The organism is Amycolatopsis iheyensis (assembly GCF_024703995.1).
Classification (GTDB): domain Bacteria; phylum Actinomycetota; class Actinomycetes; order Mycobacteriales; family Pseudonocardiaceae; genus Amycolatopsis; species Amycolatopsis iheyensis.
Genome location: NZ_JAMXQV010000006.1, coordinates 165,250 through 220,338, shown reverse-complemented (window position 1 = coordinate 220,338; position 55,089 = coordinate 165,250). Strand labels below are relative to the sequence as shown.

56 protein-coding genes and 3 pseudogenes (2 of these 59 cut by a window edge) are annotated in these 55,089 nt (G+C 72.4%); 27 read left to right on the top strand and 32 right to left on the bottom strand.

The features are described 5' to 3' along the window. Positions 1–1,479, bottom strand: the 5' portion of a protein-coding gene (locus M8542_RS13490; RefSeq protein ID WP_257920458.1) for a ferritin family protein. It extends 177 nt beyond the left edge of the window; 1,479 of the gene's 1,656 nt are visible here — the first part of the coding sequence; the start codon lies at positions 1,477–1,479; the stop codon falls past the left edge of the window. 108 nt (positions 1,480–1,587) lie between these two features. Continuing rightward, on the bottom strand, positions 1,588–1,836 hold the full coding sequence (locus tag M8542_RS13485; protein WP_257920457.1) for a hypothetical protein: 249 nt from the start codon (positions 1,834–1,836) through the stop codon (positions 1,588–1,590). 167 nt (positions 1,837–2,003) lie between these two features. Between M8542_RS13485 and M8542_RS13480 the strand changes: the two genes are divergently transcribed. Beyond that, positions 2,004–3,803 (top strand): sigma-54-dependent Fis family transcriptional regulator, encoded by a 1,800-nt coding sequence (locus tag M8542_RS13480; protein ID WP_257920456.1) that lies wholly within the window; start codon positions 2,004–2,006, stop codon positions 3,801–3,803. Positions 3,804–3,807: 4 nt separating this feature from the next. Here M8542_RS13480 and M8542_RS13475 read toward each other — a convergent pair whose 3' ends face one another. After that, a complete protein-coding gene (locus M8542_RS13475; protein ID WP_257920455.1) occupies positions 3,808–4,962 on the bottom strand; it encodes an FAD-dependent monooxygenase in 1,155 nt (384 codons plus the stop codon). A 93-nt stretch (positions 4,963–5,055) separates the two neighbouring features. On the opposite strand from M8542_RS13475, the gene M8542_RS13470 reads away from it, so the two are divergent. After that, positions 5,056–5,625: a TetR/AcrR family transcriptional regulator gene (locus M8542_RS13470; RefSeq protein WP_257920454.1), complete on the top strand. Its 570-nt coding sequence runs from the start codon at positions 5,056–5,058 to the stop codon at positions 5,623–5,625. On the opposite strand, the gene M8542_RS13465 is transcribed toward M8542_RS13470, so the two are convergent. After that, the gene (locus M8542_RS13465) at positions 5,618–6,328 is read right to left on the bottom strand and encodes a DUF4142 domain-containing protein (protein ID WP_257920453.1); all 711 of its coding nucleotides are present in this window, start codon (positions 6,326–6,328) and stop codon (positions 5,618–5,620) included. The two genes, M8542_RS13470 and M8542_RS13465, sit on opposite strands and share 8 nt — an antisense overlap. A gap of 185 nt (positions 6,329–6,513) precedes the next feature. Between M8542_RS13465 and M8542_RS13460 the strand changes: the two genes are divergently transcribed. Next, on the top strand, positions 6,514–6,990 hold the full coding sequence (locus M8542_RS13460; RefSeq protein WP_257920452.1) for a MarR family winged helix-turn-helix transcriptional regulator: 477 nt from the start codon (positions 6,514–6,516) through the stop codon (positions 6,988–6,990). A gap of 17 nt (positions 6,991–7,007) precedes the next feature. Beyond that, positions 7,008–7,421, top strand: a complete 414-nt coding sequence (locus M8542_RS13455; protein ID WP_257920451.1) for a DUF5655 domain-containing protein — start codon at positions 7,008–7,010, stop codon at positions 7,419–7,421. Positions 7,422–7,423: 2 nt separating this feature from the next. Here M8542_RS13455 and M8542_RS13450 read toward each other — a convergent pair whose 3' ends face one another. Then, positions 7,424–8,674: a YncE family protein gene (locus tag M8542_RS13450; RefSeq protein WP_257920450.1), complete on the bottom strand. Its 1,251-nt coding sequence runs from the start codon at positions 8,672–8,674 to the stop codon at positions 7,424–7,426. A gap of 171 nt (positions 8,675–8,845) precedes the next feature. On the opposite strand from M8542_RS13450, the gene M8542_RS13445 reads away from it, so the two are divergent. Next, a complete protein-coding gene (locus M8542_RS13445; RefSeq protein WP_257920449.1) occupies positions 8,846–9,961 on the top strand; it encodes an RsbRD N-terminal domain-containing protein in 1,116 nt (371 codons plus the stop codon). 55 nt (positions 9,962–10,016) lie between these two features. Continuing rightward, entirely contained in the window at positions 10,017–10,466 is a 450-nt protein-coding gene (locus M8542_RS13440; protein WP_257920448.1) for an HIT family protein, read from the top strand. Here the strand turns inward: M8542_RS13440 and M8542_RS13435 are convergent. Beyond that, positions 10,463–10,672, bottom strand: a complete 210-nt coding sequence (locus tag M8542_RS13435) for a hypervirulence associated TUDOR domain-containing protein (RefSeq protein WP_257920447.1) — start codon at positions 10,670–10,672, stop codon at positions 10,463–10,465. The two genes, M8542_RS13440 and M8542_RS13435, sit on opposite strands and share 4 nt — an antisense overlap. Before the next feature lie 55 nt (positions 10,673–10,727). Here M8542_RS13435 and M8542_RS13430 point away from each other — a divergent pair, with 55 nt between their 5' ends. After that, the gene (locus M8542_RS13430; protein ID WP_257920446.1) at positions 10,728–10,886 is read left to right on the top strand and encodes a hypothetical protein; all 159 of its coding nucleotides are present in this window, start codon (positions 10,728–10,730) and stop codon (positions 10,884–10,886) included. Here the strand turns inward: M8542_RS13430 and M8542_RS13425 are convergent. Genes M8542_RS13425 through M8542_RS13415 form a run of 3 tightly spaced genes read right to left on the bottom strand, consistent with a single transcriptional unit; the run spans position 10,843 to position 16,219 of the window. Continuing rightward, on the bottom strand, positions 10,843–12,063 hold the full coding sequence (locus tag M8542_RS13425; protein WP_257920445.1) for an FAD-dependent monooxygenase: 1,221 nt from the start codon (positions 12,061–12,063) through the stop codon (positions 10,843–10,845). The genes M8542_RS13430 and M8542_RS13425 overlap by 44 nt on opposite strands. Positions 12,064–12,094: 31 nt before the next feature. Continuing rightward, positions 12,095–15,091 (bottom strand): ATP-binding protein, encoded by a 2,997-nt coding sequence (locus M8542_RS13420; protein WP_257920444.1) that lies wholly within the window; start codon positions 15,089–15,091, stop codon positions 12,095–12,097. Between the two features lie 15 nt (positions 15,092–15,106). Next, positions 15,107–16,219, bottom strand: coding sequence for an epoxide hydrolase family protein (locus M8542_RS13415; protein ID WP_257920443.1), 1,113 nt, complete (start codon positions 16,217–16,219; stop codon positions 15,107–15,109). A 62-nt stretch (positions 16,220–16,281) separates the two neighbouring features. On the opposite strand from M8542_RS13415, the gene M8542_RS13410 reads away from it, so the two are divergent. Beyond that, positions 16,282–17,250, top strand: coding sequence for a helix-turn-helix transcriptional regulator (locus M8542_RS13410; protein ID WP_257920442.1), 969 nt, complete (start codon positions 16,282–16,284; stop codon positions 17,248–17,250). Here M8542_RS13410 and M8542_RS13405 read toward each other — a convergent pair. Both M8542_RS13405 and M8542_RS13400 read right to left on the bottom strand, forming a co-directional pair. Then, a complete protein-coding gene (locus M8542_RS13405; RefSeq protein WP_257920441.1) occupies positions 17,219–17,698 on the bottom strand; it encodes an SRPBCC family protein in 480 nt (159 codons plus the stop codon). The genes M8542_RS13410 and M8542_RS13405 overlap by 32 nt on opposite strands. 1 nt (position 17,699) lies before the next feature. Beyond that, positions 17,700–18,035 (bottom strand): ArsR/SmtB family transcription factor, encoded by a 336-nt coding sequence (locus M8542_RS13400; RefSeq protein WP_257920440.1) that lies wholly within the window; start codon positions 18,033–18,035, stop codon positions 17,700–17,702. A gap of 90 nt (positions 18,036–18,125) precedes the next feature. Between M8542_RS13400 and M8542_RS13395 the strand changes: the two genes are divergently transcribed. The 7 genes from M8542_RS13395 (at position 18,126) to M8542_RS50345 (ending at position 24,979) form a co-directional block, all read left to right on the top strand. Then, a complete protein-coding gene (locus M8542_RS13395) occupies positions 18,126–19,301 on the top strand; it encodes an ROK family protein (protein WP_308210261.1) in 1,176 nt (391 codons plus the stop codon). Between the two features lie 65 nt (positions 19,302–19,366). Next, positions 19,367–20,386 carry an ABC transporter substrate-binding protein gene (locus M8542_RS13390; protein WP_257920438.1) on the top strand — a complete coding sequence of 340 codons (1,020 nt, stop codon included), beginning with the start codon at positions 19,367–19,369 and terminating at the stop codon, positions 20,384–20,386. After that, positions 20,383–21,156 (top strand): ABC transporter ATP-binding protein, encoded by a 774-nt coding sequence (locus M8542_RS13385; protein WP_257920437.1) that lies wholly within the window; start codon positions 20,383–20,385, stop codon positions 21,154–21,156. Before M8542_RS13390 ends, M8542_RS13385 begins: the two co-directional genes overlap by 4 nt. Then, positions 21,153–21,995: an ABC transporter permease gene (locus tag M8542_RS13380; protein WP_257920436.1), complete on the top strand. Its 843-nt coding sequence runs from the start codon at positions 21,153–21,155 to the stop codon at positions 21,993–21,995. Before M8542_RS13385 ends, M8542_RS13380 begins: the two co-directional genes overlap by 4 nt. Beyond that, complete coding sequence (locus M8542_RS13375; protein WP_257920435.1) at positions 21,992–23,305, top strand: LLM class flavin-dependent oxidoreductase; 1,314 nt, start codon at positions 21,992–21,994, stop codon at positions 23,303–23,305. Before M8542_RS13380 ends, M8542_RS13375 begins: the two co-directional genes overlap by 4 nt. Then, the gene (locus M8542_RS13370; RefSeq protein ID WP_257920434.1) at positions 23,302–24,198 is read left to right on the top strand and encodes a TauD/TfdA dioxygenase family protein; all 897 of its coding nucleotides are present in this window, start codon (positions 23,302–23,304) and stop codon (positions 24,196–24,198) included. The genes M8542_RS13375 and M8542_RS13370 overlap by 4 nt, the downstream gene beginning before the upstream one ends. A gap of 211 nt (positions 24,199–24,409) precedes the next feature. Further along, entirely contained in the window at positions 24,410–24,979 is a 570-nt protein-coding gene (locus tag M8542_RS50345) for an alpha/beta hydrolase (RefSeq protein ID WP_257920433.1), read from the top strand. Here M8542_RS50345 and M8542_RS13360 read toward each other — a convergent pair. Continuing rightward, positions 24,930–26,117 carry an amidohydrolase gene (locus tag M8542_RS13360; RefSeq protein ID WP_257920432.1) on the bottom strand — a complete coding sequence of 396 codons (1,188 nt, stop codon included), beginning with the start codon at positions 26,115–26,117 and terminating at the stop codon, positions 24,930–24,932. The genes M8542_RS50345 and M8542_RS13360 overlap by 50 nt on opposite strands. 114 nt (positions 26,118–26,231) lie before the next feature. Continuing rightward, positions 26,232–26,627: a hemerythrin domain-containing protein gene (locus tag M8542_RS13355; RefSeq protein WP_372508522.1), complete on the bottom strand. Its 396-nt coding sequence runs from the start codon at positions 26,625–26,627 to the stop codon at positions 26,232–26,234. A gap of 29 nt (positions 26,628–26,656) precedes the next feature. On the opposite strand from M8542_RS13355, the gene M8542_RS13350 reads away from it, so the two are divergent. Beyond that, positions 26,657–27,754, top strand: coding sequence for a carboxylate-amine ligase (locus tag M8542_RS13350; protein WP_257920431.1), 1,098 nt, complete (start codon positions 26,657–26,659; stop codon positions 27,752–27,754). Here the strand turns inward: M8542_RS13350 and M8542_RS13345 are convergent. From M8542_RS13345 to M8542_RS13325, 5 genes and pseudogenes are all read right to left on the bottom strand, one after another. Beyond that, entirely contained in the window at positions 27,751–28,149 is a 399-nt protein-coding gene (locus M8542_RS13345; RefSeq protein ID WP_257920430.1) for an STAS domain-containing protein, read from the bottom strand. The genes M8542_RS13350 and M8542_RS13345 overlap by 4 nt on opposite strands. A gap of 203 nt (positions 28,150–28,352) precedes the next feature. Then, a pseudogene (locus tag M8542_RS13340) lies at positions 28,353–30,205 on the bottom strand (CheR family methyltransferase). Positions 30,206–30,216: 11 nt separating this feature from the next. After that, a complete protein-coding gene (locus tag M8542_RS13335; RefSeq protein WP_257920429.1) occupies positions 30,217–30,987 on the bottom strand; it encodes an ATP-binding protein in 771 nt (256 codons plus the stop codon). After that, positions 30,984–31,994: a chemotaxis protein CheB gene (locus M8542_RS13330; RefSeq protein ID WP_257920428.1), complete on the bottom strand. Its 1,011-nt coding sequence runs from the start codon at positions 31,992–31,994 to the stop codon at positions 30,984–30,986. The genes M8542_RS13335 and M8542_RS13330 overlap by 4 nt, the downstream gene beginning before the upstream one ends. Positions 31,995–32,075: 81 nt before the next feature. After that, positions 32,076–33,350, bottom strand: coding sequence for an ATP-grasp domain-containing protein (locus tag M8542_RS13325; protein WP_257920427.1), 1,275 nt, complete (start codon positions 33,348–33,350; stop codon positions 32,076–32,078). A gap of 84 nt (positions 33,351–33,434) precedes the next feature. Here M8542_RS13325 and M8542_RS13320 point away from each other — a divergent pair, with 84 nt between their 5' ends. The 3 genes from M8542_RS13320 (at position 33,435) to M8542_RS13310 (ending at position 36,608) form a co-directional block, all read left to right on the top strand. Further along, positions 33,435–34,937: an FAD-dependent oxidoreductase gene (locus M8542_RS13320; RefSeq protein WP_257920426.1), complete on the top strand. Its 1,503-nt coding sequence runs from the start codon at positions 33,435–33,437 to the stop codon at positions 34,935–34,937. 191 nt (positions 34,938–35,128) lie between these two features. After that, complete coding sequence (locus M8542_RS13315; RefSeq protein WP_257920425.1) at positions 35,129–36,142, top strand: DNA topoisomerase IB; 1,014 nt, start codon at positions 35,129–35,131, stop codon at positions 36,140–36,142. A 124-nt stretch (positions 36,143–36,266) separates the two neighbouring features. Further along, positions 36,267–36,608 carry a hypothetical protein gene (locus M8542_RS13310; RefSeq protein ID WP_257920424.1) on the top strand — a complete coding sequence of 114 codons (342 nt, stop codon included), beginning with the start codon at positions 36,267–36,269 and terminating at the stop codon, positions 36,606–36,608. A 12-nt stretch (positions 36,609–36,620) separates the two neighbouring features. On the opposite strand, the gene M8542_RS13305 is transcribed toward M8542_RS13310, so the two are convergent. From M8542_RS13305 to M8542_RS50795, 3 genes and pseudogenes are all read right to left on the bottom strand, one after another. Continuing rightward, complete coding sequence (locus tag M8542_RS13305; protein ID WP_257920423.1) at positions 36,621–37,001, bottom strand: VOC family protein; 381 nt, start codon at positions 36,999–37,001, stop codon at positions 36,621–36,623. 4 nt (positions 37,002–37,005) lie between these two features. After that, positions 37,006–37,416 (bottom strand): YihY/virulence factor BrkB family protein, encoded by a 411-nt coding sequence (locus tag M8542_RS13300; protein WP_257920422.1) that lies wholly within the window; start codon positions 37,414–37,416, stop codon positions 37,006–37,008. A gap of 37 nt (positions 37,417–37,453) precedes the next feature. Then, positions 37,454–37,600, bottom strand: a pseudogene (locus M8542_RS50795) (YhjD/YihY/BrkB family envelope integrity protein); the annotation flags it as partial. Positions 37,601–37,685: 85 nt separating this feature from the next. Between M8542_RS50795 and M8542_RS13290 the strand changes: the two are divergent. After that, positions 37,686–38,153 carry an SRPBCC family protein gene (locus M8542_RS13290; protein ID WP_257920421.1) on the top strand — a complete coding sequence of 156 codons (468 nt, stop codon included), beginning with the start codon at positions 37,686–37,688 and terminating at the stop codon, positions 38,151–38,153. Between the two features lie 69 nt (positions 38,154–38,222). Here the strand turns inward: M8542_RS13290 and M8542_RS13285 are convergent, their stop codons facing one another. From M8542_RS13285 to M8542_RS13260, 6 genes are all read right to left on the bottom strand, one after another. Continuing rightward, on the bottom strand, positions 38,223–39,815 hold the full coding sequence (locus tag M8542_RS13285; RefSeq protein ID WP_257920420.1) for a phytoene desaturase family protein: 1,593 nt from the start codon (positions 39,813–39,815) through the stop codon (positions 38,223–38,225). A gap of 14 nt (positions 39,816–39,829) precedes the next feature. After that, positions 39,830–40,903, bottom strand: coding sequence for an NAD-dependent epimerase/dehydratase family protein (locus M8542_RS13280; RefSeq protein WP_257920419.1), 1,074 nt, complete (start codon positions 40,901–40,903; stop codon positions 39,830–39,832). A gap of 33 nt (positions 40,904–40,936) precedes the next feature. Continuing rightward, positions 40,937–42,961, bottom strand: a complete 2,025-nt coding sequence (locus M8542_RS13275; protein WP_257920418.1) for a CocE/NonD family hydrolase — start codon at positions 42,959–42,961, stop codon at positions 40,937–40,939. A 21-nt stretch (positions 42,962–42,982) separates the two neighbouring features. Further along, the gene (locus tag M8542_RS13270) at positions 42,983–44,173 is read right to left on the bottom strand and encodes a zinc-dependent alcohol dehydrogenase (RefSeq protein ID WP_257920417.1); all 1,191 of its coding nucleotides are present in this window, start codon (positions 44,171–44,173) and stop codon (positions 42,983–42,985) included. 69 nt (positions 44,174–44,242) lie between these two features. Then, the gene (locus M8542_RS13265) at positions 44,243–45,238 is read right to left on the bottom strand and encodes an inorganic phosphate transporter (RefSeq protein WP_257920416.1); all 996 of its coding nucleotides are present in this window, start codon (positions 45,236–45,238) and stop codon (positions 44,243–44,245) included. Further along, the gene (locus M8542_RS13260; RefSeq protein ID WP_257920415.1) at positions 45,238–45,852 is read right to left on the bottom strand and encodes a DUF47 domain-containing protein; all 615 of its coding nucleotides are present in this window, start codon (positions 45,850–45,852) and stop codon (positions 45,238–45,240) included. The genes M8542_RS13265 and M8542_RS13260 overlap by 1 nt, the downstream gene beginning before the upstream one ends. Positions 45,853–46,073: 221 nt before the next feature. On the opposite strand from M8542_RS13260, the gene M8542_RS13255 reads away from it, so the two are divergent. From M8542_RS13255 to M8542_RS13245, 3 genes are all read left to right on the top strand, one after another. Beyond that, on the top strand, positions 46,074–47,282 hold the full coding sequence (locus M8542_RS13255; protein WP_257920414.1) for a glycosyltransferase: 1,209 nt from the start codon (positions 46,074–46,076) through the stop codon (positions 47,280–47,282). A 28-nt stretch (positions 47,283–47,310) separates the two neighbouring features. Next, entirely contained in the window at positions 47,311–47,916 is a 606-nt protein-coding gene (locus tag M8542_RS13250) for a flavodoxin family protein (RefSeq protein WP_257920413.1), read from the top strand. 95 nt (positions 47,917–48,011) lie between these two features. Then, positions 48,012–48,191 (top strand): hypothetical protein, encoded by a 180-nt coding sequence (locus M8542_RS13245; RefSeq protein ID WP_257920412.1) that lies wholly within the window; start codon positions 48,012–48,014, stop codon positions 48,189–48,191. Between the two features lie 2 nt (positions 48,192–48,193). Here the strand turns inward: M8542_RS13245 and M8542_RS13240 are convergent, their stop codons facing one another. Next, a complete protein-coding gene (locus M8542_RS13240) occupies positions 48,194–49,276 on the bottom strand; it encodes an FUSC family protein (protein ID WP_257920411.1) in 1,083 nt (360 codons plus the stop codon). Positions 49,277–49,737: 461 nt separating this feature from the next. On the opposite strand from M8542_RS13240, the gene M8542_RS13235 reads away from it, so the two are divergent. From M8542_RS13235 to M8542_RS13225, 3 genes and pseudogenes are all read left to right on the top strand, one after another. Next, the gene (locus M8542_RS13235; RefSeq protein ID WP_257920410.1) at positions 49,738–50,220 is read left to right on the top strand and encodes a DUF4383 domain-containing protein; all 483 of its coding nucleotides are present in this window, start codon (positions 49,738–49,740) and stop codon (positions 50,218–50,220) included. Continuing rightward, positions 50,217–50,612 (top strand): hypothetical protein, encoded by a 396-nt coding sequence (locus M8542_RS13230; RefSeq protein WP_257920409.1) that lies wholly within the window; start codon positions 50,217–50,219, stop codon positions 50,610–50,612. The genes M8542_RS13235 and M8542_RS13230 overlap by 4 nt, the downstream gene beginning before the upstream one ends. Continuing rightward, positions 50,602–50,772, top strand: a pseudogene (locus M8542_RS13225) (VOC family protein); the annotation flags it as partial. The gene M8542_RS13230 and the pseudogene M8542_RS13225, both read left to right, overlap by 11 nt. Here the strand turns inward: M8542_RS13225 and M8542_RS13220 are convergent. The 4 genes from M8542_RS13220 to M8542_RS13205 form a co-directional block, all read right to left on the bottom strand. Then, complete coding sequence (locus tag M8542_RS13220; RefSeq protein ID WP_257920624.1) at positions 50,763–51,191, bottom strand: DUF6292 family protein; 429 nt, start codon at positions 51,189–51,191, stop codon at positions 50,763–50,765. The pseudogene M8542_RS13225 and the gene M8542_RS13220 overlap by 10 nt on opposite strands. Before the next feature lie 110 nt (positions 51,192–51,301). Beyond that, complete coding sequence (locus tag M8542_RS13215; RefSeq protein WP_257920408.1) at positions 51,302–51,937, bottom strand: phosphoribosyltransferase; 636 nt, start codon at positions 51,935–51,937, stop codon at positions 51,302–51,304. A 16-nt stretch (positions 51,938–51,953) separates the two neighbouring features. Then, on the bottom strand, positions 51,954–53,225 hold the full coding sequence (locus M8542_RS13210; RefSeq protein ID WP_257920407.1) for an erythromycin esterase family protein: 1,272 nt from the start codon (positions 53,223–53,225) through the stop codon (positions 51,954–51,956). After that, positions 53,225–53,563, bottom strand: coding sequence for a hypothetical protein (locus M8542_RS13205; RefSeq protein WP_257920406.1), 339 nt, complete (start codon positions 53,561–53,563; stop codon positions 53,225–53,227). The genes M8542_RS13210 and M8542_RS13205 overlap by 1 nt, the downstream gene beginning before the upstream one ends. 115 nt (positions 53,564–53,678) lie before the next feature. Between M8542_RS13205 and M8542_RS13200 the strand changes: the two genes are divergently transcribed. Beyond that, positions 53,679–55,089, top strand: the 5' portion of a protein-coding gene (locus M8542_RS13200) for a glycoside hydrolase family 76 protein (RefSeq protein WP_257920405.1). The gene runs 29 nt beyond the window's last position; 1,411 of the gene's 1,440 nt are visible here — the first part of the coding sequence; it begins with the start codon at positions 53,679–53,681; its stop codon lies beyond the right edge, outside the window.

Sequence of the window (55,089 nt, the reverse complement as noted above, 5' to 3'; positions counted from 1 at the left end):
CGGCTGCGCGACCATGGTCTTGCCGTCGTCGCGGACGAAGCCCATGTCGGAGACGACGTCGGCCCAGTTCCAGCCGTGGTAGAGCGTCTCCCACTCGCGGGCGCCGACCAGCTGGCCCATGTTCGGGGTGTTGCGGCCCTGGTAGGTGGGCCGGAACGCCTCGGCGTCGGTCCAGCGGCAGGGCTCCGAGCAGTAGGTCCGGTGCTGGCCGTCGACCTCGTCGACCACCATGTCCTCGCGGATGAGGCACGGCACCATGCAGGTCCAGCAGCGGTGCGGGTACACGTAGTCGACGTCTTCGGCGACGATCGGGTGGTGCCCGTTCGGCGTCGACAGGCGCGCGTAGTTCTCCCACCACTTGCCGTACTTGTCGTACCAGCCCGGGTACTTGTATTCGAACCACTCGAAGTCCGTGTCGGTCATCGGGTCGATGCGCCAGTAGTTGGCGAGCCACCCGGTGGCGAAGAACTGCGCGACCTCGTGGACGTAGCCCTTGTTCCAGATCCGGTTCCAGGCTTCCTCGATGAGGTCGTGCGGGATGACGAGCCCGTACTTCTCGAGCGGGACGAGGTAGGAGCGGTAGTAGTCGTCGTAGATCCAGCGGCGCCACATCTCCGCGTACGATTCGCGGTCCTTGCGGCGGTCCTTGGTGCCGTACTCGATGAACGTGCCGATCGCGGCGTCGACGACGGCGTGGTTGTTCCACCACGCGTACCGCAGGTCGCGTTCGAGCAGCTGGTGGTTGCTCTCGTCCGACAACGCCATCAGCAGGGTCGCGTAGCCGTTGCTGATGTGGCGGGACTCGTCGGACTGCACCGAGTGGAACACCGTGGGCAGCAGGTAGTCGCCGTTGGCGGCGGCTTCGGCCGGCATGGCGACGAACAGCGTGTTCGTGAACGCCGTCTCGGCGACGATCGTCAGGTAGATGCTCGCCGCGGTGATGGCGTCACCGGTGATGAACCCTTCGGCGAACTGGCGGCCGATCGTGCCGCAGTAGTCGTTCTGGAAGTTGCGCAGACTCGAGTTGAAGCCCGCCGGGTCGATGTAGTTCTGCATGTACAGGCGCTTGAGGTTCTGCTGGATCGTCGAGTGGCGGACCTCGTCGATCATCTGGATCGCCTGGCCGTTGTGCAGTTCCGGGTTCGGCACCGTGCGGAACAGCAGCGGCATCGCCCGGGCCGCGGAGATCTCGGGCAGCGGGATGATCGAGAGGAACAGCTTCTGCCACTCCAGCCAGCGTTCCTGGACCTGGCGGAACATGTTGCCGCGAATCGCGCCGTCCTCGGCGCCGTAGACCCGGTGGTCCTTTTCCTCCTGCATCGGGAAGTACGAGCGGAGGACCTGCTTCAACGGGTCCTTCTTCTTGGCCTTCTGGAACGTGTAGTCGGTCCCGTAGTGCGAAACCGGGGTGTGGTACGCCGGCTCCCACGACAGTTCCTGGATCTTCTGGTGGGCTTTCGCCACACTCTGGCGACTCATGGATCAACTCCTTGTGGAATCGCTCGCCGTCGGGGCGGACGTCCTGCGTTGACCATTGAAGGGGCGGGCCCGCGTGACGCGGGTCTCAATCTGAGACAGAACCGCTGCTCAGGGCGTTTCGTCCGCGCCGAGCATCCGCGCCCGCAGCTCGGCGAGCTCGCTGTGGACGCCGGTGCGCACGCGCGCGTCCCCTTCGACCGTCGGGGTGATGCCGAGCGCGCGCAGCAGCGCCGCGGCCGGCTCGCCCGGATGGCCCTCCTCGCCGAACGTCGGGTGCAGCCCCTGTTCGGCCAGATGCGTGAAAACCAGGTTGACGATCGTCCACGGGTTGTAGGTCTCCGCGGCGTCGGCGGCCATGGGCACTCCTCCTGGTCAGCGGTCGGTTACCGATCCATCGGACCGCCGCGGGCGCGGCACGGGCGTCTCAATTTGAGACACCACTGGGCGCGCGGCGGTCTTAGGCTGGACGGGCGGCACAACGGGTGTGCCCGCACCCACGTGGGCCGCGGGAAACAGGAGGTCACGTGGACGAGATCGCGCCCGGAACCCTGCTCGCCGACGACGAGCTCGCCCGCACCCGGGTGCGTTTCCTGACCGCCGAACCGGTGCCGCCCGGCACGGTCCGGCAGACGATCCTGGCGTCGTGGCGGCGGTCCCAGGAGTTCCGCGTCCAGGCCGAGCGGATCGACCCGCTCTACCTCGGCGACCAGAACCTCGACATCCCGCTGATGCGCGGCGCCGAGCCCGTGCTGCACAAGCTCAGCGAGCAGTTCGACGGCCAGCCGATCAGCCTCATCCTCACCGACCCGAACGGTGTCGTGCTCACCCAGCGCACCGGCGACGCCGACCTGCGCCGGCACCTCGAGCGCGTCGAGCTGGTGCCCGGGTTCAGCTACGGCGAGCAGTCCGTCGGCACCAACGGCATCGGCACGGCGCTGGAAGACGGCCGCGCGACCACGGTGTTCGGCCACGAGCACTACGCCGAGCACCTGGAGAACCTGGCCTGCGCCGGCGTGCCGATCCACCACCCGATCTCCGGCAAGAAGATCGGCGCCGTCGACCTCACCTGCTGGTACAAGGACGCGGGCGGCCTGCTCATCGCGCTGGCCCGCTCGACGGCCGAGCAGATCCGCCAGGCCCTGCTGCGGCACAGCGACCTGCGGGAGATGATCCTCTTCCAGGCCTACCTGCAGACCTGCCGCCGGTGGACCGGGATCGTGCTGGCGTTCAACGAAGACATCGTGATGATGAACGACCGGGCCCGGCAGCTGCTCGACCCGGCCGACCAGTCGGTGCTGCTCGGCCACGCGACCGAAGCACTCGCCGAGAGCCGACGCACGCCGGCGACGCTCGCGCTGTCCAGCGGCCTGCGCGTGCGGGTGTTCTGCCGCCGCGTCCCCGGCCAGCGCGAGACCGACATCGCCGGTGGCGTGCTGTCGGTGAAGCTGATCGAAGCCGAGGAGTCGCTGGCGGTGTCGACGCCGATGCTGCCGATGTACCTGCCGGGCGTGGTCGGGTCGGCGCCGCTGTGGCTGCGCTGCGGGCACGACCTCGACACCGGTCACCAGCGCGGCGAGTGGGTCGCGCTGGAGGGCGAGGCGGGCACCGGCAAGCTGACCCTGGCCAAGGGCCTGCACCAGCGGCACCACCCGGCGGCCCGGCTGCTGAGCGTCGACGCGGGCACGCTCACGCTCGACTCGGTGGCCGCGCTGGCCCACGAGCACGCCGAGGCCCCGATCCGCACGCTGGTGGTGCGCCACGCCGACCGCCTGCCGGCGCCGGTGGCGAACGCGCTCGCGGTGGTGCTGCGCCGGCTGCGCGACCGGCCGGACGCGCCGTGGGTGGTGGTGACGCTCGTGCCGGAGGCCGAGACCGAGCCGGCGCTGGCGGAGCTGCTGAAGTCGTTCCCGCGGACGGTCCGGGTGCCACCACTGCGCCACCACGTCGAGGACCTGGCGGAACTGGTGCCGCTGGTGCTGAGCAAGCTCGGCTACGGCGGCCGCCTCACCTGTTCGGCGGCGGCACTGCACCTGCTGATGCGGGCGGAGTGGCCGGGCAATACCGGCCAGCTCTACCAGGTGCTGCGCAAGGTGGCCCAGCGCCGCCGAGCGGGCACGATCCGCCCGGGCGACCTCCCGGCGGAGTTCCACACGGTGGCCCGCCGGCCGCTGAACCGCTTCGAGTCCATCGAGCGCGACGCGATCGTCCGCTGCCTGGAGGACGCGGACGGCAACAAGGTCCGCGCGGCCAAGCTGCTGGGCATCTCCAGGGCGACGATCTACCGCAAGATCCACGAATACGGCATCGTGCCCCCGACGCGCTGAGGCCTCAGCGGGCCGCCAGCTCGGCCAGCTGGTAGGCCAGCTTGTGCCGGGCCGGCGGCAACGAGAACACCGTCTTCATGATCGTGTTGCGCAGCACGCGGGCCGGGCGGGGACGCAGCGTCGCCATCCGGGTCATCCGGTCGGTGAACGCCACGACCTCCGTCGCGATCGGCCGCCGGGTCGCCTCGTAGGTGTCCAGCAGCGTGTCCGGCTCGCCGCCGAGCACCCGGGCCAGCAGGCGGCCCAGCACGACCGCGTCCTGGATGCCGGTGTTCATGCCCTGGCCGCCGGCCGGGCTGTGCACGTGGGCCGCGTCGCCGGCCAGGAACACCCGGCCCGCGCGGTAGTGGTCGGCCACCCGGTGGTGCACGCGGAACCGCGAGCTCCACACGACCTCGGTGACCCGTGACCGCGCGCCCTCCGGGCCGCGAGCGTCCACAATGGACTGGATGTCGGCGGTGCCCGGGTGTTCGGGAGCCTCGGCGACCGTCGCCACCACGCGGTAGTGGTCGTCGCCGTCGGGCAGGGGTGCCACCACCGTCACCCCCTCCGGGGACAGGTGCAGGCTGACCTCCGCGCGGTCCAGCGGCCAGCTCATCCGGACGTCGGCCAGCACGAACGACTCCGCGTAGCTCGCCCCGGTGAAGCCGATGCCCGCCTGCTCGCGCACCGTGCTGTGCATGCCGTCGGCGGCGATGACGTACTTCGCGCGCACGGCGCCGCCGGTCGTCGTCACCGTCACCCCCGTGTCGTCGCCCGCGATCGCCGTGACCTCGTACGGGCGGTGCACGTCGCCGCCGGCCTCGCGCAGCCTCGCCAGCAGCACCGCTTCGGTCCGGTCCTGCGGCACCATCAGCGTGTACGGGTACGGCGTGGGCAGCCCGCCGAAGGGCACCTTCGCGAGCACGGTGGCACCGTCGCGGACGGTGAACGTCGGGACGACGACGCCCAGCTCCTTCAGCCGCTCGGTGACGCCGAGCTCGGCCAGCACCTCCAGGGTCCGGGCGTGCACCACGCAGGCCCGGGAGGTGTTCGCCCCCTCGGCCTGGCGGTCGAGCAGCACGAAGTCGACGCCGGCTTCGGCCAGCGCGAGCGCGGCGGTGAGCCCGGCGGGGCCGGCTCCGGCGATCAGGACGTCGGTACGGGCGGGCAGGGACATGACGGCACCTCCGAGTTTGCCAACAACTGTTGGCATCCACGGTAGGCACCGTAGCGCTGGCTTGTCAACAAGTGTTGGCCTACACTTGTTGGCATGAGTGAGCCACGACGGTCCGACGCCACCCGGGCGACGATCCTCGAAGCCGCGCGCCGCCGGTTCGCCGCCGACGGCTTCCGCCGCGCGACGATCCGCGCGATCGCCGCCGACGCGGACATCGACCCGTCGATGGTGATGCGCTACTACGGCAGCAAGGACGGCTTGTTCGCCGCGGCCGTGGACGTCGAACTGGACCTGCCGGACCTGGCCACCGCCGATCCGGACACCGTCGGCGAGCTGCTGACCAGGCAGTTCCTGGTCCTGTGGGAGCAGCCGCCGACGGATGAGATCCTGCTGACGCTGCTGCGGTCGGCCGTCGCCGACGACGCCGTGGTCGAGAAGATGCGGCAGGTGTTCGCCGGCCAGGTCACCCCCGCCGTGCTGCGGTTCGGTGACCCGGCCGACGCCCCGCGCCGCGCGGGGCTGGTCGTGAGCCAGCTGCTCGGGCTGGCCCTGACCCGCTACGTCCTGCGCCTGCCGCCGGTGGTCGCGCTCTCCCCCGCCGAGGTCGTCGCCGAGGTCGGCCCGACCGTCCAGCGCTACCTGGCCGGCGGCGCGCTCACTTAGGGTTCACGGTGTTCGCGACGTCCTGCAGGGTCGACGTGTCGACCAGGCCGGTGTCCTCCAGGACGTTCATGTGGTCGAGCACGGTCTGGTTCGCCTGCGTCGCGTGCCGGCGGATGACGTCGTTCTGCGTGCCGGCGCGCACCTCGGCGATGGTCGCGAAGATCTTGCCGTGCGAATTGCGCAGCAGGTTCACGAAGAGCCGGTCGAACTCGAGCCCCTGCGCGGCGGTGAGCTGGCGGACCCAGCCCTGCTGGTCCGCGCTGGCCTGGTCGGGCAGCTGCACGCCGAGCATCTTCGCGTCCTCGCGGACGAGCTGGTCGAGGTGCGAGTGCCCGTCGAGCAGGTGCAGCCCGGCGCGTTTCACCGCGTCGCTGCTGGCGTGGGTCTGCGCGAGGGTGCCCGCCGGCATCTCCCACAGCCCGGCCTGCCGGACCTTGACCAGGAACGTCTTGTCGAGCGCGGTGACCGGTCCGGCGCCGAGCGGGTTGTCCCCGGCGCCGGCCTGGGCGGCCGACCCCATCTGCATGCCCGCCATGCTGCCCGCGCCGTACGCCGGGACCTGCGCCTGCGTCGACCCGGGTGCGGTCTGGGCGCTGGCTTTCAGCACCATGACCGAGCCCACGGCGACCACGGCGAGCGTGGCCACGACGACCAGCAACGTCCGAGCCCTGGCCTTGGCCGTCATGCCACGGTGATCCGGCATCGTTCCTCCTTCTGGCGACAAGTGCCTGTACGGGGTACTACGGCTCTGGTCGCGAAGGGGTTCAAGCCAATTTTTCTTGTGCGGCAACGGGTTTGCTGCGTCTGATGTGGACGCGCGAAGGAGGCCCCGGCGAGTGTCGGGGTTCCATCTTGACCGATGCTCTTGCCGTTGGCAAGTATTGCTTCATGCAAACCCTCGAAGACGCGGCCCCGGGCGCCGACCCGGACGTGGTGGCCCTCGACGGCCTCACCCTGGTCCTGGTCGGGATCGCGTGGGAGTGCGCGCACACCGCGCCACCCGAGGTGTCGTTCCCGCAGACGCGGCTGCTGCTCATCCTCGACCGGCTCGGGCGGGTCCCGAGCTCCCGGCTGGCGGCGGCGATGGGCGTGAACGCGTCGTCGGTGACCCGGCTGGCCGACCGGCTGGAGGCCCTCGGCTACCTGACGCGCGGGCGCGACCCGCGCAACCGGAGCGTGGTGACGCTGGAGGTCACGGACACCGGCCACGAGCTGGTGACGCGGATCCTGGACCAGCGGCACGCGGCGCTGGGCACTCTGCTGGACCGGCTGCCGCCCACGCAGCGGAAGGCCGCGGCCACCGCCGCCCGCCGGCTGGTGAACGCGGCCGCGACGATCCCCGCGCTGGGCCCGGCGCCGCTGTGAGTGCCATCCTGGACGGCATGCCGACCCGGTGGACGTGCCCGCGCTGCGACCGCGAGTTCGCGCGCGCCGGCCAGGGCCACACGTGCGTCCCGGGCTGCACGGTCGAAGAAACCTTCGCCGGTCGCGACCCACGCTTCCGCGCGATCTACGACGCGGTCGTCGGGCACCTGCGTACCCTCGGCGACGTCCACGAGGACGCGGTAAAGGTGGGCGTGTTCCTCAAGCGGGACCGGAAGCTGGCCGAGCTCCGGCCCCGCTCGCGAGACGTGCTGGTCTACCTGTTCCTGCCGCGGCCAATCGAGACCGCCCGCATCGCCCCGGCGCGCTGGGCGTCGGGGCCGCGGGTCGGTCACCAGCTGAAGCTGCGCGAAGTGTCCGATGTGGACGATGAAGTCCGTGGCTGGTTCACGATCGCCTACGACTTCTCCTGAAGTCAGCCGGCGGCCGGGCCGGTCCAGCCTTCCGGGACGTGGCCGATCCGGACCCGCTGCGGGTGGTCGCCCACCGGCACCGAGAGGCGTTTCTGCCCGGTCGCGAAGTCGATCGCCGTCACCTGGTCCGTGCCCGCTTCGGAGATCACGCACGCGCTGCCGTCGCCGCTGACCGTCGCCCAGTACGGCTTAACCGCCGGCACCAGCGTGCCCTGCTGCAGCGTCGCGCGGTCGACGACCGTGGCGTAGTCGTCCATCGTGCCGGCGATGCAGAGCTTCGTGCCCGCCGGGTTCATCGACATGCCGTGGTGGCGCGAGTCGTTGACGAAGGTCGTGCGGTCGTCGCTCGTGGCCGGGTTCTTCGGCAGCTCCTTGAGCCGGGTGATCTTGTCACTCGCGACGTCGTACTCCAGGAAGCCGTTGAAGAACGACACCTGGAAGTACAGCTTGGACTCGTCCGGGGTGAACGCCACCGGGCGCACCGCGTCCGAGAGGTCGCGCCGCCCGAAGGCGTCCAGGCGCGGCCGCATGTCGATCACCTTGACCTGCTGGAAGGTCGCCGCGTCGACGACCGTGATGTGCCGGTCCCCCTTGGTGAAGTCCCAGCCCGGGTCGTCGAGGTCGGTGTTGACCTCGCCGATCGACATGTTCCACAGGTACCGGCCGCCGTCGGTGAAGACGTTCTCGTGCGGCTTGTCCCCGGCGGTGAACGAGCCGACCTGCTGCCCGGTCACGATGTCCAGCACGTGCACGGTGTTCGACGTCGAGGCGGACACGGCGACGCGGCGCCCGTCCGGCGAAACCGCCATGTGGTCGGACCGGAAGCCCGACACCGGGAACCGCCAGTTGACGCGCCCGGTGGTGAGGTCGATCGAGACGACGTCGGCGAAGCTCGGGCGCGACGCCACCACCGACGAACCGTCGGGTGTGGTGTACATGTCGTCGACGAACTGGTCGTGCCCCTCGCCGGGTCCGTTGCGGATGCCGAGGAAGAAGGCGAGCTTGATCGGGTTCAGGTAGATCTCGCGGAGGCGGTCGTCCTTGTCGGGGATGATGTTCACGCGCCCGACGTGGGCGAAGGAGCCGCGGGACTCGATGACGTCGGCCGTCCCCGCCCAGTTGTTGCCGACGAACATCACCTCCCGCAGTGCCGCCGGCGCCGCCGGCACCGCCGCGCCGGTCGTCAGCAGGAGGGCCGCGGCGAGGCACGAGAGGTACGACCGCCGTCGGCGGGAGCTCGGGGATGTGCGCACGGAAGACACCTTTCGACGCTGAACAGGTGCGGCGGTGGTTTTTGCGCGGGACAGGGGTTACTGTCCGGTATGCCACGATAACCGGCCCCGGGAGCTCCTCCGGTAGGGCCGATCGCCCAACGTCGCGGGCGGCGGGTTGTGGCTGTGCCACAACTTCTCGGAGGAGGTGCCGTGACGCCGCTGCTCCGGCGGATCCTCGACGCGATGGCCGCGGACGAGACCGTGGTGGACGAGCTGGTCAAGGTGGCACGCGGCAAGTCACCCGCGGTCGCCCGCCTGCCGGAGGCCGAAAACCGGCGGCACATCCAGGTTCTGCTGTCGGCGGCCCTGCGCGCGACGGCCAGTCCCGGTCAAGGGGACTACACCACCGCGGAGGCGCTGGGCGCCGACCGCGCCGCCCAGGGTGTCCCGCTCACCGAACTCCTGCGCGGGGTTCAGGCGGGCCGCACGCACGCGGCCCGCGTGGCCGTCGAACGCGCCCGCGCCGCGGGGGTGCCGGACGACGCCATCCTGGAGACGATCCTCGACGCCGACCGCTACACCGGCGCGCTGGAGCACCACATCGTCAAGGGCTACCACGCCGCGGAGCTCCAGCTGTCCCGCACGGTGCGCGACGCGCGGACCCAGCTGCTGCGGACGCTCCTGCTCGCCGGGCACCCGCCGGCGCCCGAGGAGCTCCGGCGGGCGGGCCTGCCACCCGAAGGGCAGTACTGCTGCGTGGTGTCCGACGTCAGCGATCCGGCGCAGGCCCGCGTGCTCGAGCAGGCACTGCTGGAGTTCGGCGGGGTCTACGGCCTGGTCGAAGGCCGGCTCACCGGCTTGGCGGCCCGGCCACCGGCGGGGATCCCGCTGGCGGACGACGTCCTGCTGGTCGTCGCGCCCCCGGCGGCGGTGCCCGCGCTGCGCGAGGTGCACGGCCTCTGCACGGCGGCGGCGCGGATCGCCGGCCGCGGGTACCACGACCTCACGGCGCTGGCGGGCGAAGTCGCGCTGAGCGCCCAGCCGCTGCTCGGCGACCTGCTGACGTCGACGCTGCTCGGCGCCCTCGATCCCGGGAACGCGTTCCACCACGAGCTGGCGGCGACGGCCCTGGCGTACCTGGATCACGGCCGGCGCCTGCGTCCCACGGCCGAGCACCTGCACCTGCACCCGAACACGGTCCGGTACCGGCTGGACCGGCTGGCGGAGCTGACCCCGTTGGTCCTGGCGGAAAACAGCGGCGGCCGGGTGCTCGACGCGGTGCGGCCGTGGTGGGCACTGCACCGGTGGCTCAGCTCGACGGGCTGAGCCCCTCCACGCGGTGCACCTGCAGCGGCGTGAGGGGTTCGCTACGGTCGCCGGCATGCCCAAGCCACCACCGCTGCCCGAGACCACCCCCGACGGCCGGTGCGTGTTCTGCGCAATCGCCGCGGGCGACGCCCCGGCGTCGTTCGTGCACGAGGACGACGAGTTCGTGGGCATCGTCGACCTGCGCCCGGTGACCACCGGCCACCTGCTGGTGCTCCCCCGCGCCCACCACGAGGACCTGGCGGCCCTCCCGCCCGAGGCGGGCGCCCGCATGTTCACGATCGCCCAGCGCCTCGCGGCGGCGGTGCGCCGCACGGACCTGCGCTGCGACGGCATCAACCTGTTCCTGGCCGACGGCCGGGCGGCGGGCCAGGAGATCCTCCACGTCCACCTGCACGTGATCCCCCGCCACCCACAGGACGGCTTCGTCCTCGACGCCGACTGGCGCATCCGCGACCGCGCGGAGCTGGCGGCGGTGGCGGAGAAGGTGCGGGCGGCGCGTTAGGCCTTGTGCAGCTTGTCCGGGTGGTGCACGGCGGTCCTCCCGGTCTTCTCGCTCTTGACGAGGTACTGCGGCTCCTCGGGCGACGCCTTCACATCGCGCTTGCCGGCGTGAGTGTCCTTGGTGATCTTTTCTTCGACCGTGCCCACCGAGCTCTGGTTGCCCGCGTCCCAGCGCACGCGGTCGCCCTTCGCGAAGTCCTTGCTCATGAGAGCCACCTCCTCGGGTGGGCATACCCCTGATCGCAGCGGGTATGCGTCCCGGATGGACGACGAGGAAACGCGCCGCGAGTTCGGCGAGAACGTCACCATGACCGCCAAGCAGCTCGAAGACCGGCTGAAGACCGACCAGACCGCCGCCGGCACCTCGCGGTACTCGCTCATGAGCTGGGGGCACGATCCGCTGGAGAACGGAACTCCTTGAGCACCAACGCGTTCGCCGCCTCGCGGATCGGGCGGGCCATCTGCTCCAGGACGCGGTTGCGGCCCGGGAGGTACGGCATCAGCTTGATCATCCGGGTGTTGAACCACGCGAACGCGCGGGACTGCGGGATGATCCCGCGCAACGCCGTCTTCGCCAGGGCCTGGTTCTTCTCGATGTAGGGCCGCATTTCCGCCTCGTACCGCGGAAGCGCCGCCGCGAAGTCGGTCGCCAGCTCGCCGGCCAGGACGTACGCGCCCGCCAGCGCCAGGCTCGTCCCCTGGCCCGACGCCGGGGACGGGCAGTAGCCCGCGTCGCCGAGCAGGGTCACCCGGCCGGTCGACAGGCGATCCATCACGATCTGGCAGACCGGGTCGAAGTAGAAGTCGTCGGCCTCGCGAAGCGCGTCGAGCAACGCCGGGATCTCCCAGCCCAGCCCGGCGAACTGGCCGGCCACCAGGTCCTTCTGGCTCTCGACGTCGCGGCGGTCGTAGGCCAGCGGCGGCGCGCTGAACCAGAACGCCGCCTTCGCGTCGGCCGCGCCGGCCGTGCTGTAGACGTTCACCATCCTGCCCGCGGCCGCCGAGTGCAGCAGCTCCCAGCGGTCCAGCCGGTGCGTGTTCGGGACCGTCGAGATCGAGATGTAGGCGTCGAACCGGCGGAGGAACTCCTCCTCCGGGCCGAACGCCAGCGCGCGCACCCCGGAGTGCAGCCCGTCGGCGCCGACGACCAGGTCGAACTTGCGCGGGGCGCCGTGGGCGAACGTCACCTCGACGCCGTCGGCGTGCTGGTCCAGCGCCGTGATCCAGTCGCCGAACACGTACTCGACGTCGTCGCGGGTGTGCTCGTAGAGAATCTTCGCGAGGTCGCCGCGGAGGATCTCGGTGTCGTCGCCGTGGCGGAAGCCGAACGTGTCGGCGTCGAGGGTCGCGATCTGCTTGCCGCGCTTGTTCACGAACGCCGCGCCGCGCATGTCGGTGCTCGCCGCGCGCACCTGCTCCAGCAGGCCCATCCGGCGGACGACGTCGACCGCGACGCCCCGGATGTCGACCTTGTAGCCGCCTTCACGCAGGCTCGGCGCCCGCTCGACGACGGTGGCGCGGAAGCCGTGGTGGTGCAGCCACCAGGCGAGGGCGGGGCCGGCGACACTGGCGCCGGAGATCAGGATGTGCTTCGTCATGCCCCGAACGGTGGCCGCGGCCGCCAACCGCTCACGAACCGAGCGCGAACCGCCGCTGACCGAACTCCTCGAGCGCCTGCTCAGGCGGCATTTCGCGGCCGCGCTCGAAGGCCTCGGCATAGGCGGGAGCGCCGATCCGCGAGCGCACCCCGGCGGTCACGGACGCGACGTCGGCGTCCCCGGTGACCGACGCGCCCCGCAGCCCGACGGCGACGCCGAGCAGGAACGCGGCCCGCTCGTCCTCGGCCCGCTCGGCGAGCACCCCCGCGAGCCCTTCGATGGCCTGGGCCGCACCCGGCAGGTTCCCGTGCTCGAGGGCGGTGGCCAGGGCCTCCTGGTGGAGCCCGGTCGCCTCGTCGAGGTCGCCGGCCGCGGCCGCCGTCCAGCCGAAGCCGGTGTGGAGCCGGATGCGCGTCTCACCGCCGGTGACCGAGTCGCCGGCCAGGCCGATCGCCGAGGAGTACCAGCGCCGGGCCGCGGTCAGGTCGCCCGCGTGCCGCGCGACCTCGCCGAGCCCACCGCGGGCCCGGGCGAGCGTCAACGGCGTCCCGGCCGCGCGGGCCAGCTCGGCGGCGGCTTCGTAGTCGGCGCGCGCGGCGTCGGCGTCCCCCGCTCTCAGCACGCCGTCGGCGCGGCGGCAGAGCAGGTCGGCGGCGTCTTCGACGGCGCCGAGCTCGCCCGCCAGCCGGACGGACTCGTCCATGAGCTGCCGGAACCGCGCGTGGTCGCCGCGCCAGTCCGCGAACTCCGCGAGCTTCTCCAGCGCGCTGGCCTCACCCCAGCGGTCGCCGAGCGCGCGGAAACCCGCCAATGACGCCGAAAAGTGCGTCTCGGCTTCGGCGATCCGGCCGCGGTACTGCGCGCCGAGGCCGTCGCCGATCCCGGTGAACGCCCGCGCCCACGGGTCGTCGCCGACCAGCGCGGCCAGCCGCTGGCCGTCCTTCGCCTTGGTGCGCGGGGAAAACGCCCACAGCAGGAAGAGGTACGGGTGCGCCAGCTCGTCGAGCGTGTGCAGGATCGGCTCGAGCTCGACGTCGGTGTCCGACGCGTGGATCAGGCAGAGGACGTACTCCTCGGCCAGCCCGGGCGGCGGTTCGGGGCCGACGGCGGCGAGCACGGCGTCCGCGAACGGCGTCGCCTCGCTGCGCAGGCCGCGCAGCCACCAGTACCAGGTCAGCGCGGCGATCAGCCGCAGGGCCAGTTCCGGTGCTTCGCCGGCGCTCCAGTGCAGCGCCGCGCGCAGGTTCGCGTGTTCGGCGGACAGCTCCGCGAGCGCCGTGAGCTGGTCTCGCCCGCGCAGCTTCGGCTCGGCCGCGCGGGCGAGGTCCAGGAAGTGCCGCGCGTGCGCCGCGTGCCGGTCTTCGTCCTGCTCGGCGCAGAACGCGCGGATGGTCTCCAGCATCCGGTACCGGCCGCCGGCGAAGTCCACAAAGGACTTCTCGACGAGCCCGGTCAGCACCGGCTCGGACGCGTCGCAGACCCGCTCGACGGTGTCGAGCCGCGCGCCCCCGGCGAACACCGAAAACCGGCCGGCGAGCCGGCGTTCGTCCGGGTCGAGCAGGTCCCAGCTCCACTCGACGACGCCGCGCAGCGTCCGGTGCCGCGGCTCGGCGGTCCGGTCCCCGCGCGAGAGCAGCCCGAAGCGGTCGCCGAGCCGCGCGGCGACGTCGGTCGCCGACATCGACCGCAGCCGCGCGGCGGCCAGCTCGATGGCCAGGGGCAGGCCGTCGAGGGCGGCGCAGATCCGCGTGACCGCGCCCGGGTCGAGCGCCTGCCCGGGGGCGACGGCCTCGGCGCGGTCGGCGAACAGCCGCGCCGCCGCCTCGGCGGGCAGCGCGCCGACCGGCACCAGCCGTTCGCCGGTCAGGCCGAGCGCCTCCCGGCTGGTGGCGAGCACACGCAGGCCGGCGCAGCCGGCGAGCAGCCGCCGGACCAGCCGCGCGACCTCGTCGACGACGTGTTCGCAGTTGTCGAGGACCAGCAGCAGCGGCCGGTCGGCGAGGGCGGCGGCGAGCCGATCAGCCGGATCCGGCGGCGCACCCGGGGCCAGGACGCCTTGTTCGCGCAGGCCGAGCGCGGCGAGGACGACCCGGGCGACCTCGGTCGTCGTCGCGAGCTCGACGAAACACACTTCGCCGGCTTCGCGGCCCGCGGTCTCGGCGGCCAGCCGGGTCTTGCCCGCGCCGCCCGGTCCGGTGAGCGTGACGAGCCGGGCGTCGCCGAGGGCCGATTTCAGCTGCGTGAGTTCGTCTCGTGCGACGAATCCCGTGAGCGGCGCCGGCACCTGCCGCGCCGGAGCGGGCGCGGCAGCCCGCAGGACGGCGACGTGCGCCTCGGCGAGCTCGGTCGACGGGTCGGCCCCGAGTTCGTCGGCGAGCCGCTCGCGGATCTCGGCGAACACCTGGAGCGCTTCGGCGGACCGGCCGCTGCCGTGCAGGGCGCGCATGAGCTGGGCGGTGAGCCGCTCACGCAGCGGGTGGTCACCGGCGAGCGCACGGAGTTCGGCGACGAGCCGGTCGTGGTGCCCGAGCGCGAGCCTGGCTTCGACGCGGTCTTCGGTCGCGGCGAGGCGCAGCTCGGCCAGCCGCGCGGCGCGGGGTGGGTCGGCGAGGCCGTCGAGCGCCGGTCCACGCCAGAGCGCGAGGGCTTCGGTGAGCAGGTCGAGCTTCGTGGCGGGATCGGCGGTTTCCCGTGCCTGGCCGGTGAGGCGTTCGAAGCGGTGGACGTCGACGTCGGCCGGCTCGACGGCGAGCCGGTACCCGGCGGGGGTGAACTCGACGAGCCCGTCGGGCGCGCCGCCGTCCCGCAGCCGTCGCCGCAGCCGCGAAACCTGCGACTGCAGCGCGTCGGCGGCGCCGTCGGGCGGGTGCTCGCCGTGCAGGCCGTCGATGAGCCGCTCGGCGCTGACGACCCGCCCGGCATCGAGCGCGAGCAGGGCGAGCAGACCCCGCAGCTGCGGCCCGCCGAGCGCGACGACGGTCCCGTCGGGACGACGGGCTTCGACCGGCCCGAGGATCGCGAACTCCACGCCGCCGATTCTGGCCTACCGCGGCGCCAGGCCGCGGAAGAACGCGCGGATGTCCGCCACCAGCAGCTCGGGCTCCTCCATCGCCGCGAAGTGGCCACCTTCCGCGAACTCCGACCAGTGCGCGATCTTCTCCTCCGGGTCCATGATCCGCCGCACCACCGGTGAGGAGTCGAACACCGCCCAGCCCGCCGGGACGTCCGACGGCGCCAGCCAGCCGTGTCCGGAATGCGCGGCCTCGTAGAGGAACCGCGCCGCCGTCGCGCCGCTGCGGGTGAACCAGTACAGGCTCACGTTCGTGAGCAGGCGGTCGCGGTCGACGCCGCCGGCCGGGTTCGTCCAGGCCTCGAACTTCTCCGCGATCCACGCCAGCTGCCCGACCGGTGAGTCGGTGAGCGCGGCCGCGATCGTCTCCGGCCGGTGCGACTGGAGGTCGAGGTACCCGCGCCCCGCCTGCCACGCCTCCCGGGCGGCGTCCAGTTCGGCCTGCTCCGCCGGGGTGAGGTCCGCCGGCAGCGGCAGCTGCTCCCCCGCCAGCGCGATCGTGCCGCGGTCGCTGTTGACGTGCGTGCCGAGCACGCGCTCCGGGTACACCGCCGCGAGCCGTCCGGTGACGCCCGCGCCGATGTCGCCGCCCTGCGCGCCGAACCGGTCGTAGCCGAGCCTCGTCATCAGCTCGGCGAACGCGTCGGTCGTGCGCGCCAGCTCCCAGCCCGGTCCGCTCAGCGGGGTCGAAAACCCGAACCCGGGCAGGGAGGGGACGACGACGTGGAAGGAGTCCGTGAGCGGGCCGATGACGTCGAGGAACTCGGCGACCGACCCGGGATAGCCGTGGGTCAGCAGCAGCGGGACCGCGTCCGGGTCCGTCGAGCGGACGTGCAGGAAGTGGATGGTCTGGCCGTCGATCTCCGTCGTGAACTGCGGGAACCCGTTGAGCGCCGCCTCCTGCGCGCGCCAGTCGAAGCCGTCGCGCCAGTACTCGGCCAGCTCCCGCACCACCGCGGTGGGGATGCCGCGCGACCAGTCCGGCTCGTCGCCCGGCACCGGGTCGGCGAAGCGGGCCTCGGTGAGGCGCCGGTGCAGGTCGTCGAGGTCGGCCTGCGGGATCTCGATGCGAAAGGGTTTCGTCATGCCCGGCACGTTAGGAGCCATTGCGGAAGACTTCCTTCCGCGATTCATGCGATCCTCGGCCGGTGCTGCAGACCTCCGCCCGCCTGCTCCGGCTGCTCTCGCTGCTCGAGACGCGCCGCGACTGGACCGGTGCCGACCTGGCCGAGCGGCTCGGCGTCACCGCGCGCACCGTCCGCAGCGACGTCGGCAAGCTGCGGGAGCTCGGCTACCCCGTCGAGGCCGCTCCCGGCGTCCGGGGCGGTTACCGACTCGGCGCGGGCGCGCAGCTGCCGCCCCTGCTGCTCGACGACGACGAAGCGGTGGCCGTCGCGGTCGGGCTGCGGACTGCCACCGGCGTCTCCGGGATCGCCGAGACGTCGGTGCGCGCGCTCGCCAAGCTGGAGCAGGTGCTGCCGTCGCGGCTGCGGCACCGGGTGCGCGCCCTGCAGGCCGCGACGGTCGCGATACCCGGCGCCGGTCCGGCGGTCGACGCCGAGGTGCTGACCGCGGTCGCGGCGGCCATCCGCGCGAACGAACGGCTCCGGTTCGGCTACACCAGCCACACGCACACGCCGAGCCGGCGCGACGTCGAGCCGCACCGGCTGGTCAGCTGGGGCCGGCGCTGGTACCTCGTCGCCTGGGACACCGGCCGCGACGACTGGCGCACCTTCCGCGTCGACCGCATGACGCCGAAGGTGCCGAACGGGCCGCGCTTCACCCCGCGCGAGCCGCCGGAGGGCGACGTCGCGCAGTTCGTCCAGCGCAGTGCCGGCGCGGCGACCTGGCGGTTCCACGCGAAGGTGCGCCTGCACGCCACCGCGGAGCACGTCCGGGCTCGGCTGCCGATCGCGGTCGAGGTGACGCCCGAGGGGCCGGACCGCTGCGTCGCGGAAGTGGGCTCCGACAACGCTCAAATGCTCGGCCTGTACCTCGGGCTCCTCGAGGTCGACTTCGAGGTGCTCGACGCGCCGGAGCTGGCCGCCGAGCTGGCGAAGACGGGCGAACGGTTCCTGCGTGCGGCTAGCGCAGGGAGTCCGCCAGCTCCTGGATGATCACCATCTGCTCCCGCACGCCGACCTCCATGCCGGACTGCAGGATCGTGTCGCGCAGCTCCCGGCTGCCGGTCACGGTCAGCAGCTCGAGCCGCGTCCGGTCGCCGTCCAGGGCGGTGAAGGTGGCGGTGTTCAGCGGGCCGTCCACGGAGTCGAGGGCCACGCCGGGCATCTCGAACACCTCGGTGTAGACGATCCGCTCCTCCGGCACGATTTCGCGGTACTCGCCGTGGAAGCCGACCTCGGCGCCGTCGTTCGTCTTGATCACGTACCGCCAGCGACCGCCGGGCCGCAGGTCCAGCTCGACTTCGGTGGTGGTCCCGCGGTGGCCGCTCCACCAGCGCCGCACGAGCTCCGGCGTGGTCCACACGCGGTAGACGAGGTGCTTGGGCGCGTCGAATTCGCGCGTGATGAGGATCTGGTCGTCGGCGGGGGTGGTGATCTCCACGTCACTTCTCCTGTTCCTTGAGCTCTTCGAGGACTTCGTCCATCAGGTCGAACCGCTCGGCCCACGTCCGCTCGTAGCGCTTGACCCAGTCGTGGATGGGCTTGAGCGCGGGGCCGTTGAGCCGGTACAGCCGCTGGCGGCCGTCGCCGCGCACGTCGACCGCCCCCACCTCCCGCAGGACCCGCAGGTGCTTGGACACCTGCGGCTGGGCGAGGCCGAGCAGGTCGACGAGGTCGCCGACCGATCGCTCGCCGCCCATCAGGGCGTCGAGGATCTGCCGCCGCCGGGGTTCGGCGACGGCGTTGAAGGTGTCGGTCGTCGTCGCTGCTCGTGCCACGGTCGCCATCATATGCCGATATGGGTATGCGTCAAGACCCACATCCTGGGCACGCTGGGCACCCGCCGCCGCGTCTGCCACCATCGGGCCATGACGGCGGTGGCCGACGGTCCACAGAGGACGGATGGACGCGGCGCCCGGCGCAGCGCCGCCGCGAGCTCCGTCCTGCGGGCCGTCCTCGACGAAGGGCCGATCGCCCGCAGCACCATCGCCCGGCGGACCGGGCTCTCCGCCGCGGCCGTCACCGGGCACACCGCCGACCTCCTGCGCCGCGGACTGCTGCGGGAGCTCCCGGAAACCGCGAAGCGCGGAGTCGGGCGGCCGCACGTGCCGATCGACCTCGACACCGGGCGGCACGTCGCCGGCGCCCTGCACCTCGCCGCGCACCACGCCACCGTCGCTCTGCTCGACCTGCGCGGGAACGTCCTGGCCCAGCAGGAAGAACCACACGACGGGCTGGCCGCCGAAGACCTGCTCGCCCGGGCCGCCGAGATCCTCGACGACCTGCTGCTCGGCCACGACCGCGAGCCGCTCGGCCTCGGCGTCGCCACCGGGGGCTGGGTCGACCGGGCGTCCGGCACCGTCGTCGAACACCCGCTGCTGGGCTGGCGCGACGTTCCGGTGCGCGACCTGCTCACCGCGGCGACCGGGCTCACCGTCGCGGTCGACGGGCACGCGCGGTCGCTGGTGCACGCCGAGCAGCTCTTCGGGCACCCTCGGGCACGCGAAAGCGTTGTGCAGCTGTTCACCGGCAACGTCGTCGACGCCGCGTTCGCCACCGGCGGCACGGTGCACCACGGGCCGCGCTCGGCCGCGGGCGCGGTCGCGCACCTGCCGGTCGACGACAGCGTCGAGCCGTGCCGCTGCGGGCGCACCGGCTGCCTCGAAGCCACGGTCTCGGAAGCGACGCTCGCCCGCAAAGCGGGCATGCCTTTCCCGGAACTGCTCGCGCTCGCGGCGGCCGGGGAAACCTCGGCGGTGCGGTTGTTCCACGACCGCGCGCGGCTCATCGGCCAGGCGGCCGCGTTGCTGCTCGACGTGCTCAACCCGGCCGTGCTCGTGGTGGTCGACCGGAGCATCGCGGTCGTGCCGAGCTGCCTTCCCGCCATCCGGGACGAGGTCGGCGACCGCTCCCGTCGCCTTGACAGCGCGGAAACCGTTGTGGGAACGAGCTTCCCGGGCACGGAGCTGGCCACCGCCGGCGGCGCGGTCCTGCTCGACCTCCTCTACGACGACCCGAGTTATTTCACGAACTCGCAAAATTGACCGTCCGGCCGGGCGCCGCCAACAATTGCGGCATCCCCGCCGACTCCCGGAACGGACGACACACCGTGAAGAAAACCTTGCCCCTGCTCGCCTTCGCCGCCGTGCTGCTGGCCGGCTGCGCGTCGGCCACGGCGACCGGGACCCCCGGGCAGCCGGAGAAGCTCGAGCTGCGCTACCAGGGCAGCGCGAACTCCGTGACCCTGCCGGAACTCGCCGAGGACCTGGGCTACTTCGGCCCGGTCAAGCTGAAGTGGGTCGGCAACACGATCAGCGGCCCGCAGGACATCCAGTCCGCGGCCACCGACCAGACCGACTTCGGCGGCGCCTTCACCGGCGCGGTCGTCAAGCTCGCCGAGGCCGGGGCGCCGATCAAGGCCGTCGTCAACTACTACGGCTCCGACGACAAGGCCTTCATCGGCTATTACACCAAAGAGGACAGTCCGATCCGGACCGCCCGCGACCTGATCGGCAAGAAGGTCGGCGTCAACACCGCGGGCGCCAACCTCGAAGCCGCGCTCGACACCTGGCTGAAGAAAGAAGGGCTCTCCGACGACGAGATCAAGCAGGTGCAGCTCGTCGTGATCCCGCCGGTCAACGCCGAACAGGCGCTGCGCAACGGCCAGCTCGACGTCGTCGCCCTCCAGGGCATCCTGCAGGACCACGCGCTCGCGACCGGCGGCGTCCGCCCGCTCTTCAGCGACGTCCAGGCGTTCGGCCCGTACAACGGCGGCCCGTACGTGCTGCGCACCGACTTCATCAAGAAGTACCCGGAGACCACGAAGATCTTCGTCTCCGCGGTGGCCAGGGCGATCGAGTGGGAACGCACCACGCCGCGCGAGGAGGTCATCGCCCGCTTCACGAAGATCATCCAGGCGCGCGGCCGCAACGAGAACACCGGCACGCTCAAGTACTGGAAGAGCGTCGGCATCACCCACGGCGGCCTGATCGCCGACCAGGACTACACGCTCTGGGAGCCGTGGCTGAAGCAGCAGGGCTACATCAAGGGCGACAAGATCGACACCTCGAAGCTCTACACCAACGAGTTCAACCCCTACCGCGAAGGCGCCCCGGCGGTGACCAAGTGATCGGCATCCGCTCGGTCACGAAGACCTTCGGCGCCCTGACCGCCCTCGACGACGTCTCCCTCGACGTCGCCGACGGCACGTTCCTCTCGCTCGTCGGGCCGAGCGGCTCGGGCAAGTCGACGCTGCTCGACCTGCTCGGCGGGCTCACCACCCCGACGTCCGGCGAGGTCCTGATCGACGGCGAGCCGGTGCGCGGCCCGGGCCTCGACCGCGGGGTCGTCTTCCAGCAGTACGCGCTCTTCCCGTGGCGGACCGCCCGCGCCAACGTCGAATTCGGGCTGGAAGGCGGGCCGCTCGGCAAGCGGCAACGCGCCGAGCGGGCGCGCGAATACCTCGACCTCGTCGGGCTTTCCGGCTTCGAGGACCGCTATCCGCACGAACTGTCCGGCGGGATGAAGCAGCGGGTCGCGATCGCCCGCAGCCTCGCCTACGACCCGGCCGTGCTGCTGATGGACGAGCCGTTCGCCGCGCTCGACGCGCAGACCCGCGAGCAGCTGCAGGACGAGCTGCTGCGGATCTGGCGCCGCACCGGGAAGACGATCGTGTTCATCACCCACGGCATCGACGAAGCCGTCTACTTGGGACAGCAGGTGGCCGTGCTGACGTCGCGCCCCGGGCGGCTCAAGGCCGTCGTCGACGTCGAACTCGGCGACCGCGCCGGTGACGTCCGGTCCGACCCGGCGTTCGGACGGCAGCGGCACCGGCTCTGGGAGCTGCTGCACGACGAGGTCCGCAAGGCGGCCGAACACGAACGGAGCGTCCTCGGATGACCACCACCCTCGAAGCCCCGGCCGTCCACACCGGACCCGCGGCACCGCCGCCGAAACCGCGGCGGTTCCGGAAGAAGCTCACCCGCGCGGTGCACGCGTCGGCCGCGGTCGTGCTGTTCGTGCTGCTCTGGGAGCTGGTCCCCCGGTTCGTCCTCGACGAAAGCACGCGGACGTTCCTGCCGCCGCTGTCGGAAGACCTGCAAGCGCTCTGGGACCTCGCCCTCGACGGCGAACTCGCCGACCACCTCCTGGCCAGCGTCGGCCGTTCGGCCGCCGGGTTCGTCGTCGCGGTCGCGGTGGCGGTGCCGCTCGGGCTGCTGATCGGCTGGTACCGGCCGGTCGCGCGGTTCCTCCAGCCGCTGCTGGAGCTGGCCCGCAACACCGCCGCGCTGGCGCTACTCCCGGTGTTCACGCTGTTGCTGGGCATCGGCGAGCTGTCCAAGGTGACGCTCGTGGTCTACGCCTGCGTGTGGCCGGTGCTGCTCAACACGATCGCCGGCGTCAACACCGTCGACCCGCTGCTCGTGAAGGCCGCCCGCTCGCTCGGCCTGTCGAGCCCGCGGCTGTTCCGGAAGGTGATCCTGCCCTCGGCGGTGCCGACGGTGTTCACCGGGATCCGGATGGCGGCGTCCTACTCGATCCTGGTGCTGGTGGCGGCCGAGATGGTCGGCGCGAAGGCCGGGCTCGGCTACCTGATCAACACCAGCCAGGTGAACTTCCAGATCCAGCAGATGTACGCCGGGATCATCGCGGTCTCGGTGCTCGGGGTGCTCGTCAACCAGGGTTTCGTCGTCCTCGAGCGGCGGTTTTCGACCTGGCGTCCCAAGGAGAAACCATGATGCACCTCAACGCGTTCGTGATGCCGAACGGCCACCACGAAGCCGCCTGGCGGCACCCGTCGACCGACCCGCACCGGGCGCGCACGCTCCAGCACTACGCCGACATCGCGCGCACCGCCGAACGCGGCAAGCTCGACTCGCTGTTCCTCGCCGACGGCGTCGCGCTGTGGGGCAACGTGAAGCACAACTCCCACAGCCACTTCGAGCCGTTGACGCTGCTGTCGGCGCTCGCCGCGCGCACGGTCCACATCGGACTCATCGCGACCGCGTCGACGACCTACAACGAGCCCTACCACCTGGCGCGCAAGTTCGCCTCGCTCGACCACCTCTCCGGTGGCCGCGCGGGCTGGAACATCGTCACGTCGGCCGGCATCGACGAGGCCCGCAACTTCAACCTGGCCAAGCGTCCCGCGCACGCGGCGCGCTACGACCGGGCCGAGGAGTTCGTCGAGGTCGTCAAGAAGCTGTGGGACAGCTGGGACGACGACGCCGCGCTCGTCGACCGGGCGAGCGGGATCTACGCCGACACCGACCGCATCCACGCGATCGAGCACGACGGCCCGCACTTCCAGGTCCGCGGGCCGCTCAACATCGAACGCCCACCCCAGGGGCACCCGCTGCTCGTGCAGGCGGGCTCGTCGGAGACCGGCAAGGAGTACGCGGCCCGGCACGCCGAAGCCGTGTTCACCGCGCAGCAGACGTTCGCCGAAGGCAAGGCGTTCTACGACGACGTCAAGGGCCGGCTCGCGAAGTACGGCCGGACGCCGGACGAGCTCAAGATCCTTCCGGGCATCTCGCCGATCCTCGGCCGCACCGAAGCCGAAGCCCGGGCGCGCGAAGCCGAGCTGAACGCGCTGATCACGCCGGACTACGGGCTGCGGCAGCTGTCGAAGATGCTCGACCACGACGTCACCGGCCACCCGCTCGACGGCCCGCTGCCCGACGTCGGCAGCTTCACCGAGGGCGGCCAGAGCCGGTTCGAGCTGGTCGTCGGCCTGGCCCGGCGTGAGGACCTGACCATCCGGCAGCTCCTGGAGCGGCTGGCGGGCGGGCGCGGGCACCGCGTCTTCGCCGGGACACCCGTGCAGGTCGCCGACGAGCTGGAGGCGTGGTTCACCGGCGGCGCCGCCGACGGCTTCAACGTCATGCCGCCCACCCTGCCCGGCGGGCTCGACGACTTCGTCGACCTCGTCGTCCCGGAGCTGCAGCGGCGCGGGCTGTTCCGCACCGAGTACTCCGGCACCACCTTGCGCGAGCACTACGGCCTCGCGCGTCCCGCTGACAGGAACCGAGTGAAGGAGCCCGCATGACCACGATCAGCACCGACGTCCGCAAGATCACCGGCAGGATCGGCGCCGAGATCGTCGGCGTCGACCCCGCCGGCGACCTCGACGCCACCCAGGTGGCGTTCCTGGCCGACGCCCTGCACGAGCACAAGGCGCTCGTGTTCCGGAACGTCGAGCTCGACGACGAGGGCCAGCAGCGCTTCGCCGCCCGCTTCGGCGAGCTGACGAAGGCCCACCCGACGGTGCCCGCCGTCGAGGGCGCGCCGACGATCCTGCCCGTCGACAGCGAGCAGGGCCGGGCCAACCACTGGCACACCGACGTCACCTTCGTGCTCAACCCGCCGCAGGCCAGCACGCTGCGCAGCCTCGTGGTGCCGCCCTACGGCGGCGAGACGCTGATCGCGAACTCCGCGGCGGCCTACCGCGACCTGCCGGAGCCGCTGCGGGCGTTCGCCGACACGCTGCGGGCGGTGCACACGAACGACTACGACTACGTCCAGCCGCCGGAGACGGTGAACGAGCGGGAGCAGGCCCGCCGCGCCCAGTTCGTCTCGCGGAAGTACCGGACCGTGCACCCGGTGGTGCGGGTGCACCCGGTGACCGGCGAGCGCGGGCTGTACATCGGCGGGTTCGCGCAGCGGATCGAAGGGCTGTCGGTGACCGAGTCGCGGGACCTGCTGCGGCTGCTGCAGTCCTACGTCACGCGGCCGGAGAACGTCGTGCGCCTGCCGTGGGAGCCGAACCAGCTGGTGCTGTTCGACAACCGCATCACGCAGCACTACGCGATCGACAACTACGACGGCCTGCCGCGGCGGCTCAACCGCGTCACGGTGGCCGGGGACATCCCGGTGGGCGTCGACGGGCGGGCCAGTGAGTCACTGGAAGGGGACGCTTCGCACTACACGTCCGTCGCCTAGTCAGGCGCCGTCCGCGTCCGGGTACCCGGGCGCGGACGGAAGGAGTGGCACGTGGTCAGTGCGCAGGCGAAGGTCAAGATGGGACTGCTGCGGGCGTCGGGCCGGAAACGGTTCTACGACAACGCCTCCGCGTTGCACCACCGCCTGCCCCGGCACCAGAAGCCGTCGATCGCGCGGCATCCGGCGGCGCTGCGAGGTGCACCGGCACGACGTGCGTGGCTTTCCCTGCTACACGTTCCGGCCGCGCGGAGACGCTCGAAGCAGCCTGCACGTCCTTCACCTGCACGGTGGCGGGTACGTCGAGCAGGTCGAGAAACACCATTGGCGCTACGCCGCCGACCTGGTCGCGCGGCTCGGCTGCGCGGTGACGCTCCCGGTGTACCCGCGACGATCCCCATGGTCCAGGCGGCCTACGACGAGACCGACCCGATGCTCGGCATCGCCGGCCTGCGCGAAGCGGGCCGGCGATGCCCAGCGCACCGACCCGCACGACCGGCTGGTCAGCCCGATCCACGCCGACCTGAGCGGACCGGCGCCGATCACGCTGTTCATCGGCACGCGAGACGTCCTGCTGCCGGACTGCCGCCGGTTCCGGGACCACGCCTCGGCGGCGGGCATCGAGGTGGACTACCGCGAGTACCCGGGGATGTTCCACGACTGGCTCATGCAGGCCATCCCGGAAGGCCGGGAGGCGATGAACCACCTGGAGCGCCTCCTCCGCCGGCCGCCGGTCAGCGCCCGTTCCGCTCCAGCTCGTGGAAGTGGTCCCAGGCCCGGCTGACCAGCGCCGGGTGGGTACGGAGGTCGATCGCCGTGCGGGCCAGGGCCGCCGCCGAGGCCAGCATCACCGACCGGCCGCGCGGACTCGCCGACGCCGCCGCGAACTCCTCGGTGTGCACCGCGTACTCCTCCGCCGTGATCGCGACGAACGGGTGGATCGCCGGGACGCGGAGGCTGAGGTCCCCGATGTCGGACGAGCCCAGGTACACCCCGGGCGACGGCGGCGTCGCGTGGATCCCGCACGCCGCCAGGTGCTCGGTGAACCGCTCGGACAGCACCGGGTTGTCGCGGAAGTGCGCGAACCCGCGCCCGAGGCGCTCGACGTCGACCTTCGTGCCGGTCGCGAGCGCCGCGCCCTGCGCGCACGTCGCAACGTCCTCGGCCAGCCGGTCCACCGCGTCCGTGGTCAGCGCGCGGAGCCCGAAGCGGCCCTCGGCCCGGTCGGGGACGATGTTCGTCGCTTCGCCGCCGTGCGTGATGATGCCCTGGACGTGCGAACCCGCGGGGAGCCGCTGCCGCAACGCCGACACCGCGCCGAACACCTGGATCAACGCGGCGAGGGCGTCGATGCCGCGTTCGGGATCACCGGTCGGGTGCGCCGCGCGGCCGTGGAAGGTCACCTTCAGCTCGACCTGCGCGGTGAGCGGGGCCCACGACCACGAATGGACGCCGGGGTGCACCATCATGGCCGCGTCGACGTCGGCGAAGACACCCGCTTCGGCCAGCGCCAGCTTGCCACCACCGCGTTCCTCGGCCGGGCAGCCGACCACGAGCAGCGACCCGGGGCTGTCCTCCAGCACATCCTTCGCCGCCAGGGCGGCGCCGAGCCCGGTCGCGGCGATCAGGTTGTGCCCGCAGGCGTGCCCCAGCCCGGGCAGCGCGTCGTATTCGAGCAGCAGCGCGACGCACGGGCGCCCCTCGCCGGCCCGTGCGGTGAACGCGGTGGGCAGCCCGGCGACCCCGGCCTCGACTTCGAAACCGCCTTCGGCCAGCTCCCGGGTGAGCCGCTCGGCGGCCGCGTGCTCCGCATAGGACAGTTCCGGCCGCTCGTGCAGCGCGGTGGCCACCGACCACAGCCGGTCGGCCAGCTGCCCGATCCGCTCGTCGGCCCGCTCGTGCAGCTCCTCGTGCCATTCCATGCCCACCGGAATACCCCTACCACCCGCGGCCACACCACCGCAGGTGTTTCACCCGACCGGCTTCCGGGCGACCAAAGCGGCACTTTCACGTGAAAGTGCCGCTTTGGCGCGAACCTAGGCCGTGGCGCTCTTGAGCTCCAGGGGGTTCTTCGGCGCGTCACCCCGCGCGTCGAGCATCCGCTGCCCCAGTTCCTGCAGCCGCTTGCGGCCCATCGCCGAGCGGACCTCCGGGAACCACTCGTCCTCTTCCTCTTCCACGTGGTCCTTCGTCTCCGGCACCGCCGCCCGCGCGACCGGGTAGAAGATCTCTTCCTCGATGTAAGCGTGGACCGTCAGCTCCTCGATCATCGAGTCGGCCAGCTCGCGCTTCCGCCGGTAAGCCCGCTCTCCCGCCTTTTCGAACTCCTTGAACAGCTTTTCCACGGTCTTGTGGTCGTTCTTGAGCAGCCGGATACCCGCCCGGCCACGGGGAAAACGCCGTTTGCCCGCCCCGGCGGGCGGGTATTCCAAACGCTCCCCGACCCACCAGGAGAACACCGGTGAACGAGCAAACCGGCGACGTGCTGACCTTCGGGATCGAAGAGGAGTTCTTCGTCGTCGACCGCCGCGGGCACCTGTCGCAGGCCGGTGACGACGTCGTCGACGCCGCGGAAGCGGCCGAGGACGTCCAAGGCGAGCTGCAGCACGAGCTGAACCTTTCCCAGGCCGAAGCCGCGACCGGCGTCTGCCGCACGCACGCCGAGGCACTGCGCCAGCTCGGCGGGCTGCGCGAGGACCTCGCCCGGGCGGCCCGGGCCCGCGGCTACCGGCTGCTGCCGGCCGGCGCGCCCCCGATGTCCGAAGTGGACCCGCCGCGCATCACGCCGAACCCGCGCTACCAGCGGATGGCCGAGCACTTCGGCGCCACCGCGTGGACCTCGCTCACCTGCGGCTGCCACGTGCACGTCGCCATCCCCGACAAGGAAAGCGGGATCCGGGTCCTCGGCCGGGTGCGCCCGTGGTTGCCGGCCCTGCTCGCCGTCACGGCGAACTCGGCGATCGTCGACGGCTACGACACCGGGTACGCGAGCTGGCGCTATCACCAGTGGAGCCGGTGGCCCTCCGCCGGTCCGCCGCCGCGGTTCGCGTCGCTGGACGAGTACGAGAGCGTCGTGGACGGCTGGCTGCGCGCCGGCGCGATCCTGGACCGCGCGATGGTCTACTGGGACGTCCGGCTGGCGGAGAAGCAGCCGACGCTCGAGTTCCGCATCTCCGACGTCGCCGCGACGCCGGCCGAGGCGGTGCTGCTGGGGGTGCTGGCGCGCGGGCTCGTCGCGACCGCGCTGGCCGACGACCGGCCGCCGCCCGAGTTGTCGAACGAGGTGCTGCGTGGCTGGTTGTGGCGGGCGTCGCGGGAGGGTCCCACGGGGTGCTGCCCGGACCCGCGGACCGGGGACCTGCGACCGGCCGCTTCGGTGCTCGGGGAGCTGGTCAGCCTCACCGCGCCCGCGCTGGAAGCGGCCGGCGACCTCGAGTTCGCGCGTGACGGACTGGCCCGGCTGACCGCCGAGGGCGGTGGCGCCGATCGGCAGCGCCGGGCCTTCGAGAAGAAGAAGCGGGCGGCCGACGTCGTCGACCTGCTGGCCGGAGACGCTTAGGCGCGGGAGGAGGAAGCCGCGCAGATGCGGTCGAGCAGGTCGAGCGCACGCTGCACGGCCAGCGACCCGCCGGCGTCGACCACCAGGTGGACCCCGGCGTCGTCGGCGAGCAGGCGGGCCCGGTGCAGGGCGCGCAGGCCGGCCGCGCCGAAGAAGGAGACCTCGCCCATGTCCACCCGCAGCGCCGCCGGTCGCGCGCGCAGGTGCTCCCGCACCGTGCGCTCCAGGCCCATCGCGGTGCAGGTGTCGATTTCGCCGGTCACCCGGACGACGATCGCCTCGGAGCTGCGCCAGCGCACCTCGCTGTGCAGGTCCGCGGGCGCGCGCGGCGAGGGCAGGTGCCGGGCCGGCGAAGCCGTTGTCCCCACTTCGCCCAGCCGAGGATGGGTCGTCATAACGGGAGAAGTACCCCTGGCGCGTCGCGACCGAAACAACACCCCGGTCCAGGTGCAGTTCGGCGAGCGGAGTGGGTGACCGGCGCACGCGACCGGCCTGGCAAGTCGCGCTCGACTACCCGGGCCCGGCCGCACGCGCCCCAATGTGGCGTTCGGTGCGTCCAACGCACCCAATGTGGCGTTGGGTGCGTTGCAGTGGGCCGTCAGGATGCGGCCGGCGACTCCTCCATCATCAGCAACGCCCCCTGGCTCTCGCCGTTCGCGCCCCGCAACGCACTGCAGCGCAGGTGCACCACCGTCGCGCGGCCCCGGCGGTTGATCGCCTCCAGCACCACCTCCGTGTGGTACTCGGGGTCCGTGAGCGCGTCGCGGACCGCCGGGCGCAGCTCCGACAGCGGGAGCCCGATGTCCAGGTTGAGCAGGTGCCGGCCCTCGGCTTCCTCGCGGCGCACTCCCCAGAGGTCCTCCGCGCCGCGGTTCCACGCCTTGACCCGCATCTCGCGGTCGACCACCACTATCCCGGCGCGCACCGACGTCAGCACCGACTCGAGGAACTCGTTGACCTCGTCGAGGTCGAGGCTGCGCTCACGCAGCGCGTCGTTGATCGTCTGGAGCTCGTCGTTGGTGGACTGGAGCTCCTCGTTCATCGTCTCCAGCTCCTCGTTGGTGGACTGGAGCTCCTCGTTCGTGGTCTCCAGCTCCTCCACAGTGGACTGGAGCTCCTCGTTGGTGGTCTCGAGCTCCTCGTTCGTCGACTGCAGCTCCTCGTAGGCCGACTCGAGCTGGCGGTTCGTGTGCTCCAGCTCGGTGAGCAGCTGCCGCGCCCAGCTGACGTCGTGGAACACCACCGACACGCCGAGGAGCTTCTTCTCCTTGCCCACCAACGGGTTGATGTGCACCTCGTACCAGACGGTCTCCCCCGCCCGGCGCCACTCGACGTCCTTGATCCGCAGCGACCGGCGCTCCAGCCGCGCCTGCTCGACGTACCCGCGCAGCGCCACCGGCCGGTACGACACATCGAGGTCGCGCAACGGCCGGCCGATGTCGCGTTCGGACAGTCCGAACGCGACCTCCGCCGGCGCGTTGACCAGGGCGGTGACCTCGTCCTCGGTCACCACGATCTGCGCCACCGGGCTCGCCGAGAAGGCGTGCTCCCGCAGTTCTTCGAGCCCGGAGATGTCGTGGGTCCGGCGCTGCGGGAACCCCGGTGACACGAAGTGGTTGTAGCTGACCGGTGCGTTCACCGCCTTGCGGAACACCCGGCGCTTGAGGTCCAGCGGCTCGAAGATCCGCGCGTGCGAGAGCAGCATCTCGGCCTTGCCGAGGAAGAGCATGCCCTTGGGCGCCAGCGCGAAGTGGAACCGTTCGAGGATCTTCGTCTGCGTCTCGGCGTTGAAGTACATCAGCGTGTTGCGGCAGACGAGCAGGTCGATGCGCGAGATGGGCGCGTCCTGCACCAGGTCGTTGCGGCCGAAGATCACCGAGCGGCGCAGGTCCTTGCGGAAGCAGTACCGGCTGCCCTGCAGCTCGAAGTACTGCTCCAGCTGCCCCTCGTTGAGCCCCTCGACCTCGGCGGGCGTGTAGGCCGCGGCCGGGCCTGCCCCAGCGCCTCGTCGTCGACGTCGGTGGCGTAGATCTTGACCCGCTGACGGAACGCGTCGATCCCGATGGCGTCGGCGAAGAGCATGGCGAGGCTGTAGGCCTCCTGCCCGCCCGCGCAGCCGGCGCTCCACACCCGGATCGGCTCCTCCGGGCTGCGCTCGGCCAGCAGGCCAGGCAGCACGTGCTCGCGCAGGTAGTCCCAGGCGTCGGGGTCGCGGAAGAACCCGGTGACGTTGATCAGGATCGTGTTGAACAGCGAGACGAACTCCTCGGAGTTGACCTGCAGCTGGTCGATGTACTCCGTGTAGTTGTCGATCCCGATCTGGCTCATCCGGCGGCGGACCCGCCGCATCAGGCTGCTCCGCTTGTAGCCGGTGAAGTCGAAGCCCCGCGACTCCTTCAAGTACGCCAGCACCGACTCGAATTCACCGTTGGGGTCCTTGGGCTCGGTCACGGTCGGACACGCTACCCGCCGTCACGGCCCCGGCCAGGAGCGGCACGCCTGGTGAGCACCGCCCAGACCACCTTGCCCCCGGACCACGAGGGGGTGCTGCCCCACACCTTCGCGACCTGGGCCACCATGCGCAGGCCCAAGCCCGGCTCGAGGGCGCCGAGCCGCTCCCGCAGGACGGCCGGGTGCGGGTCGTCGTCGCCGACCGCGATGCTCAGGATGTGCCGCCGCAGCTCCAGCCGCACCCGCGGGGCGGAGGCGGTGTGCCGGATCGCGTTCTCGACCAGCTCCGTCACCACGAGCAGGGCGTCGTCGGTCAGGACGGCCGCGCCCCACTCGCCGCAGATCCGCCGCACGAAGTCGCGGGCGAGGGCCGAGGAGTTCGCCGACCGGGCCAGCAGCTGCGCGGCGCGTCGGCGCGTCGGCCGGAGCAGCCGGTGCTCGGCGGTCTCGTGGTCGGCGTGCACCGGCACGAACCGGTCGACGGTCCGTTCGCTGAAAATCGTCCGGTGCTCGGGCCGGCCGGTGACCACCGTGAACGGGATCCCCGGCCAGTCCCCGATCCGCATGGCGACCAGCGAGAACAGCGTCACCAGCGCGGGGTCGCGGATGGTCAGCCCGTCGATGTCCGCGATGAGCCCGTCGGGCGCCTCCGCGGCGATCTTGAGCAGTCCGTCCCGCAGTTCGGGGTAGGAGTCCAGGTCGAGGACACCGGTGACCAGAGCGGTCGTCGCCGTGGCCCGGTGGCTCGGGTCCAGGTGCACCCGGCCGGCCGCGGTGCTCACAGCGACGCCTCGGGCTCGGGCGTGAGCGAAAGCAAGAACTTGCGCAACGTCTCCGCGGCCGCGGCGCACTCTTTTGCAGTGGTGTCGTGCCGGCTCTCGAGCAGGTGGTGGTTCCGCCGCCGCGAGTCGTGCCGCAGGCGCCCCGCCAGCCCGGCTTTCTCATCGAGCGAGCGCAACGCCGTCCACAAGGCGCGCTGGAACTCGGTGTCGTGTGCGCCGAGCAGCGCCTCGGCCGACCACGCGTGTCCGATCCGGCAGCGGTACTGCCCGGTCTCGTCCACCTGGAGCAGGCTGCCCTGGCAGTCCGGGCAGGTGTACCCCGACGGCGGCAGGTCCGAGCCGGGCACCGCGGCGCCGAGCCGCACGCCGTCACGAGCGATCCGGTCCTCCAGCAGCAGCGACGCGGTCGGCGGCGGCGCGTCGGCCGGTTCCAGCGGGACGCGGACCAGCTTGTCGAGCGTCGCGCCGAGCTCACTGGCCGGCAGGACGTACTCCGCGTCCACCGCGGCCAGCGCGCTTTCCGGCATGCCCGCATACAGCGCGTCAGCCGGGTCCTGCACCACAGCCAGGCCACCACGTTCGACAATCGCGCGCAGGCCCGCCGAACCGTCGTCGAGCGTGCCCGAGAGGATCACGCCGACCGTCCGCGGCCCGGCCGTCACGGCGGCGGAGCGGAAGGTGGCGTTGATCGCCGGCCGGTGCCCGTTCTCCGTCGGCCCCCGGGTCAGGATCACCGAGTCGCCGTCGGTCAGCAGGTGCCGGTCCGGGGGCGCCACGTAGACGACGCCGGGCCGCAGCGGGGCGCCGTGGGCAGCCACCGTCGCCGGGAGCGGCCCGGAGCGGTCGAGGATCATCGCCAGCGCACTGCGGCTTCCCGGCGAAAGGTGCATGGTCACCAGCACCGAGGCGGGGAAGTCCGCGGGGAGCGTCCGGACGAGCGCGCGCAGGGCTTCGACCCCGCCGGCCGATGCTCCGGCGACCACGACGTCCCGCCGGGCTGCGGGCACGGTGACCACCTCCTCGCGCCTCACGGTAGACCTGAGCCCGGTCAGCGGGTAGCCCACCCGGCGCGCATCGAAACCCGTTCGTCACTCTCCGCCGAACTCGAAGTGCAGCGCGTCCACGCACGCCTGGTACTTCTGCGCCATCTCGTGTTCGGTGTGCGCGGCGACGAACAGCTGGGCCAGCTCGAAGCTGTAGCTGTCCTGTCCGGGCAGCTCGGAAAGCCGCTGTCCGGCCTCGGGCACGATCGCGATCTGCGTGCCGTCGACGCGCTCGGTGATGGCGGCGACCTCCTCGGGCGTCGGCACGCGCGTCACGACGCCGTCTTCGAAGCGGCGCAGGTACCACTTGCCGGCGATCTGGTACTTGCCCTTCCGGGGCCGGCGCCCGGGGTCCTGGCCGAGGCCGAGGCGCACCATGATCTCGTGGTTGGCGACCCCGTCGACGAACTCGAACAGCTCGGCGTGCGACTGCGAGTGCCGCGGGTTGATCTCCAGCAGGCACACCTGCCCGGATTCGGGGTCGCAGAAGAACTCGATGCTGAAGGTGCCGTTGTCGTAGCCGATCCGCTGCATCACGCGTTCGGCCACCTCGCGCATCCGCCGGACGGGCTCCTCACCCAGCTGCGAGGGGTACTGGTGGCGCAGGAAAGACGAGCAGCCGGGGTAGTTGACCGAGTCGAGGGCGCCGTAGACGACGACTTCCCCGTGGTAGACGTACCCCTCCACCGCGGCTTGGACGCCGTGCAGCGCCTCTTCGGCCAGGCAGGCCGCGCCGCCGACCCGGTCGATCTCCGGTGGCAGCCGCACCTGGTCGAGCACGGAGCCGAACGGCTCCCCCACCCGGCCGACACCGGCCCGGATCTCGACGACGGCGTCGGCGAACTCGGCCTCGTTTTCGGCCTTGAACGCGAGCTCCGAAGAGAACGACTTCACCGGCTTGAGCCACATCGGGAAGCCGACCCCCTCGGGCGGGGCGGAGTGCTCGTCGTCGAGGTCGACGATGCCGAAGTTCGGCAGCTCGTCGATCACCTCGCGTTGTTCGAGCCGGCTCCAGTACTTGTGCTCGCACTTCAGCACGGCCTCCAGCGAGAGGCTGGGCAGGCCGTACCGGGCGCACAGGATCGGCACGAGCGACGCCGCCGGGAAGTCCCAGTAGGTGACGATCGCGGCGACGTCACCGTCGAAGGCGTCGAGCTGGTGCTGAGCGGTCTTCAGCAGCGCCTCGAAGTCGATGTCGCCGTGTTGCAGCTCTTCGGGGCTGAGCAGGCCGTGGAACTCATACGTCCCCGACCAGGGCAGGCGATCCAGCACGCGCTGGTTCTCTTCGTCCAGGCCAACCACGAAAATGTTCGCACTCATGCCCGAGGGCCTACCCGGCGGACCTGCGGCAAAACAGTCCATCCGGCCGAGTTTCGGCAGGCCGGGACCGGGCACTCCGCGCGCATGACCGCGCTTCCCGAACCGCTTTCGCTCTGGGTCGACACCGCGCCCGCCCCCGATCGCACCGGGGTGCCGGTGCCGGAGTCCGCCGACGTCGTGGTGCTCGGCGCGGGGATCGCGGGCCTCACCACCGCCCTGCTGCTCGCCCGCGGCGGCCGCTCGGTCGTCGTGCTGGAGGCCGAACGCGTCGCGGCGGGGGTGTCCGGCCACACGACCGCGAAGATCAGCGCGCAGCACGGCGCGAAGTACGCGGAGCTGACGTCCCGGCACGGCGCCGAAGCGGCCAGGACCTACGCCCACTCGCAGGCGGCGGCCGGCGAGTGGATCGCCTCCACGGCGGCGGAGCTCGGGATCGACTGCGGCTTCACCCGCGCAGACAGCTTCGTGTACACGACGCGGGAAGGCACGGTGGACTCCCTGAAGCGCGAGGCGGACGCCGCCGCGGCCGCGGGCCTACCGGCGTCGTTCGTCGACGACGTCACGCTCGACGTGCCCGCCCTCGGCGCCGTCCGCACCACCGGCCAGGCGCACTTCCACCCGCGCCGGTGGCTGCTCGGCCTGGCCGACGCGGTCGAACGGGCGGGCGGCACGGTCGTCGAGAGCGCCCGCGCGACCGCGCTCAACGGGCGGACTGTCCGCACCTCCCGCGGCGACGTCGCGGCCGGCGAAGTCGTCGTCGCGACCCACTACCCCGTGCTCGACCGCGGCCTGTACTTCGCCCGGCTCGAGCCGGTCCGCGACCTCGTCGTCGCGGGCCCCGCGGCCGGCAACGCCCCGCCGGAGGGCATGTTCCTCGACGCCGACACGCACCACTCGGTCCGCGGTTACACCGAGGCCGGCACCCCGATGGTGATCGCGGGTGGTGAGCACTACCGCGTCGGGGCGCACGTCGACGTCGAACGCCGGTACCGGCGGCTGGCGGACTGGGCGGACGCCCACGCGGCCCTGCACCGCGTCACCCACCGCTGGTCGGCGCACGATTTGTCCACAGTGGACGGTCTGCCGTACGTGGGCCGGTACCTGCCGGGGACGGCGAACCTCTGGGTGGCGACCGGGTTCGGCCAGTGGGGCATGACCGGCGGCACCAGCGCCGGGCACGTCCTCGCCGCGCGGATCCTCGGCGAGCCGCACCCGGCCGCGGACCTGTTCGACCCCAACCGCTTCGACGCGCGCTCGGTGCTGAGCGTGGCCGAGGACAACCTCACGGTCGCGCGCTACCTGATCGGCGACCACGTGGTCGCGCTGTGGCGCTCGGCGAAGCTCGACGACCTCGAACCGGGCGACGCCGACGTCGTCCGGGTCGGCGGGGAGCTGGTCGCCGCCCACCGCGACGAGGCCGGCCGGCTGCACACCGTGGGCGCGCACTGCACCCACCTCGGCTGCCTGGTGTCGTTCAACGACGCCGAAAGGACGTGGGACTGCCCCTGTCACGGCTCGCGGTTCGGCGTCGACGGCGAAGTGGTGCAGGGCCCGGCGGTCCGCCCGCTGCGGCGCGGGCCCGCGTGAGCCGATGGCTCGTCCGCGGGCGGTCGACGACGTGTCCGCCGAGCCGGCCGCGGGCGCGAACCTGGTCGGCGGCCGCGGGCAGCTCGGCGGTGGTCATGCGGACGGCTCCCTTCCGGGTGACTGTCCCCTCCGCGTACCCGCCCGCCCGACAACCATGGTTTCCCGTTGCGCGGGGCGGGTATCTGAGCGCGATGAGACGCACGCGACTGCGCCGCAGTGACCTGCGCGGCCCCGGCATCCGGCGCATCCGCCGCGGCCGGGGTTTCTCCTACGCCATGCCCGACGGCTCGGCGGTCACCGACCCGGAGCTGCGCGAGCGGATCGAAGGCCTGGTGATCCCGCCGGCCTGGCGGAAGGTGTGGATCTGCCCGCACCCCAACGGGCACGTCCAGGCCGTCGGCACCGACGACGCGGGCCGGCGCCAGTACCTCTACCACGAGCAGTGGCGCCACGACCGCGATGAGGAGAAGCACGACCGTGTCCTGGCCATGGCGCGCCGGCTGCCGTCGTGGCGGGCCGCGGTCGAAGCCGATCTCGCGGGGCGCGGGCTCACCCGGAAGCGGGTCCTCGCCGCGGCGCTGCGGATGCTCGACCGGGGCATCTTCCGCACCGGCGGCGAGGAGTACGCGGAGGAGAACGGCACCCACGGCGTCGCGACGCTCTTGCGTGCGCACGCGGTGGTCCGCGGGGACGAGTGCCGGTTCAGCTACGTCGCCAAGGGCGGTCTCGACCGCGAGGTGGCGATCCGGGACGCTGCACTGGCGTCGGTGGTGAAGTCGCTGCTGCGGGCCCGCCCGAGCAGCGACCGGCTGCTGGTCTACCGGGCCGGCGGCGAGTGGCACGAGGTGCACGCGGCGGACGTCAACGAGCGGTTCAAGGAGCTGGCGGGCGACGAGTGCACGGCAAAGGACCTGCGCACCTGGACGGCGACGGTGCTGGCGGCGGCCGCGTTCGCCTCGGCGGAGCCGCCCGCGTCGAAGGCGGCGGGCAAGCGCGCGGAGGCGGGGGTCATGAAGGAGGTCTCGCGGGCGCTCGGCAACACCCCGGCGGTGTGCCGGTCGTCCTATGTGGACCCCCGGCTGGTGACGGCGTACCGGGACGAGCGCACGATCGCGGCGGCGCTCAAGCGGGCGGGACGTCTCGAAGGCGACGAGGCCCGAGCCGTCCTGGAGAAGGCCTGCGCGAGGTTGCTGAGCAGGGCGTGATTAGCCGTCACTCGGGCGGGGAAGCCTGCGGGCACTTCGAGCAGCTGGAGGCACGGTGAGTGAGCGCCGATCCACCCGTCCGTGTACTGGCCCGCGGACCCGCTCGTCCGGGACCCTGGGGACGATGAACTCCGACGCTTCCCCCGTGCGCTGGCGCGCGTCGATCGGCCTGGCCGTCGGCGGCGGCGGTCCGGTGTCGAGCATCGTCGAGTCCGAGCACGGCAGCGAAGGCTCGGCGCTCGCGTGGGTCGAGCGGAAGCTCCCCAGGACGCGGTTCCCGGCGTGGATTCCGGCGGCCCGGCGGGCCGACGGCGTGGAGTTGTTCGGCCGGGTGGCCCGGGGGCGCGTGGTCACCGGTCGGCTGGTGCCCACTTGGGAGTCCGAAGGGACCGCGGTGTGGCACGCCGACCGGGCCGGCGATCAAGTGCAGTGGCGGCGGTGCTCGGCCGAGAGCGAAGAGAGCTGAGCCCGACCCGCGTCAGGCCGCGCCCACGTCCTTGCGCAGCAGGCAGAACTCGTTGCCCTCCGGGTCCTGCAGCACCTCCCACGACTCACTGTCGTCCTGGCCCACGTCCTTCGGGCGGGCGCCCAGGGCCAGCAGGCGGGCCAGCTCCGTGTCCTGGTCCGTGCCCGCCGGGCTCACGTCCAGGTGCAACGGCAGCTTGCCCGGGCGCGGGTGTTCCGTCCGGGCCAGGATCAGCGTCGGCGGGCCCTCGCCGAAGCGGGCCCCCGGCGGGCCCAGCGCCAGGCCGTCCGGCTCGGGGCCGATGATCTCGTAGCCGAGCACCGCGCACCAGAACTCCGCCAGCCGGTCCGGGTCGTGGCAGTCCAGCACCAGCTCGGTGATCCGGCAGGCCATCCGCTCAGCTCCGTTCGGTCTCCGCGGTCACTTTCCGCGGCTTCGTCGTCGTCCATCGCCTTCGTGTCGCGCGGGGGCAGGAACGGCTCGTCGTCGCTGGTCTCCCCCGCCTCGATCCCCGGCCGCGGGCGAGCTCGGCGTCCAGTTCGGCGCCCAGCAGCACGGCCAGGTTCGAGATCCACAACCATACGAGGAACACGATCACGCCCGCCAGCGAACCGTAGGTTTTGTTGTACGAGCCGAAGTTCGCGACGTACAGCGCGAACCCCGCCGAGGCCGGCACCCACAGCACCACGGCCACCAGCCCACCCGGCGTCAGCCACTTGAAGCCCAGCTGCCGCACGTTCGGCCCCACCCAGTACAGCAGCGCGAACGCGAGGCTGACCAGCAGCGCGATCAGGCGTCCTTCGGGCATGCCGTAGAACGATCTGGTCGATGTTGTCGATCACGGTCTGGATCGCGTTCGGGCCCAGCAGCCCGAGGATCGCCGTGAGCACGATGATGCCCGGGAACAGCGACAGCACGGCGTAACAGGTGAGCGCGGCCGCCCAGTCGGCCAGGTTGTCCCGGGTGAACTGCTTGCCGGTGCTCTTGAGCACCGCCGCACCTCCGCTTCGTCGACGCGGGCATACCCCGTCCGGGACTGGGTATTCGTCCTGCGTCCCGACCGAGCAGGAGGAAGCCGTGACCGAGGTCAGCCGCGTGATCGACGTGCCGCCCGACGCCGTGTTCGAGGTGCTGGCCGACGGCTGGCTCTACGCCGGCTGGGTGGTCGGGAGCTCGCACATCCGCGACGTCGACCTGGCCTGGCCCGACGTCGGGTCCCGGATCCACCACAGCGTCGGCCCGTGGCCGGTGCACGTCCAGGACGAGACCGTGGTGACGGCGGTCGAGCGGGGCCTTTCGCTGTCCCTCGAGGCCCGCGGCTGGCCCCTGGGTGCGGCGGCGGTGGGCATCACCCTCGTCCCCCACGGCGAAAGCGGGACGCTCGTCCGGATGACCGAGCACATCGTCCGCGGCCCGGGCAAGGTGCTGCCGGCGCCGCTGCAGGCGTTGCTGGTCAAGCCGCGCAACACCGAGTCGCTGGCCAGGCTGGCGGACCTGGCGACGGGCAAGCACGCCCGCGCCCGGAGCGCCCACCCAACGCCGTAGCACGCTCGGTGTGTGTGGGGCGGGCGTTTCAACCCCCCCCCACCACTCACGAGAGCCGCGGCAGACCGCTCAACCGTAGATCGCGCGATGGGCCGCCCGAATCACTCCCGCGTACCCCGCTCCCAGCACCCCCGCCCGCGCGAGCGCCGCGCGGGCCGCGTTCGCGCCCGGGCCGCCGTGCACCGCGCCGCCCGGGTGCGCCGACGAACCCGCCAGGAACAGACGGTCCACCGGGGTGTCCGCGCGGCCCGTGCCCGGCACCGGCCGGAAGAACAGCTGCTGGTGGATCGCCGCCGTGCCGCCGTTGACCGCGCCGCCCACCAGGCCCGGGTTGTGGCCCTGCAGCTCCGCCGGCCCCTGGATGTAGCGGGCCTTGATCAGGCTGGTGAACCCGGGCGCGTTCGCCTCCACCGTCTCCTCGATCCGCTTCGCCCGTCGCTCCAGCGCCGCCCGGTTCTCCATCGTGCCGCGCGGGACGTGCGTGTACGCCCACGCCGACTCCGTGCCCGCCGGCGAGCGGTCCGGGTCCGTCGTGGTCATCTGGCCGAACAGGAGGAACGGCCGCCTCGGCGTCCGGCCCCGGCCCAGCTCGCCGCCGTAGGCCGAGAGGCCGTCGAGGTCGGTGCCGAGGTGGAGCGTCCCGGCGCCGCGCGCGTTCGCCGCCGTCCACGGGACCGGGCCGGACAGCGCCCAGTCCACCTTCACCGTCCCGCTGTCCCACTGGAACCGGTCGAGGTCCTCGACCAGCCGCGACGGCAGGTGCTGCGCGTCGACCAGCCCGCCGTACAGCACCGGGGCGGGAACATCGGCCAGCACGGCCTTGTGCGCCCGCACGGGGTCCCCGGAGCTGTCGCGGACACCCAGCGCGCGCCCGCCGCCGACGAGCACCTCCCGCACCGGACGTCCACAGTGGACCTTCCCGCCGCGTGACTCCAGCCGGCGCACCAGCGCGTCGATGAGCGAGCCCGCGCCGCCCGCCGGCACCGGGAACCCTTCGTCCTGGCCGATCATCGCCATCAGCCAGCCGAACACCGCGCTCCCGGCGTTGTCCACCGACAGGTCGCTGTGCGCGGAGTTCCCGGCCAGCAGCAGCTTCGCGCCCTCCCCGCCGAACACTTCGTCGCCGAACCGGCGCACCGGCAGCGTCAGCATCCGCGCCAGGCGCAACGCCTCACCGGTTCCCGTGCGGCGCAACAACTTCAGTCCCGAACGCACCGGCGGGAACGGCGTGAACAACGCGCCCACCAACGGTTCGCGGATCTCCTGCCACTGCCGGAACAGCTGCCGCCACGCGTCGCCGTCGCCCGGGGCGAACTCCTCGACCGACGCCGCCGTGCGGTCGACGTCGCGCGAGAGCACCACGCACCGGTCGTCGGGCAGCACGTGCGCGAGGACGTCGGGCGCATGGCGCCAGCGCAGGCCGTGCTCCTCCAGCCGCAACCCCCGGATCACCGGCGAGACCGCGCTCATCGGGTAGAACGCGCTGAACAGGTCGTTGCGGAAGCCGGGCTCGGTGACTTCCGCCGTGCGCACCGCGCCACCCGGGTGCTCGGTGGCCTCCAGGACGAGCACCGACCAGCCCGCGTCGGCGAGCAGGTTGGCCGCCACCAGTCCGTTGTGGCCGGCGCCGATCACCACGGCGTCGACGGCTTCGGTGCTCACTTGCGGCCTCCCGTTCAGGCTTGCGACTGGTGGCTCGGCCCCACCCGCGCGAGCGAGCGCAGCCGCGACACCACCCCACCGCGACGCGGCGGGGCCAGGGGCGAGCTCGCCGCCCCCTCACCCGTCCGCAGCCCGGCGACCAGGTCGGCGACCGCGGACGCGGCGTCGTACCGAGGTTGCCAGCCCAGCGCGGTCTCCGCCAGCGTCGTGTCGGCCAGCGCGGCGCGGTCGGCCAGTTCGAGCCAGCCCGGGTGCACCGGCAGCGCGCCACTCGCCCACGCCGCGCGGACCGCCACCTGCGCCAACGGCTTGGGCACCGGGATCCGCGGTCCGCCGAGGACAGCGGCCAGCGCGTCGGCGTCGAGCACCTCGGGCGCGGCGAGGTTCACCGGGCCGGTGAACCGGCGGTCGAGGATGCGGCCGAGCGCGTCGGCGACGTCGGCGGTGTGCACGGCCTGGGCCCGCAGCCCGGTCCACAGCGGAACCGGCAGCCGCCGCCCGCCGACGATCCGGGCGGGCACCACCGGGTCGAGCAGCCAGCGCGCGAACTCCCCGGCCGCGCGCCGGTGGACGATCGCGCACGGCCGGATCCGCGCCAGCGCGACTTCGGGGTGCCGCTGCTCGAACCGGTCGAGCAGGGTCTCCAGCGCGGCCTTGCCCCGGCTGTAGGCGCTGCGCTCGATCCCGGTGCAGGCCCGGTCCTCACCGACCTTTTCCCAGCGCGGCACCGGCCCGTAGGCCGCCACGGACGACGCGACGACCAGGTGCGGCACCCCGGCGGCCGCCGCCGCGGCGAGCACGTGCCGGGTGCCGTGGTCGTTGGTCCGCCACATCGGCGGGTCGCCGCGCACGGGCGAGATGGCCCACGCGAGGTGCACGACGGCGTCCGCGCCGTCGAACAGGCTGGTCAGCTCCCGGTCCGCGCCGGGTGCGCCGATGTCGACGGCGCGCCAGCCGGCCCGGCGGTAGGGCAGAGCCGTCGTGTCGGGCAGCCGCCGGGCCAGGCCGACGACGTCGTGGACAGGGTCGAGGGCGGCCAGCAGCGTCGTTCCGACGTTGCCGGTGGCCCCGGTGATCACGATCCGCACCCAGGAGGCTTACCCGGTGTCGCCGTCCCGAAACTAGACGAGGTCGCGCGGGATCCGGCGGTGCCAGTTGCGCGAAACGATCCGGCGGGCGCCTTCGTAGCCGTCGAGCTGGGCGTCGATGACGAACTCGGTGTCCGTGCACGACACTCGCGTGCGCGTCTCACTGCGCGCCAGCCACTCGCCGCGGGCGAACGTGACCGACCACGCGGTCTCCGCCACCGGCGAGCAGAAGTCGTCGGCGACCCAGGTGTAGCGCTCCCGGACGTCGCGGGTGACCGCCAGGTCGAGCTCGTCGAAGCGCACGGTGCCGGCGTTCTTCACGATGTCCAGCGCCGAGTGGTAGCCGACGAGGTCCCGCGATACGGTCCAGCGCTGCTCCCCCGGTGTCACCGCGGTCACCGGCATCGGCGGCGCCCCTTCGGGTTCGCCGAACGGCCGGGCCGGCAGCTCGTCCGGTTCGGCCACCGGGCGCACCGGCAGCTCCAGCGCGCTGTGTCCGGTGTGGACCGACAGCAGGACCGGCTTCGGCGGCGGCCAGGCCAGCGGCCAGTACGAAGTGGACAGTGAGAGCCGGATCCGGTGCCCCGCCGGGAAAGCCTGCGCGACGGCGTTCAGCTCGATCTCGACCGCGCAGCGCTCACCGGGTTCCATCGGCACGGGTTCGTCGTGGCCGTCGCGGTGGGTCAGGTTGAGCAGCCCGTAGGTGACGCGCGTGGCGCGGCCGTCCGGCGCGACGTCGGAGATCCGCGCGGCGACCATCGCGACCGGCTGGTCGGCCGAGACCTCGAGCCGGACCTTCGGCGAGCCGAGGATCTCGCAGCGCTCGGTGAGGACGTCGGTGTCGAAGACCAGCGAGCCACCGTCCTCTTCGCGCTGGTCGTAGGGCAGGTCCGGCGGGGCGCTGTAGGACGCCCATTTCCCGGAGAACTGCCCGACCGACAATGGTGACGACACCACCAGTGCCTCGTCTTCGATCGTCTCTTCCGGCCGCGCGAGGCGGTGCCGGGCCAGCGGCAGCTCGATGGGCTCGACGTGCGGCGACGGCCAGGTCGCCTCCCCGACCCACCGCCCGGGCCGGTCCTCGTACGACGTCGACGGCGGCACGCTCTCCTGCATCCAGGTCCGCAGCATCGGCCCGTCCATGGCCTCGTTTTCCACACCGCGCAGCCAGTGGTCCCACCAGGTCACGACTTCCTGGAGGTAGCCGATCGCCGGGCCCGGCTCGCCCAGATGCGGGTACTTGTGCGACCACGGGCCGATCAGCCCGCGCCGCGGCACGTCGAGGTGGGCGAGCAGCCGGATGACGGCGTTGGAGTAGCCGTCGGCCCAGCCGCTCGAGGCGAGCACGGGCACCTGGACGTCGCGGTAGTTCGCCGAGACCGAGGCGTGCCGCCAGTAGTCGTCGCGACGCTGGTGGCCGAGCCAGTTCTCGATCCAGAGGCTGCAGTCGTCCAGGCGTTCACGCCACATCTCGCGCCAGCGCTCCCCGACGACCGCGGGGTCGGGCGGCAGCGTCGCGTAGCCGAACATGGTGCCCGACTCGGCGACGTTGTCCGACAGCAGGCAGCCGCCCATGTAGTGCATGTCGTCGGCGAAGCGGTCGTCGGTGAACGACGAGATGACGATGGCGCGCAGGCTCGGCGGCTTCCGCGCGGCGACCTGCAACGCGGCGAACGCGCCCCAGGAGATCCCCATCATGCCGGTGTCGCCGGTGCACCACGGCTGGGTGGCGATCCACTCCAGCACGTCCTCGGCGTCGAGCTGCTCGCGTTCGAGGTACTCGTCGGCCAGGACGCCCTCGGACTCGCCGGTGCCGCGGATGTCGACACGCACGCAGGCGTACCCGTGCCCGGCGAGGTAGGGGTGGTGGATCGAGTCGCGGGGCGCGGTGAGGTCCCGTTTGCGGTACGGGATGTACTCGAGGATCGCCGGCACCGGCTCGGCGTCCGACGAGACCGGCCGCCAGATGCGCGCGGACAGCACGGTTCCGTCGGACACCGTGATCCGGACGTGGTCCGCCACGGTGATTTCGTACGGCAGCGAGGTGACGGCTCGCAACGGCTGGTTCCTCCCCGGGGTCTACGCGGTCGGCTGCAGCAGGATCTTCTGGGCGCCGTCGAGCTTCTTCTGGAAGATCTCGTAGGCGCGGGGCGCGTCCGCGAGGGGCAGCTTGTGCGTGGCGAACCCCTCGACGCCGAGCGGGTCGCCGTCGGCGGTGAGCACCGGCATGATGTCGTCGAGCCAGTGCCGGACGTTGGCCTGGCCCATCCGCAGCTGGACCTGCTTGTCGAACAGCTCCATCATCGGCATCGGGTCGACCATGCCGCCGTAGACACCGGACAGCGAAATGGTGCCACCGCGGCGAACGGCGTCGATGGCGGCGTAGAGCACGCTGAGCCGGTCGATGCCGGCCTTCTCGGTGATCTTGGCGCCGACGGCCTGCGGCAGCAGGTTGACCAGGTTGTGCGCGAGCTTGCCGACGGGCGCGCCGTGGGCTTCCATGCCGACGGCGTCGATGACGGAGTCCGCGCCGCGGCCGTGGGTCAGCTGGCGGATGGCGTCGCCGATGTCCTTGTGGTCACGCGTGTCGAGCGCGGTGGCGCCGTGCTCGCGGGCCCGGGCGAGCCGCTCCGGCACGAGGTCGACGCCGATCACCAGGCCGGCCCCGCGGTGGCGCGCGATCCGGCAGCACACCTGCCCGATGGGCCCGAGCCCGAAGACGACGACGGTGCCGTCCTTCGGGACACCTCCGTACTCGACGGCCTGCCAGGCCGTCGGCACGACGTCGGAGAGGTAGACGAACCGCTCGTCCGGCGGGCCGTCCGGCACCTTGATCGGGCCGTACTGCGCCTGCGGGACGCGCAGGTACTCGGCCTGGCCGCCGGGCACCTGGCCGTAGAGCTTGGTGTAGCCCAGCAGCGCCGCGCCCTTGCCCCGTTCCTTGACCTGGGTGGTTTCGCACTGGGACTGCAGGCCGCGGTCGCACATCCAGCAGTGGCCGCAGGAGATGGTGAAGGGGATGACGACCCGGTCCCCCGGCTTGAGGCCCGGCACGGCGGCGCCGACCTCTTCGACGACGCCCATCGGCTCGTGGCCGAGGATGTCGCCTTCGGTCATGAAGGCGCCGAGCACCTCGTACAGGTGCAGGTCGGAGCCGCAGATCCCGGTCGAGGTGACCCGGATGACGGCATCGGTGGACTCCTCGATCTTCGGGTCCGGGACCTCCTCGACGCGGACGTCGCGCTTGCCGTGCCAGGTCACTGCCTTCATGGGTCTCCTCCCGCTGCGCGAAGCTTGCCGCCCCCGGTTTCCCCGGACGGCGGGCAGCAAACCCGCGCCTCAGGTGACCAGGTCGGCGACCAGGTACACCGCCGCGGCCACCGCGGCGGCCGCGGGGAAAGTCAGGACCCAGCCCAGCACGATGTCCCGCGCGATCCCCCACCGCACCGCCGACAGCCGCCGGGTCGCGCCGACACCCATGATCGCCGCCGTGATCACGTGCGTCGTCGAGATCGGGGCCTTCACCGCGAACGCCGTCACGTACAGCACCGACGACGCCACCGACTCCGCGACGAACCCGTGCGGCGGGTCCAGGGGGAACACCCGCCGGCCCAAGGTGCGCATGATCCGGAGACCACCCGAATAGGTGCCCAGCGACAACGCCCCGGCGCACAACAGGGTCACCCACAACGGCACCGAGAACGTCGACTGCTCGCCCGCGGCCACCAGCGCCAGGACGATCACGCCCATGCCCTTCTGCGCGTCCTGCAGGCCGTGGCCGAGCGCGAGCGCCGAAGCGGAGAAGATCTGGCAGCGGCGGAACACCCGGCCACTGCGGTGCGGGTTGGCCCGGCGCAGCAGCCACAGCGCGCCCACCATCGCCAGGTAGCCCAGCCCGAGCCCGAGCAGCGGCGACGCCACCATCGGGATCAGCACCTTCTCCGCGATCCCCGCCCAGTGCACCGTGCTCGCCGCGGCCAGCGCCGCGCCGACCATCCCGCCGATCAACGAGTGCGAGGACGACGACGGCAGCCCGAAGTACCAGGTCACGAGGTTCCAGGTGATCGCCCCGGCGAGCGCGGCGAACACCACCGTGAGCGCGTCCGGGCCGGGTGGGACGTCGATGATGCCCTTCGCCACCGTCGCGGCGATGCCCGTCGAGAGCAGCGCGCCCGCCAGGTTCATCACCGCCGCCAGCACGAGCGCCGCGCGCAGGGTCAGCGCCCGGGTCGAGACCGCGCTGGCGATCGCGTTCGCCGCGTCGTGGAAACCGTTGGTGTAGTCGAAGAAGAGCGTCAGGACGATCACGACGACCAGTGCGGCCGTGCCCGTCACTAGGACTCCTTGACCGCGATGGTCTGCACCACGTCGGCCATGTGCTCGAAGGCGTCGGCGGCCAGCTCGAACTGCTCGACGACCTCCTTGGTCTTCAGCACTTCGAGCGCGTCGCCGCCCGGCTCGAACAGGTGCGCCAGGATCCGCCGGTAGATCCGGTCGGCCTCGTTCTCCAGCTCGTTGATCTCGATCCAGAACGGCTCGCAGTCGCCGATCTTGGCCAGGCCGGGCATCGACGCCGCGGTCAGCTCCGCGGCACGGCACAGCACCCGGACCAGGACGTCCGTCCCGGCCGGGAACGCGTCGATGCGGTACAGCACCGCCAGGTCCGCCGCGGTGTCCATGAAGTCGAGCACGTCGTCGAGCTTGCCGGCCAGCGCCTGGATGTCCTCGCGGTCGAACGGTGTCACGAACGAGCTGTTCAGCTCCACCATGATCGTGTGCATCAGCTCGTCGCCGTGGTGTTCGACCTCGTGCAGCCGCTTGGCGATGGGTTCCCGCTCACCGGGCTCGGCCGCCACCAGCTCCCGCAGCAGCGCCGAGGCGGTCACCAGGTTTCTCGCCGCGTCGGTGAGCAGGTCGAAGAACTTGGTGCCCCGTGGGGTGAACCGCATGGATGTCCCTCCGTCTACGCGCGCACCGCGCGCCCGGGTACCCCGTCACGCGGCAGGTTTAACAATCGCCGTGCGGGAAACCAGGGAGCATGACAGCTTCCCCGTCCCCGGCGCCCGAGCGTACTGCGCCTCGGCACGGCCCCGGAACTGTCCCTTGTGGAGACGACGCCGCACATCCCCGGCGAAGCGGTCCGCCCGGCCTCGAAGGGAACACCGCACCGATGAAGATCGCGATGGTGTCCGAGCACGCCAACCCACTCGCCGCACCGGGCGAAGGCGACGCGGGCGGGCAGAACGTGCACGTCGCCGAGCTGTCGGCGGCCCTCACCCGCGCCGGCCACGACGTCACCGTCTACACGCGCCGGACGAGCCGGGCCGAGCCCGCCGAGGCCGGCACGCCCCACGGGTACCGCGTCGTGGCCGTGCCCGCCGGGCCGCCGCGGCCGGAGCCGAAGGACCATTTGCTGCCCTATATGGGCGAATTCGGCAGCTTCCTGCGGGACCGGTGGGCGACCGAGCGGCCCGACCTGGCGCACGCCCACTTCTGGATGTCCGGCCTCGCGTCCGTCCTCGCGGCGAGCGCGACCGGGACGCCGGTGGTCCAGACCTTCCACGTTCTCGGCACGGTCGAGAAGCGCCACCAGGGCGAGCGGGACACCAGCCCGGCCGACCGGATCCGGCTCGAGCGGATGATCGGCCGCCAGGCCGGGCGCGTGCTCGCCACCAGCTCCGACGAGGTCTTCGAGCTGGCCGGGCTGGGTCTGCCGCGCTCGCGGATCTCGATCGTGCCCTGCGGCGTCGACCTCGGGCGGTTCTCCCCCGACGGCCCGGTGGCCCGGCGCGGGGCCCGGCACCGGCTGGTCACCGTGGGCCGGCTGGTCCCGCACAAGGGCTTCGGCATCGCGATCACCGCGCTGGCCCAGCTGCCGGAGACCGAGCTCGTGATCGCCGGCGGGCCCGCGCGCGGCCGGCCGGCCCAGGACCCCGAGGTGCGCCGGCTCCGGGAGCTGGCCGACCGCCTCGGCGTCGGCGACCGCGTCCGCTGGCCCGGTCCGGTGTCGCGGGAGGACCTGCCGGCGCTGCTGCGCTCGGCCGACGCGGTGGTCTGCACGCCGTGGTACGAGCCGTTCGGGATCGTGCCCCTGGAGGCGATGGCCTGCGGCGTCCCGGTGGTCGCGGCCGCGGTCGGCGGGCTGACCGACACCGTCGTCGACGGCGTCACCGGGTTGCTGGTCCGTCCGTGCCGGCCGAAGGAGCTGGCGTCGCGCGTCCGGCGGCTGCTGGACGACCCGGCGCTGCGCCACGCCTACGGCACCGCGGGCCACGACCGCGCGACGGCCCGGTACTCGTGGGACCGCGTCGCCGCGGACACGGTGCGCGCGTACCGCGAGCCGGCGCCGGAGCCGGCCGTCACCGCCGGAGTCCGCTGACCCGGCTCGATCCCCCAAGGAGGCAGCCATGACCCTGAACGTGCTCGCCCTGACCTGCACCCTCAAGCCGTCGCCGGCGAAGTCGAGCAGCGACCTCATCGCGCGGCAGCTGCTCGACCTCTTCGCCGAGCGGGGCGCTACGGGCGAACTCGTCCGCGTGGTCGACCACGACGTCCGCCCGGGCGTCGAAGCCGACATGGGCGAGGGTGACGAGTGGCCGGAGATCCGCCGGAAGATCGCGGCGGCCGACATCCTGCTGATCGCCACCCCGACCTGGGTCGGCCACATGTCGAGCGTCGCGCAGCGCGTCCTCGAACGCCTCGACGCGGAGCTGTCCGAAACCGACGACGAGGGCCGGCCGGCGATGTTCGGCAAGGTCGCCGTGGCCGCCGTGGTCGGCAACGAGGACGGCGCCCACAAGATCATCGCCGACCTGTTCCAGGCCCTGAACGACACCGGGTTCACCGTGCCGGCCCAGGGCGGGACGTACTGGAACGGCGAGGCCATGCAGGGCGGTGACTACAACGACCTCGACGAGACGCCCGAGGCCGTGGCGTCGACGAACGCGACGCTGGCCCGCAACGCCGTCCACCTCGCGAACCTGCTCCGGGCACAGCAGTACCCGGCCCAGTGACTAGTCCTTTCGGGTGAGGCGCTTGCTCCGAAGGAGTGTGTCGTGGACCACGGGGTAAGCGGGCAGGACCTTCGATCCCGTCAGGGGGCTCCACCATGCCGAACCGAGTCATGATCAGCCGCGACAGCAAGCCCATCCCGTGTGAGGAGTGCGGCCTGCCGTCGTTGCACGTCGCCCGGCTGGTTTCGGCGAACGGTGCGCTCCTGGGCCAGACGATGGTGTGCACGGCCTGCCGCCGCCACCGCTCCGACACCCCGGCGGTCGCCCTCCCCTGACTTCAGCGGTTCTCCAGCTTCTCCACCAGGTGCCGGACCGGCAGGGTCATCGTGCCCAGACCCAGCCGGGCCGGCACGCCGTCGTCCTCGGCGGTCACCAACCGGTGCTCCAGGCGATCGAGCAGCTCCCGGCTGCCTTCGAGGTCGACGGCCTGACCGCCGACCGCCACCGCCCGCACCGCCCCGGCGACGTGCCGGAACAGGTCCGCGACGTTGTCCCGGGCATCGGGCCAGGGATAGGCGAACGGGTGCTTCTGCTGCGCCGACGTCGTCCGGACCGCGGTGATCAGCTGGGACACCGGCGGCCACAGCTCGATGAGCGTCCCGAGTGGACGGTCGTGCCGGGCGCCCGACCCGGGACGGCGGCGGCGCAGGTTGAGCATCCGCCCCTCCCGCGTCAGGCTGACCGCGTCCTCGGCCACGACCACCAGGCTCCGCACGTCACGGGCTTGCGCCAGCAGGTCTTCGACGTCCTCCGGCGGCTCGTCGCGGCGCACCAGGTCCGCCATCGTCTCCAGCAGCTCGGCCAAGGCGTTCGAAAGCCGGTCGGTGACCGCGGCCAGGCGTTCGCCGTACAGCGGCGGCAGGATCAGCGCGTTCACCGCGACGCCGATGGCCGCGCCCAGCGCCGTCTCCACCAGCCGGTCCCCCAGCAGCACGGCGTCGGACGCGGTCCCGTAGGAGACCACCAGCATGCCGGTGACCCCGACCCAGATCCCGGACGAGCCGAAGTGCCGCAGGTTCCCGGCCAGCAGCCCCGCGAAGACGACGACGGCGAGCGCGACCGCCTGCCACGGGATCAGCCGGCCGGCCACGGCCGCCAGCAGCACCCCCGCGGTGACCGCGCCGACCTGCTGCAACCAGCCGCGCAGCGACCGGTACACCGTGGCGTCCACCAGGAACACCGCGGCGTACGGCGCCAGGAACGGCTGAGGCAGCTTCAGCACCAAGGTCGCGAGGAGCCACGCCCCGGTGGCCGCGAAGGTCGCCTTCGCGGCTTGGACCAGGCTCCGCCGTTCGCTGCCGGGCACTCGCAGCGCTCGCGCGAACCAGCCCACCGGGGTCCGGTCGTGCCGGTCGGTCATCCGGGGGACTCCAGGTGGCAGAGCCCGGCCCGGTCACGGCCGGCCGGATTCCGGATGGTCATCGACACCTCCCTCGTGGCGGTGCGGGGTTACCCCGCGCGTAGCGGTCCGACACGCCGTTCGACCGGCCTCGGTGGGCAGCCGTCGCCGGCATCGTCCACAGTGGCCGGTTTGCGAGCCGTCTCGGTTGCGTCCTTCCCGCCACCATGTGGAGGACTGAAGGTTCGTGTTTCTCCGCGGGTTTAGGCCCGGGCGAGCGTGGTAGCCGCCGGGGAACGGAAAGGCGGCCACGGCCGGCTTTCCCCCTGAGACCAGGGGCCCGCGTTCTGGCTGCAGGGACCGGCGCGGGTCCCGGCCGAGGGCCGGACGGCGGCTCCCCCAGCCCGCCGTCCGGCCCCTTCCACTTCGGCCGTTTCCGGGCCGCCACCCCGGGTAACCCCGCCGGAGGGAAGGAGACCCCCATGACCTCGTCCACCGAAGCCCGTCCCCGGGCCGGCCCCGGCTGGCTCCGCCCGGTCGTCGCCGTGGTCGGGCTGCTCTACCTGGCGCTCGGCGTGGCCGGGTTCCTGACCCCGGAAACGGCCTCGGTCGGGCACCGGCCCGAAAACACGGTGTGGCTCTTCAGCGTCACCACCGTGCTCACCATGGTCCACACGCTGGTGGGCGTGCTCGGGCTGCTCGCCGCGACCAAGCGCACCGGTTCGGTCATCTACTGCTGGGTGCTGTTCCTCGGGTTCGCCGGGATGACCGCCTACGGCGTCTTCGCCGCCGCGTTCGCCGCGCCGGAAGACCCGATCAACGTCAACTGGGCCGACAACTGGCTGCACGGCCTCACCGCGGTCGCGGGCCTGGTGTTCGGCATCGCCGGTGCCCGGGCGGCCACGCGGCGCGCACAGGAGGTTCCCACGCACCGCGACCTCCCACCGAAGGGCGGAACGGCATGACCACCACCGTCGTCGTGCGCCACCGCATGCACGCGGACTTCGCCGGCCGGGCGGCGAAGTTCCTGGGCTCCCGCAACGGCCTCGACCTCGACGGCGACGGCCTGCGCGTCCGGCTCGGCCCATGGCTCGTCACGACGCCGTTGAGCAACATCGTCGGCGCCGAAGTCAGCGGTCCGTTCAGCCCCTTGCGCGGCCTCGGTGTCCGGCTGTCACTGGCCGACCACGGACTGACCTTCGGTACGACGACCGATCGCGGGGTGTGCCTGCGGTTCCGCGAGCCGGTGCGCGGCATCGACCCGTGGGGCCTGATCCGTCACCCGGGGCTGACGGTGACGGTGTCCGAACCGGACCTCGTCGCCGAAGCGGTCAACCGGATCGTGGCGGCGGCATGAGGACCTAGCTCCGGCCGAGGGCGACCAGCGGGCGGAGGTGGAGCGCTTGGTGATGCTGGGCGCGAAGCTGCTGGAGGATCCCCCGGACGACCCGTGGATCGTGCTCGCCGACCCGGAGGGCAACGAGTTCTGCGTGCTTCCGGCGCGGCCTCAGGCCTGACCCTCGCAGACGGCGTCCCCGGCATAAGTGGCCAGCCGCTCGTCGAAGCCGTCCGCCGCACCCGGTCTCCGGAAGTTCGGCGGCTCGGGCTGGCCCGGGTACCCACCGGCGTAAACCGAGCCGACGAACGCCACCACCACCTCCGGCGCCGGCAGCACATCCTGCCCCAGGTAAGCCAGCACCACGACGTCGTCGCCGGCGGCCGACTCCACCGCGGCCGCCCAGCCGTCGCGTTCGTCCCACAGCAAGGCCGTTTCGTGGTCCGGGAAGCGGGCGAGCCGCCCCTCCAGCGCGAGGTACGCCGTGGCGGGCACGTCGACCTCGCAGAACCAGGCCGGCGCGTCCAGCTCGGCCGCGACGGCCAGCAGGTACTGTCTCAGCCCGCGCGCCGCGGCGCCGAGCCCGTCCCGTTCCACCATCACGCCTGCCCATCCTCGGGGTGCCCCGCCGGGTGATACCCCGGCGCCGACCGGGTCAACCCCGGCGTTCCCCCAGGTGGAGCAGCACGTCACGGCCTGTTCCCGGCGGGTCACCGGGCGAGCAGGTCGAGGACGTCTTCGTCGCTCGTCTGGCGGAAATCGGCGTACCACTGACCGACCGCGCGAAAGTCCGGCGGCTCGGTGAGGCAGACGACGTCGTCGGCTTCGCGCAACAGCCCCGCCGCGGCACCCGGCGCGCCCACGGGAGCCGCGAAGACGACGGTCGCGGGCCGGCCGGCCCGCAGGTCGCGCAGCGCCGCCGTCGCGGTGACGCCGGTGGCCAGCCCGTCGTCGACCAGGATGACGTCTCGGCCGGCCACGCCGACCGGTTCCCGGCCGTCGCGGTAGCGCGCGAGGCGGCGACGGGCCTCCGCGCGTTCCCGGTGTTCGGCGCGGGCCATCCGGGCCGCGGTGAGCCTGAGGCCGCGCAGGATGGCTTCGTCGTAGATCGCGGGCCCGTCGGATGTCACCGCGCCGACGCCGAACTCGCGCCGCCCCGGCGCGCCGATCTTGCGCGCGACCGCGACGTCCAGCTCGGCGCCCAGCCGCGCTGCGACGACCGCGGCCACCGGCACCCCGCCCCGGGCGAGCCCGAGCACCAGCGGGTCGGCCCAGCTCCGGCGGCTCAGCGCGACCGCCAGCCGCCGGCCACCGTCCTCGCGGTCGGCGAAGACCCGGGTGGCCATGGCCGCTCCTTCCGCGTCACACGCCGCTGGGGTAAGTCTGCACCTCCGCCGGCTCCCAGTGGTGCAACGGCGTGATCGCGGTCGTCTCGTCGCAGTGCACGAACGCGTCGTAGCGGGCGGCCGGCACGGTCGGGACGTACCCGCCGCCCCGGTGGACGACGCCGATCGCGCGATGGCCGCGAAGCTCCTTCGCCCACTCGGACGCGCCGTCGTCGCCGAAGACGTAGAGGCTGTCCTCGCCCGGCACGGCGTCGTGCAGCACGCCTTCGAGGCTGTCCGGGCGCGCGGGCTCCACCGCCATCCGCCGCACCGGCCCGCCCCAGTGGTCGCTGGCGATCACGGTCCCGCCGTGCGTGCCGAACCCGACCGCGACGACGCCGTCCGCCGCGTGCCGTTCCCGCGTCAGCTGCCCGAGGTTGACCATGCCCGCCGCGGCCATGTCGGTCGCCCGCGCGTCGCCGACGTGCGTGTTGTGCGCCCACACCACGGCTTTCGCGTCCGGGCCGTAGACACGCAGCAGCCGGTCGAGGGTGTCGCTCAGGTGCGTGTCACGCGCGTTCCACGACCGCGCGCCGCCGCGCACCAGCTCGCGGTAGTAGCGCTCGGCGCCGGCCACGACCTCCGCGTTCTGCGTGGCGACGAACGCCGGGTCGAGGCCCGGCTCGACGGCGGCCGCCGAGCGCAGCGCGGTCAGCAGGCGCACCACTTCCTCGCGGCAGTTCTCCGGCACCAGCGCCGCGGACACGCCGTCGTCGCCACAGGGTTCGAAGCAGCGCAAGGCGTCCAGGGTCGCGCCGAGGTGGGCGGGCGCGTGCTCGCGGACGTAGTGGAGCACGCCGCGCAGCGACTCCCCCAGGCTGTAGCCGTCCAGGCCGTGGAAACCACACGGCCGCCCGCTGCCGGTCGAGTTGAAGGACCGCAGCCAGGCGGCGAATTCGGCGACTTCTTCGTTGGCCCACAGCCAAGTCGGCCAGCGCCGGAAGCCCCACAGGACCTGCCCGGGGTCGTTCGGCGCCCCGGGAGCCCCGACGGCGCAGCAGTGCACGCGGTGGCACTCCGGCCAGTCGCCTTCGACCGCGACGAACGCGAAGTCGCGCTCGGCGAGCAGCCGTTTCGTGAGCTCGGCGCGCCACCGGTGGAACTCGGCGGTGCCGTGCGTCGCCTCGCCGAGCAACACGATCCGCGCGTGCCCGATCCGCCGGACGAGCGGGTCGAGGTCCTGCGGGCTCCGCAGCGTCGTGGCCGCTTCGCGCATGGTCGTGACGTCGTCGAGCACGGTTCCGGACATCAGGGCCGCCAGCCGTCGTGCCAGTCCGGATGGGCCTCGTAGACGGACGCGATCAGCTTCACGGACGCGTCGTCGTGGCCGTCGCGGATCTCCCGGCGCAGGAACTCGGCCTTTTCGCCGAAGGGCACCGGGTGCCGGTCTTCCATCGCCTCGACCGGGCCACCGGCCAGCAGCAGGCCGTCGCCGTCGTCGGCATACATGATCCGGAGCCTGCCCCGCCGCTCGGCCTCGTCGAGCAGCGGCAGCTCGCCCGCGTGGAACCGTGCTTCGTCCTCGGCGAGCCGGGCGAGCACGAACTCGTCCAGCTCGACGGCCGGGGTGTCGTCGAGATTCGTCATGGGCGCACGGTTACCCGCGCCGGTTCCTGTCCGAAACCTGTCCTGAAAAGGACTGGACCATTATTCGCGGTTCCCGAAAATGGAAGTGATCGCCCTTCAGCGCGGAAGGTGACCGATGAGCTTCCTGACTCCCCTGCTGGCCGTCGTCCTCGCGGCCACCCCGACACCCACCCCGGTCCCGGCGGCCGCTCCCCTCGCCGTGATCTGCGACAAGTACTGCGACGCAAGGGATCCCGCCCTCTCCCCCGGCGACCGCGAAGGCGCTTCGACGTCCGTCAGCGGGCGGCGGCTTTCCCTCCACCTCGACGACGGCGACGACATGGGCTGGGCGGCGATCACCGGCGGCACGGCGGGCGACCACGTCTGGCTGGACCGTTCGTTCGACGCCGGGCGCTCGTGGGCGTCGGGCAGCAAGCTCGGCGACACGGCGACGCCGTCGGGGCAGACCGGCTGGCGGACCCTGATGTACAACGCCGACGACTGGAACAACCGGGGTGTCGGCCTGCTGCGGGCGTGCGGCCAGCCGGCGGGCTCGGGCACGATCGCCTGCACGGGCTGGGCCCGCACGACGTGGAACGCCTGGGACCGCCGCACCGCGGCCGCGACGGCGTTGATGGAGCGCTACAACCAGGGCACCGGCCTGTTCGACACGACGGGCTGGTGGAACTCGGCGAACGCGCTGACCGCGGTCATCGACAACGCGCGGATCAGCGGCATGGGCAGCTACCGCTACGCGATCGACACGACGTACACGAAGAACCTGGCCGCCCAGGGCGGCCAGTTCCGCAACGACTACCTCGACGACACCGGCTGGTGGGGCCTGGCCTGGGTGGACGCGTACGACCTCACGGGCGACAGCCGCTACCTGAACACGGCTCGCGCCGACGCGGACCACATGTACGCGTACTGGGACGGCGTCTGCGGCGGCGGGGTCTGGTGGAGCACCGCCCGCACCTACAAGAACGCGATCCCGAACTCGTTGTACGTCCAGCTGAACGCGGCCCTGCACAACCGGATCCCGGGCGACACGGCGTATCTGGCGCGGGCTCGTGCGGGCTGGTCGTGGTTCGCGGGCAGCGGCATGATCAACGGCTCGAACCTCGTCAACGACGGCCTGAACACCTCGACGTGCGCCAACAACGGCCAGGCGGTCTGGAGCTACAACCAGGGCGTCCCGCTGGCCGCGCTGGCCGAGCTGTACCGCGCGACCGGCGACGCGGCACTGCTGACGAAGGCCCGCGCGATGGCGAACGCGTCGACGACGAACTCGGCCCTGAACCCGGGCGGGATCCTACGCGACCCGGGCGAGACGGCGGGCGGCGGCGGTGCGGACGGCCCGACCTTCAAGGGCGTGTACGCGCGGGACCTGGCGGTGCTGAACGGCGCGCTGGCGGACCGCCCGTACACGAGTTACCTGCAGCGACAGGCGAACTCGGCGTACGCGAAGGACCGCAACAGCGCGGAAGCGTACGGCCTGTTGTGGGCCGGCCCCTTCGACACCTCGGACGCGGCGCGGCAGCAGACCG

Coding starts and splice junctions, on each gene's coding strand:
- M8542_RS13380 (WP_257920436.1), top strand. CDS start 21,153: ATGACCACCACCCTCGAAGCCCCGGCCGTCCACACCGGACCCGCGGCA.
- M8542_RS13240 (WP_257920411.1), bottom strand. CDS start 49,276: ATGACCGACCGGCACGACCGGACCCCGGTGGGCTGGTTCGCGCGAGCG.
- M8542_RS13435 (WP_257920447.1), bottom strand. CDS start 10,672: ATGAGCAAGGACTTCGCGAAGGGCGACCGCGTGCGCTGGGACGCGGGC.
- M8542_RS13485 (WP_257920457.1), bottom strand. CDS start 1,836: ATGGCCGCCGACGCCGCGGAGACCTACAACCCGTGGACGATCGTCAAC.
- M8542_RS13470 (WP_257920454.1), top strand. CDS start 5,056: ATGAGTGAGCCACGACGGTCCGACGCCACCCGGGCGACGATCCTCGAA.
- M8542_RS13415 (WP_257920443.1), bottom strand. CDS start 16,219: ATGACGAAACCCTTTCGCATCGAGATCCCGCAGGCCGACCTCGACGAC.
- M8542_RS13210 (WP_257920407.1), bottom strand. CDS start 53,225: ATGTCCGGAACCGTGCTCGACGACGTCACGACCATGCGCGAAGCGGCC.
- M8542_RS13205 (WP_257920406.1), bottom strand. CDS start 53,563: ATGACGAATCTCGACGACACCCCGGCCGTCGAGCTGGACGAGTTCGTG.
- M8542_RS13250 (WP_257920413.1), top strand. CDS start 47,311: ATGACCCTGAACGTGCTCGCCCTGACCTGCACCCTCAAGCCGTCGCCG.
- M8542_RS13455 (WP_257920451.1), top strand. CDS start 7,008: ATGCCGACCCGGTGGACGTGCCCGCGCTGCGACCGCGAGTTCGCGCGC.
- M8542_RS13315 (WP_257920425.1), top strand. CDS start 35,129: ATGAGACGCACGCGACTGCGCCGCAGTGACCTGCGCGGCCCCGGCATC.
- M8542_RS13310 (WP_257920424.1), top strand. CDS start 36,267: ATGAACTCCGACGCTTCCCCCGTGCGCTGGCGCGCGTCGATCGGCCTG.
- M8542_RS13360 (WP_257920432.1), bottom strand. CDS start 26,117: ATGGAATGGCACGAGGAGCTGCACGAGCGGGCCGACGAGCGGATCGGG.
- M8542_RS13300 (WP_257920422.1), bottom strand. CDS start 37,416: ATGCCCGAAGGACGCCTGATCGCGCTGCTGGTCAGCCTCGCGTTCGCG.
- M8542_RS13245 (WP_257920412.1), top strand. CDS start 48,012: ATGCCGAACCGAGTCATGATCAGCCGCGACAGCAAGCCCATCCCGTGT.
- M8542_RS13425 (WP_257920445.1), bottom strand. CDS start 12,063: ATGACGAAGCACATCCTGATCTCCGGCGCCAGTGTCGCCGGCCCCGCC.
- M8542_RS13460 (WP_257920452.1), top strand. CDS start 6,514: ATGCAAACCCTCGAAGACGCGGCCCCGGGCGCCGACCCGGACGTGGTG.
- M8542_RS13220 (WP_257920624.1), bottom strand. CDS start 51,191: ATGGTGGAACGGGACGGGCTCGGCGCCGCGGCGCGCGGGCTGAGACAG.
- M8542_RS13440 (WP_257920448.1), top strand. CDS start 10,017: ATGCCCAAGCCACCACCGCTGCCCGAGACCACCCCCGACGGCCGGTGC.
- M8542_RS13230 (WP_257920409.1), top strand. CDS start 50,217: ATGACCACCACCGTCGTCGTGCGCCACCGCATGCACGCGGACTTCGCC.
- M8542_RS13475 (WP_257920455.1), bottom strand. CDS start 4,962: ATGTCCCTGCCCGCCCGTACCGACGTCCTGATCGCCGGAGCCGGCCCC.
- M8542_RS13305 (WP_257920423.1), bottom strand. CDS start 37,001: ATGGCCTGCCGGATCACCGAGCTGGTGCTGGACTGCCACGACCCGGAC.
- M8542_RS13255 (WP_257920414.1), top strand. CDS start 46,074: ATGAAGATCGCGATGGTGTCCGAGCACGCCAACCCACTCGCCGCACCG.
- M8542_RS13375 (WP_257920435.1), top strand. CDS start 21,992: ATGATGCACCTCAACGCGTTCGTGATGCCGAACGGCCACCACGAAGCC.
- M8542_RS13260 (WP_257920415.1), bottom strand. CDS start 45,852: ATGCGGTTCACCCCACGGGGCACCAAGTTCTTCGACCTGCTCACCGAC.
- M8542_RS13430 (WP_257920446.1), top strand. CDS start 10,728: ATGGACGACGAGGAAACGCGCCGCGAGTTCGGCGAGAACGTCACCATG.
- M8542_RS13345 (WP_257920430.1), bottom strand. CDS start 28,149: ATGACGACCCATCCTCGGCTGGGCGAAGTGGGGACAACGGCTTCGCCG.
- M8542_RS13270 (WP_257920417.1), bottom strand. CDS start 44,173: ATGAAGGCAGTGACCTGGCACGGCAAGCGCGACGTCCGCGTCGAGGAG.
- M8542_RS13320 (WP_257920426.1), top strand. CDS start 33,435: ATGACCGCGCTTCCCGAACCGCTTTCGCTCTGGGTCGACACCGCGCCC.
- M8542_RS13235 (WP_257920410.1), top strand. CDS start 49,738: ATGACCTCGTCCACCGAAGCCCGTCCCCGGGCCGGCCCCGGCTGGCTC.
- M8542_RS13325 (WP_257920427.1), bottom strand. CDS start 33,350: ATGAGTGCGAACATTTTCGTGGTTGGCCTGGACGAAGAGAACCAGCGC.
- M8542_RS13395 (WP_308210261.1), top strand. CDS start 18,126: ATGACGGCGGTGGCCGACGGTCCACAGAGGACGGATGGACGCGGCGCC.
- M8542_RS13215 (WP_257920408.1), bottom strand. CDS start 51,937: ATGGCCACCCGGGTCTTCGCCGACCGCGAGGACGGTGGCCGGCGGCTG.
- M8542_RS13465 (WP_257920453.1), bottom strand. CDS start 6,328: ATGCCGGATCACCGTGGCATGACGGCCAAGGCCAGGGCTCGGACGTTG.
- M8542_RS13370 (WP_257920434.1), top strand. CDS start 23,302: ATGACCACGATCAGCACCGACGTCCGCAAGATCACCGGCAGGATCGGC.